We start from the raw sequence: 48214 nt of genomic DNA, 5'->3' as shown, positions 1-48214 counted from the left end.
AAAGCAAATTAACAAAATAATGAGAGAGCTATTCACCAGAGTAGCTCTCTTGTTATTATTTCGTAATTTGTATTTCGTAATTTGTATTTCGTAATTTGTATTTCGTAATTCGTAATTCGTAATTATTTTGTACCTTTGCCGCCAAAATGATTTTTTATTATGACGGAACACGAGCTGCTAAAAGCCCGTTGGGAGGAAATTGTGCAACGCCTCTCCGATACTTTTACAGAGGGTGAAACTCTGAATGTCGATGGTATCATCTATCTTATTGGAGTACAAGAACTCGGACAAATAGGTCGCCCTTACGCCAAAGATGAAAAAGTAGACCTAATGCACATCGCTATTTGTAAACTCCTTGAACCCTTTGGTTATTATAAATATGAATTTACTGACCCTGATGGTTGGCCTCATTATAGTTTAGTACAAGAGCTCCCCGCTCTCAAACCTGGAGAACAAACCATACTGATGAAAAAAGCCATTGTCCAATACTTTTTGGATAGAGACTTTTTTTCTAACGACTAATGACTAAACGCTAACAACTAAATGAAAAAAGTAGCATTCTATACTTTGGGTTGCAAACTCAACTTTGCCGAAACTTCTACTATTGCACGTAGCTTTGAAGAAGATGGCTATATTCGTGTTGATTTCGACGACCCTGCTGATATATATGTGATTAACACCTGCTCGGTTACCGAAAATGCCGACAAACAGTTCAAACAAATTGTACGCAAAGCACTGAAAACAAACCCTAAGGCATTCTTGGCGGCAGTAGGTTGTTATGCTCAATTAAAACCAGAAGAACTCGCTTCAGTAGATGGAGTTGATTTGGTATTAGGTGCCAAAGAAAAGTTCAATATCACTCAATATATTGATGACCTCACCAAAAACAACGAGGGCATCGTGCACTCCTGCGAAATTTCCGAAACTGATTTCTATGTCGGAAGTTATTCTATTGGTGACCGTACACGTGCTTTTTTGAAGGTGCAGGACGGTTGCGATTATAAGTGCACTTATTGCACTATCCCAATGGCACGTGGTATTTCGCGAAGTGATACCATCGAAAATATATTGAACAACGCTAAAAAAATATCCGACAAAGGTATCAAAGAAATTGTGCTTACGGGTGTGAATATAGGCGATTACGGCAAAGGAGAATTTGGTAATAAAAAACACGAACATACCTTTTTAGAATTAGTGCAGGCTCTTGATAAGGTCGAAGGTATCGAACGCCTGCGCATTTCCTCTATTGAACCCAATCTTATCAAAGACGAAACTATCGACTTCATAGCACAGTCTAAAAGTTTTGTACCTCACTTTCACATTCCATTACAAAGTGGTAGTAACGATATATTAAAAAAAATGAAGCGCCGCTATTTGCGCGAACTCTATGTAAGTAGGGTAACCAAAATACGTGAAGTGATGCCTGATGCTTGCATCGGGGTAGATGTGATTGTAGGTTTCCCTGGCGAAACAGATGAACATTTCTTAGAAACTTATCATTTTCTAAACGAATTAGATATTTCTTACTTGCACGTATTTACTTATTCCGAACGTGACAATACCGAAGCAGTACTTATGGATGGTGTAGTCCCCGATGCAGTACGTGCTAAACGCAGCAAAATGTTACGCGGATTGTCAGCTAAGAAACGTAATGCTTTTTATGAGAGTCAGTTAGGTAAAGAAAAAACAGTCCTTTTCGAGAGCGACAACAAGCAGGGATATATTCACGGGTTTACCGAGAATTATGTAAAAGTAAAAGCTCCTTGGGATCCTGCTTTAGTGAATACCCTCCACAAAGTAAAACTTACCAAAATAGATGTAGACGGAATGGTGCGCTTTGAGTTTGTATAAGTAGAACAAAGAAAATTAGAAATAATAAAACAACAATGGTACACTATAAAACAGAATTAATGTTAGAATTCCCTGGGTTTGTACTCTTCGATCCAGTAGTACTACAAGAGTTCCTACTCGAAAAAGGAATAGAAGATGACGATTTACTGAAATACTTCATCAATAATCCTACTATAGGTGAGGAAAGTATCCAACGAGGAATATTATTACCTATCTATAATATAGAGCCTTTTGATTATGAAATACTCATAAACACAACTACCAAAAGTGAAATTCCTACCGAATGGGTAGTTTTTAAAAAAGAAGTCTCATTACCTCTACAAGTAAAAAGCGGAAGATTAGCTGTGGAAGATATCTTTATGATAATGAATTGGGATTATGAAAGTAATTATTCCGATTTTGCTACAGAAAAAAGTCTAAATCCTCAACCTAATGTAGAAGGAGGAGAACTAAATAGAGATACAGGAGATAGATTTGATATTCCAGCAGGTAATTATGGGGTAAAAGTATTAGGCTTTTTAGATGTAAATGAGCCTGATATTTTTGAGAGTAAGTGTGGCTATGAATTGTTTTTTGAAAAGATGGATACTTTGCCTATAATTCCTGAAAACATAAATGTAGATAAGTTGGATTATAAAGTAAAAGTAATATCTGAAAGATGAAAATCCTTTTAACAATTACCCTATCTCTACTGCTTTTTTCCTGCGATAACTCCGTTATAGGCTTCAAAAAATCTTGCAATGCCGATATTGCAAAGCAAACAGTTGCCGAATTAGCAGAAGTAAAAGCTAAAATAAAGCAATTAGAAACCCTTGCAGGGAACAATCCCACTTATTGGGTGCAGGATAGTGTGCAAAGAGATAATAAAACCTATTATCGTTTGCAACTACTCAACAAATTGTCGTATACCGATGTACATCTCTATACTTTTGCAGTGCCAAAAGATGATTGTAAACAGGTGTTTTGGGAACAAAAAAAAGCTATGCTATTACCTTATGCCGAAATGAAAAAACTAACTGAGCAAACAAAAACTCAGCAAAAGCAATTCCCCGATTTTTTTAAGCAATTCACTACTGATATGGCTTTTAGGCAGCAGCACTTAGCTGAACCGCTCTTGCGCTTATTGAGGCAGAATGACGGCAGTGTACTTCTTACCGAAGAAGAACTCCTTACCGATGAGTTCAACGAATTACAAACATATAACTTTAGTTATTATCCTGATAGTGTGTTGTGTGAAAACACTGAAAAATCAATAACACTCGTCTTTATTCCTATAGGAAACACTTGGAAACTTACTCAAATTTGGCATTAAAATGGATGATTTGATTCAATTTTTATCACAAATCGACCAGATTTATCTCTGGGATTTAATCGGAACGACTGTTTTTGGTGTTTCGGGCGTATTGCTGGGCTTAGAACGCCGTATGGATATCTTTGGAATGCTCATCTTAGCCTTTGTAACAGGAGTAGGAGGGGGAACACTCCGCGATATTATGATAGGCAGTGTACCCGTATTTTGGATGAATAACCTCACTTATATATTGATGATTGTCATTAGTGTAGTGATTACCATTCTCTTCAAAAAACAGTTTTCAGAGCACTGGAGCAAATCGCTGATGTTGTTTGATACCATTGGGTTGGGGGTCTTCACTATCATTGGTATAGAAAAAGCCCTGCGTTTTGGCTTATCGCCTACCATCGCTATTATTTTAGGTACAATGACAGGTAGTTTTGGAGGAGTGATACGAGATATATTAGCTAACAAATTACCCGCCCTCTTTCATAAAGAAATTTATGCAACCGCTTGTATTGCAGGAGGTACAGTCTATTTTCTTATCGATGATTTTGTCAATCACAACTTAGTTGTATTCATCACTATAATGGTAGTAATTGCTGTGCGATTGCTATCGGTAAAATACCATTGGGAACTGCCAAAATTCTAATTCCTAATTCCTAATTCCTAAAAAAAACACATAAAACCTTGTGTATATAAACATTTTGTACTATCTTTGCAATTTGAAATTTTAGATTAAATATTTTTAAAAATGAATATCAACAGAGAGCAAGTAGATGCTTTAAATGCGATCATTAAGATAGCAATTGAAAAAAACGACTACGCCGATAAAGTAGAAAAAGTACTAAACGATTACAGAAAAACCGCTTCTATCCCTGGATTTAGAAAAGGTCACGTACCTGCAGGTATGATTAAAAGACAGTACGGCAAAGCTGTAAAATTTGACGAGATCAACCGTGTGTTGCAAGACTCGTTGTACAAATATATAAACGACGAAAAACTCAATATCTTAGGAAATCCACTGCCTAAAGAAAAACAAGATATCAACTTAGATGCCGACGATTTTACTTTCGAGTTCGAAATTGGCTTAGCTCCTACTATCGAAGTGAATTTAAAACCTAAAAAAGCTATAGTTCGCTATGAAATAGAAGTAGCCGATGATCAAATCGATAAACAAGTAGAACGTATCCAAAAACAATTTGGTAAACTCGTTGCTAAAGGTGAAGTAATCAACGATGATAGCCTTGAAATTACAGGTACTTTCTTCAACGAAGAAAAATCTATCGATTCTCAAGCTACTTTCACTTTAGAAGAACTTAGTGATGCTGCACGCAAAGAGTTCATCGGTAAAAAAATAGGCGACCAATTCCAATTGCAAACTAAAGGTTTGTTCAAAGATGCTCATAGTCTAATGCACTACCTCAAAGTATCTCACGACGAGGCTCACCACTTAGAGGTGGAAGTTACTTTCACTTTGGAAGAGGTAAACGAACGTCAAGGCGCTGCTTTAGATCAAGAGTTGTTCAACAAACTCTTCCCTGATGGAAGTGTAACTACTGAGCAACAATTGCGCGACAAAATAAAAGAAGGCGCTCAACACCAATACAACGAGCAAGCCGACCAGCATTTCCTCAACACAGTTACCGATTATTTAGTAGATAATACTAAGTTTGACCTCCCTGAAACTTTCCTTAAAAAATGGTTGCGTACAGCAGGTGAAAAAGAACTTACCGAGCAAGAAGCTGAAGAAGAGTACAGCCGTTCAGAAAAAGGTTTGCGCTACCAACTTATCGAAGGTAAAGTGTTGGATGAAAATAACTTACATCCTAAGTTCGAAGAGTTGAAAGATTTTGCACGTGATTATATCAAAGGTCAATTAGCTCAATATGGTATGCCTACCAATGACGATAGCTATGTAGATGGTATCGTTGATCGCGTATTGCAAAACCGTGAAGAAGTACAACGTATTCAGCAACAATTAGTATTCAAAAAACTCATCGACTTCTACAAAGAAAATGTTAAAACAGAAGTTAAAAAAGTAACATTTGATGAGTTCGTAAAAATAGCTTTCCCTGAATAGTAATTTTTGCAAAATACTATAAACCAGTCCAAAATTGCTAATGATAAATACTATTGTTGTATCTTATTTGGCAATTTTGGACTACATTTATTAAAAGATGAAACAAGAAATTCTCGACCGACTACAAGCCCTTGGCGATGATATTAGTAAACTAAAGATAACCATAGAAGAACTCATCAATATTTTAGAAAAATATAGATAAATTATAACCTAATCACCACAACACTAAAAACTTAATGACTAACAACTAATAACTAAACAAATGAATTTAGCAGACGAATTTAAAAAATACGCAATTAAACAATACGGAGTAAACAGCCTTTACTACGATAAAATAGTGGGTAGTATGACTCCTTATATTATGGAAGAACGCCAGCTAAACGTAGCTCAAATGGACGTTTTTTCCCGCTTGATGATGGATAGAATCATCTTCCTTGGCACTGATGTGAACGATCAAGTAGCAAATATCGTTACCGCTCAATTGCTTTTCTTGGAAAGCGTGGATAGTGCCAAAGATATCCAAATCTATATCAACTCTCCCGGTGGTAGCGTATATGCAGGATTGGGTATGTACGACACTATGCAGTTTATCAAACCCGATGTAGCCACTATCTGTACAGGTATTGCTGCTTCAATGGCTGCTGTATTACTATGTGCAGGAGCTGAAGGTAAACGCTCAGCTTTGCCACACTCTCGTGTAATGATTCATCAACCCTCAGGAGGAGCACAAGGAGTAGCCAGTGATATGGAAATTAACCTCAAAGAAATGTTGAAACTCAAAAATGAACTCTACGAAATCATTGCCAAACACACTAAGCAACCTTTTGCTAAAGTGTATAAAGATTCTGAACGCGACTATTGGATGATAGCCCGTGAAGCTAAAGAATATGGTATGATCGACGAAGTATTAGAAAGAAAATAATGGCTAAAAAACAAGTAGAATATTGTTCGTTCTGCGGTCGTGCAGAATCTGAAACCGAAATGCTCATTCGCGGTATGGCTGGTAATATATGTAATTATTGCGTTGAACAAGCCAATATCATTATTGAAGAAGCATTTGGTAGTAAAGCTCAAAAAGGTAAGCCTGTAGTATCAGGTGATATGACCCTCAAAACACCTCAAGAAATCAAACAATTCCTCGACCAATATGTGATAGGTCAGGATTTTACTAAAAAAATCCTCTCTGTGGCAGTCTATAATCACTACAAACGCCTACAACAACCCGATGCAGATGATGAGGTCGAAATCCAAAAAAGCAACGTCATTATGGTTGGCGAAACAGGTACGGGTAAAACCTTGGTAGCCCGTACTATTGCCAAAATGCTCAACGTGCCCATTGCTATTGTTGATGCTACAGTACTTACTGAAGCAGGATATGTGGGCGAAGATGTCGAAAGTATTCTATCTCGCCTCTTACAAGCTGCCGATTACGATGTAGAGAAAGCCGAACGTGGTATCGTTTTCATAGATGAAATTGATAAAATTGCCCGCAAGAGCGACAATCCTTCTATCACTCGTGATGTATCGGGTGAAGGGGTGCAACAAGCATTGCTCAAACTCTTGGAAGGATCAGTGGTGAACGTGCCGCCTAAAGGCGGGCGCAAGCATCCCGACCAAAAATATATTGAGGTAAATACCGAACATATTTTGTTTATTGCTGGAGGTGCTTTTGATGGCATCGAACGCGTGATTTCTAAACGTCTCAATATGCAAACAGTTGGTTACAACTCGTCTAAAAATACACAAGTCGATAGGAAAAATTTGGTACAGTATATCATCCCGAAAGACTTAAAAGATTTTGGTTTAATCCCAGAAATTATAGGTCGTTTACCTGTGCTAACCTATATGAATCCATTGGATAAGCACGCCTTACGTATGATTCTCACCGAACCTAAGAACGCTATTATCAAGCAGTATAAAAAGCTCTTTGAAATGGATGGTATTAAATTTGATATAACTGAGGAAGCTCTCAATTTTATCGTCGAAAAAGCCTTAGAGTACAAACTCGGTGCACGTGGCTTACGTTCACTATGTGAGAATATCCTCACCGACGCAATGTTCGAACTTCCTAATTCAGGAGTTAAAGAATTGATAGTTACTGAAGAATATGCCGAAGAAAAACTCAATAAATCAACTTTGCAAATTGCTTCCTAACTCTTAACTCTTACCTAAATAACAATGGAAAAAACACAAATCATCCGCAATAGCCTACTAAAAGCCGTTTCCTACGAAACCTATCGTAATCTAATAGATAAGTACGAAGCCGAAGGTAAATCAAGTGGGGAAGAACAGACCGAAGAGCGTGTGTACTACACAGCTCTCAACCAAAAACGCTACAAACGTTTGGATAAAACTATAGAGATACCCGAAGAAAAAGCACAATTCTTTATAAATTATCCTAAAAGCGTTTGTTTGTTAGTGATTACTGAAAGTTGGTGTGCCGATGCAGCTCAAATTGTACCTGTGGTACATAAAATAGCTGAACTCAACCCTAAAATTACTATGAAACTCGTTTTTAGAGATGAAAACGAAGCTTTGATGAACCTTTTTCTTACCAATGGCGGCAAAGCAATTCCTATAGTAGTGTTTTTAGACTTAGAGGATAAGGTACTAGCACATTGGGGATCTCGCCCATCGGTCGCTACCAAAATGGTAGAAGAGGAAAAAGCTAAAAATGGCAAACTCTCTACTGAGTTCAAAGAAAACCTACAAAGATGGTATAACCAAGATAAAGGTGCTACCATTGTAGATGATTTCAAAAAGATTTTAGAAACTATATAATAATAATTTTAATATGAAAAAACTTACGTTTGTTGCAATAGCAGCTTTTGCTTTCTTTTCAGCTACTGCCCAAGAAGAAACTTCTATGCGTACTACTACACGTACTACTACTCAAGTAACTCCTGTAGAAGCAGTACAAGAAGAAAAAATCCCTACTACTCTGTCTGAACAATTTCAGTATATGGTAGATAGATCAAACTCTTATGAGAGATTCAAACTGATTGACAAAACTAAATTAGCAACCTTTCAACGCAGTATGAACGATAGTATCAACAGTGTGAAGTCTCGACTTGAAGCTGAAAAACAAACCGTAAAAATACACGAAAATACTATCAAAACCCTCAACAATAATATCACAGAGCTACAAACAGCACTTGATGAAACTAAAAACCAAAAAGATAGTATGAACTTCTTCGGAGCTTTGCTTTCTAAAGGGCTCTACAATACTATTATGTGGGGAATTGTGGTTGTTTTGACAGTATTGCTTGTTTTCTATATCTATAGATATGCTAACGGAAATGTAGTTACTAAAAAATCCATCAGTGACTTAGCCGAATTGCAAGAAGAGTACGAAAACTATCGCAAAGCAGCTATAGAACGCGAGCAAAAAGTGCGTCGCCAGTTGCAGGACGAAATAAATAAACACCGTTAAACCAATGCGTATTGATATTATATCGGTAGTCCCTGAAATAATAGAGAGCCCCTTTGCCTACTCTATTATGAAGCGTGCTATTGATAAACGATTAGTGGAAGTGCATTTCCACAATCTACACGACTATGCTAATAATGCTTATCGTCAAGTAGATGATTATCAGTTTGGTGGAGGAGCAGGAATGGTGTTGATGATAGAACCTATCGATAAGTGTATTTCAGCCTTAAAAGCCGAAAGAGATTATGACGAGGTGATATTCCTCACCCCCGATGGCGATACACTCCAGCAAAAGATGGCTAATCAGCTTTCGTTAGCTGAAAATATTATCATATTATGTGGGCACTTCAAAGGGGTAGACCAGCGTGTGCGCGACTATTTTATCACTAAAGAAATCTCCATAGGAGACTATGTGCTTTCAGGGGGAGAATTAGGAGCTGCTGTACTCTGCGATGCAATTATTCGCCTCATACCTGGTGTCCTCTCCGACGAAACTTCAGCTCTCACCGATTCATTTCAGGACAATCTGTTAGCACCCCCCGTCTATACACGTCCTGCTAACTACAAAGGTTGGGAAGTACCCGAAATCCTTACTAGCGGTAATATACCTAAAATAGAACAATGGCGGGAAGATATGGCTTATAAACACACTAAAGCCAAACGCCCTGATCTGTTGAAATAACAAAAGAATAACTTAAAAATAATCCTTATGAATAGAAACTTAGCTTACACTTATGGAGCTTCAGATGTATCTCTTTTAGGAGAAACAATCGACCAGAACCTCCGTCGAACAGTAGAAAAATTTCCTCACAAAGAGGCGCTTATCTCTGTACATCAAAACTATAGAGTTACTTACACCGAGTTTTATGAGCAAGTAACAGCAGTAGCCAAAGGGCTCATCGCTTTAGGTGTAAAGCCAGGTGATAGGGTAGGTATTTGGTCGCCTAATTGCTATGAGTGGACGCTCTTGCAGTATGCCACAGCCAAAATAGGAGCGATAATGGTGAATATCAATCCTGCTTATCGTACCAGCGAACTGATTTATGTAATCAATCAATCAGGGATATCATACATCTTTGCTGCCCCTCAGTTTAAAAGTAGTAATTATAAAAAGATGATAGACGATGCGCGTGAGTTCACTGAAACTTTGCGTAAAGAAGTGTATTGGGGAGAGAGCTGGCAACATTTCTTAGTACGCGGTGAAAAAGTCACTGACGAGAAACTACTTTCTTTTGAAGAGAAAGTGCAGTTTGATGACCCCGTAAATATACAATATACTTCAGGAACTACGGGCAACCCCAAAGGCGTTACACTTTCTCACCACAATATCCTCAATAACGGTTATTTTATAGGTATCCGAATGAATTATACTGAAAAAGATAGAGTGTGTATTCCTGTACCTTTTTACCACTGTTTCGGAATGGTAATCGGCAATATTGCCTGCACAACGCACGGTGCTACAATGGTAATCCCTAATGATAGTTTCGATGCTACCAAAACTCTCGAAGCAATAGAAAAAGAAAAGTGTACATCGCTCTATGGAGTGCCAACAATGTTCATTTCTGAACTTTATATATTAGACAAACATCCTTACGATTTGTCAAGTTTGCGTACAGGTGTAATGGCAGGAGCTTTGTGTCCTCCCGAGATTATGAAACGCGTGAAAGAGCAAATGAATATGCACGAAATCACGATATGTTATGGTATGACCGAAACATCTCCCGTATCTACACAAACCAAGATAGGGGCGCCTTTTGAGAAACAAATTCACTCAGTGGGTACTATCCACGACCATTTGGAAATTAAGATTATCAACCCCGAGACTAAAGCAATTGTAAAACGAGGAGAAAATGGTGAACTCTGTACGCGTGGCTATTCGGTGATGTTGAAGTACTGGAATAGTCCGCAGGCTACACAACAGGTGATAGATGAACAACGCTGGATGCACTCAGGTGATTTGGCAATGATGGATGAAGATGGTTATATCCATATTTCAGGTCGTATCAAAGATTTGATCATTCGCGGTGGTGAGAACATTTCTCCTAAAGAAATAGAGGACTTCCTCTATACGTATGTAGGCGTAATGGACGCTCAAGTGATTGGGGTACCAAGCAAGAAATACGGTGAAGAGGTAATGGCTTGGATCAAACCTAAAGAAGGAGTTATCCTCACCGAACAAGAACTTCACGATTTTTGTAAGGGTCGTATTGCCCACTATAAAGTACCTCGTTATTGGAAATTTGTAGACGAATTTCCAATGACTATCTCGGGTAAAATACGCAAGGTGGAAATGCGTGAAATATCTGCAAGAGAACTTGGTTTAGATACCGAAGAAGAATTATAGATAAAAAGGATCAATAGTTTTTGTAACTAAACTATTTGCTATCAAGAGTTGGTTTTCTGGTAAAGCCAACTCTTTATTTTTGGTAATCAAATCATCGGTTTGAGCTATGAGAGCATAGAGATAATCGGTGATAGAATGCACCCAGCAGCTGATTGGTATTTTGGCAATAGCGCGCAATTGGCGGAGAAGTGCAATCATTTCAAAACTATTCGCAGGACTATCTACTAAAATGCGCAGTTTGTCGTTAAAAGGTAACTCTCTGATAAAATCTTGTTGAGTACTATTTTCTAAAAGAAGGGAAGCAGGAATATAAATGTATGTTTCTTCACAAGTAAGTACTTGAGGTAATTCCTCTAAAGTACTAACTACCATTAGTTCATCGGTGATAATGCGCAAAGGGGGTACTTCTTTTAAATACCCCATTGCGTGAAATCCGCGTTCATAAGGTGGTACGCCAGCTATGGCATTATGTGTTTTTGTCATAGTCTTCTTTTTTTAAGCGTTTTTCAAAAGGTTCCCACAAGCGTTTGAGCTCTAATACTTCAGATGATTTTTTTTTACTAAAAGGATAGAAATCCCAATCTTTACGGCTGTATAAATCTATAGGAGGTAAGGAACTACATTGTTTATTAAAATGAGCCTGTTCTTGTTGTGCTTTGTTCTTGATTTCCCTTACCAAACTAAAATTTTTTGTGATAGCCGAAAGTCCCCCTTTTTTTGTAATCTGCTCTAACATCACAAGGGCTTTTTTGTACATTTCATAACTGAGACTTTCTATAGCATACATCCCATTGAGAAGAGTTGCATTGCGTGTAGCTGTGATGTTTTGAATGGTTACTACATTCGCTTTTTCAGTGTTTAGGTTGTTATTTTTAAAGAAAAGAGGATTTTTAGACAGTAGATAATCAGTACCTCCTAACACGGCAGCTTCATAAGCTAATTGTACATAGTTTTCATTGTACGATGATTTCAGTAGCGATAAACCTCTACTTGATACTTCAGCGATGAGGCAAAGGGGTGGGGTAGGGGCTTGCTCACTTAGTAACCGACGAAAAGCGCGCAATTTAGCTATTTCTAATAAAAAAGTGCCTCCCACTGCTACTTTTACATTGAGTACATCAGCAGTGTGAGGATTTTCTTTGATTTGGGCTACCCCAAAGGCAATTTGTTGCACCATTGAGGCACCTGCTTTTTGGTAAATTGTAGTATCAATAGCAAATGAGTTAGTAAATAAATACTGCAAGTTTGCAGGTAGCCATTCTTCTACATCTTTTTGAGTAAGTTTAGGATGTATATCCAACAAAAAGAAAGATACCGATTGGTCTTGCCAAAAAGCGATACGCTTGAGTGTTGCTTCTTTATCAGATATGAAAAGAGAGACAGCTACTTGCGTTTTAGTGTTGATAGCATAAGGACTTTTTATATTTTCAGCAGTGTAAAAAGGCAAAATAGGAATATCTTCTGCTGAAGTGAATATAAGCGACTCGTAGTCTCTTCCCTCCAGCAGATATTGCAATTGTTGTTTCCATTGTTTTGCAACGATATCCATTCCTATTTATCTATTACCTAACACCTATAGTTTCTCGCTCTATCCTTTTGCTTTTTCGTTAGGGCGCAATACCATACGATAAGATTGGTCTTTACTGATATAATAACCTACCCAGTTGTATAAAGCTCTCATTTTGTTACGGAAGTTTACCAGTGACATAATGTGTATAAACGCCCATATAGCCCACGCGATAAAGCCTTTGAGGAAGATATTCTTAGGCAAATCGGCGACGGCTTGGTTACGACCAATGATTGCCATTGAACCTTTATCTACATAACTAAAAGGGGTAGGATTTATAAAATCTTTATTGAAGTTCTTTCCTAAGTTGTTTGCTTGTTGTATGGCTACTTGCGCAAGCTGAGGGTGACCTTCAGGGAAGTTCGGGTCGGCAGTCATAATGCTTGAGTCGCCTACTGCATAGATGTTATCAAAGCCCTCCATTTTGTTATAAGCATCAGTTTTCATACGTCGCCCACGACCCAAGTGTTGCTTGTCGTCAATACCTTTGAAGGTTTTAGCCGAAATCCCCGCTGCCCATATTAGGTTACGAGCATCAAGCACTGTACCGTCCGAAAGGTATACTTCGTCATTCAGAAAATCGGTTACCTGTACTCCTAATTTGAGTTTTACACCTTTTTTAAGCAAGATTTTTTCGGTATATGCTTGGGCTTTTTTGCTCATAGGAGCAAGTACGGTGTTTTGTCCGTCGATGAGATAAATATCACCTAAATCGTCATAAGTAAGCTCAGGGTAATCCTTGCGCATAATGTTCTGTTTCATTTCAGCAAAGATGCCTGATAACTCTACCCCAGTAGGACCTGCTCCTGCAATAGCAAAAGAGAGTAGCTTACGGCGCAATTCTTTATCCTCAGTACGGGTAGCGCGCTCCAAACGGGTGTATACTAAGTTGCGAAGCATAAGGGCGTCGCCTACAGTTTTCATAGGCATTGCTTTTTCTTCTACATCTTTGTTACCAAAGAAGTTTGATTCAGCTCCCGTAGCCATTACCAATACATCATAATGCAGTTCTCCATTGCTCAAAATAATTTTGTTTTCTGAAGGAACAACTTCTTGTAAGGTAGCCATCCTAAAACGTGCATTTTTATACTTTCGGAATAGGCGACGGAAAGGGTAGGAGATAGATGACGGCTCCATAAATCCTGCTGCCAATTGGTATAATAAAGGTGGAAAGAAGTTGTAGTTATTCATATCCACCAAGGTAATTTTATATTTTCCAGAACGGTTCAACACTTTTACTAACTCTAAGCCAGCAAAGCCACCGCCTACAATTACGATATGTTTTTTGTTTTCCATAATAATTATTGTTAATTAGCCGATTTGATAATGACTAATTATTGTTTTTATTATCTTTATTATTAAAATTATAAACTATTTTTCATTTTCGTTGTTTTCCTCCTCTTCTTCTTTTGGGAAAATCTCAATCTTAGGCTCTTTGATAGTTTCTTTGTTAGACAAGCTGCGTTCTAACGACAAAAGCAAACTTGGTAAGAGCAATAAGTTGGTCATCATTGCGAAGAGCAAAGTAGCCGATATGAGTCCGCCGAGGGCTTTGGTACCTCCAAAACTTGAGAGTAAGAATACCGAGAAACCGCAGAGCAGTACAATAGAGGTATAGAACATACTTACTCCTGTTTCGCGTAAAGCAGCATATACTGATTTGCTAATCTTCCAATTGCGCGCTACCAATTCCAAGCGGTATTTAGCCAAGAAGTGAATGGTATCGTCTACCGAAATACCAAAGGCAATACTGAACACAAGGATAGTAGAAGGCTTGAGCGGAATGCCAAAATAGCCCATCAACCCTGCAGTGATAAGAAGAGGTAAGAGGTTAGGGATAAGCGAGATAACTATCATTTTGAACGAGCGGAACATATATGCCATAATGAGAGCGATGAGCAAAATGGCTAAAGCTAACGACCAAATAAGGTTGGTAGCTAAATAGTTTGTTCCTTTGGTAAATAAATAGGCTTTTCCTGTTATTTTTACATCAAAACGATCGCTAGGGAAGAGCTTTTGGGCTTTGGTGTAGATGTTTTCCTCTATTTGTTGCATCTTTTCAGTACCAATATCCTTCATAAAGGTAGTGATACGTGCTGTTTGTCCTAAAGAATCTACATAAGCAGAAAGCATATTGGCATTGCCTTTAGAGTTCTTTACATACGAAAGAATGAAATTTTGCTCTTGAGCAGTAGGTAAACTATAATATTTAGGGTTGCCGTTGTAATAGGCTTGTTTGGCGTATTTTACTAAGTTTACTAATGAAAGAGGTTTTGATATTTCAGGGATTTCCTCAATATGAGTGCAGAGTTCATCAATGCGTTTGAGGTTAGCTAATTTAGTAACGCCATTTTTTTGTTTAGTATTAATGGTGATTTCCAAAGGCATAATTCCTCCATAATTTTTCTCAAAGAAGCCAATATCATCAAAGAAAGCAGCTGATTTAGGCATATCTTCAATGAGACTCCCTGAAATTTTAATTTTGTAAATACCTATGATACTCAAAATGAGCAATGCAATAGCTGTTATAAATACCGCAATGCGATGGTGTTTAACTGTATTTTCAATGAATTTGATGAGTCCACCAATCCAGTTGCGGTGCAAATGCCTAAGGTGTTTTTCCTTAGGAATACTCATATAGCTATAAATAATGGGGATAACCAATAGAGAGATGAAGAAAATAGACACTACATTGATAGAAGCAATCACACCAAATTGTTTGAGCAAAGTACTTTCAGTAAAAATGAAGGTAGCAAAACCGATAGCCGTGGTAAGATTGGTGAGCAGGGTTACATTGCCCACGTTGCGGATAACTCTAATAAGCGACTTGGCTTGGTTGCCGTGCTTACTAATTTCTTGCTGATATTTATTAATTAGAAACACACAGTTAGGGATACCAATTACAATCACTAACGGTGGAATAAGTCCTGTGAGAATAGTAATTTCGTAGCCGAAAAGTCCCAAAAATCCAAAAACCCACATTACCGCAATAGATACAACGCCCATAGAGATGAACATTGCCCTGAATGAACGGAAGAAGAAAAAGAAAATGGCTGAGGTAGAAAGTAAGGCAGCCAAGATAAATAGCCCTATCTCATCCATTATATTTTGAGCGCTAAGGGTACGAATATAAGGCATACCCGAAGTATGCACTTTGAGTCCAGTTTGCTGTTCAAATTTTTCTACAATGGGAATAAAATCGTTGAGGATAAAATCCTTGCGAGCTTGTGTATTGACAATCTTCTTGTTCATATACACAGCTGTTTGTAAGGTGTTATTTTTCTTGTTGTAGATCAGACCTTCGTAGAAAGGCAATTTTTCGGAGAGTATTTGCTGGAGACTATCAGCTTGAGCTTGAGTTTTTACTTCTCCTTCAATGAATTTATGAGTAACAAAGCGCTGCTGAGCAGTGTCCTTTACCAAGATAGGGAGGTTATTAATAGAGATAACTGCGTCTATTTGTTTAAATTGCTTCAGTTCGTTACTGAGGGCAATCCATTTGTTGAGCACCTTGGGCGTATAGATTTTTTCATCGTCTAACGCCATTAATATCAAGTTACCTTCTTCACCAAACTTATTGAGGAAGTGTTTGTACTCCATATTCACAGGGTGATCATCGGGGAGCATATTCGCTTCAGTGAAGGTAAAGCGAACGTTCTTCCACTGAGAAGCTAAGCCTCCAGTGATAGCAATTATGAGTAGTAGAAAAGCAATTCGGTTGCGCAATATTAAGCCAGCTATGGTACTCCAAAAACTGGCTTTTATCCATTTAAACATTTTGGGTCTCTTCTTTAAATTAGCGCGCAAAAATAAGAATAATTTGCCAATTAGCAAATTTAAGTTAGACCTTTCTATTCATTAGCTTTAGGGCAAATTCTTTTAGATAATGGCGTTTTTCATCGCTGATGGTGAGCTCGGTGAGTGCACTAAGGGCTCTACGGGTAGTGTGCTCTATTTCTTGACGTACAGCTGTAGTTGCTCCAGTGGCTTCGAATAATGCTTTTACTGAGTTGATTTTCTGCTGACTATCTTCAGTAGTAGCGTAGTGTTGTAACAGTGTTTTTCGCTGTTGTTCATCGGCTAATTTTAAGGCAGTTAGATAAAGAATTGTCTTTTTATTTTCAATGATATCACCACCTATACGTTTGCCAAAAGACTCATCGCCAAAAGTGTCTAAATAATCATCTTGCAGTTGGAATGCTAAACCTAATTCTTCACCAAAAGTATAGATTGGCATTTGGTTTTCAGGAGAAGCATTAGCTATGATAACCCCCATTTGTAAAGCAGCCCCTATGAGTACAGCTGTTTTGTAGCGTATCATCTGTAAATAATCGGGGATACTTACTTCGGTTTGAGTTTCAAAATCCATATCCCATTGTTGTCCTTCACATACTTGTAAAGCAGTACGTGAAAGTATTTTAGTAAGAAGAGAAAAAACCTCAGTAGGATAGTCGTCTAATAATTGATAGGCTTTAACCAGCATTGCATCGCCAGATAGGATAGCAATATTGGTGTTCCATTTTTTGTGTACAGTAGTCTCTCCACGTCGTAAAGAAGCCTTGTCCATAATATCATCGTGAACGAGGGAAAAATTATGGAATATTTCTATAGCCATAGCTGCATTGAGAGCTTTGTGGTAATCGACATCAAAAAGATCAGTTGCTATGAGAGTGAGGATAGGGCGCAATCGTTTGCCTCCCAATTGCAAAATGTAACGCATAGGTTCATACAAATTGCGGGGTTCTTTTACGAAAAGTTTAGAGTTGAGATGATCTAAGAAGGCTTCTCTGTATTGTTCTACTGTTTTCATAGGGCGGATTTTTTTAGTTGTTGGATTACCGTTCTCACCGATACAAAACCTATTTTTTCTTCAGGGATTTCTTGTAGTTTGAACCATTCTAAGGCTTTGATTTCGTCGGGAGCAACTATGTGTACTTGTTCTTCAGCTAATTTGCACTCGAAGAAAATATCCATAGTGCGGTAAGGTACGTTTTTGTACAGATAGTTGTTGGGAAAGGTAGTGATAAATCGCAATTGTTCAGGCTTTATAATCATTCCCATTTCCTCTTTTACTTCACGGCAAGCAGCTTCTTGAGCAGTTTCCTCGGGGTCGATAAATCCTCCTGGGAGGTCTAGTTTGCCTTTGTCGGGATCCATATTGCGCACTGTAAAGAGTATTTTATCTTGGTGACGAAACACTACAGCTACAGCAGCAGCAATATTATGAAAATAGGTAAAACCACAATTGTGGCAGAGAAAGCGTACGTTGTTAGGGAACTCTATATGAGTAGAAGTACAATTAGGACAATGTTTAAAAATACTTTCCATAAAAAATAGTAATGTATAAAATCAGGCGACAAATATAGTGAAAAAAGTATTATACTCAGTATAAAAATTCTTTTTTAGTTGAATTAATATGAAAGAGACTGTCTAAAAAAGTTAAAACTAAACTTTTTAGACAGCCTCTTTTTGTAAGAAAATCTATTTACTAAATATTATTTCTTTTTAGCAGCTTTTTCAGCTTTAGCAGCGTCTTGAGCAGCTTTCATTGCGGCACGAGATACTCTTATCTGGCAAACTACAGTGTTATCTGGGTGCATAATTTTGTAGTTTTCTTGAGCTAATTTAGTAACATATAATTTGTTACCCATTTCCAAACCTGAAATGTTTACAGGAACGAAGTCAGGCAAGTTATCAGGAAGTGCTTTTACTTTGAGTTTGCGGTTAACAATACGCAAAGTACCACCAGCCATAATACCAGGAGAAGTTCCTTCGATTTGGATAGGCACTTCAATAGTGATTTCTTTGTTCTTGTTTAACTGATAGAAATCGATGTGGATGATTTTATCAGTTACAGGGTCAAACTGAATGTCTTGCAGAATGGCATCGTAAGTTTTACCATTTAATTCAATCGCAGCGGTGTATACATTAGGAGTGTACACGATGTTTTTGAATGCTAATTCAGGTGCTGAAAAATGCAGAACATTGTCTCCTCCGTATAGTACGCAAGGAACCTGTCCAGCATTACGTAAGGCTTTGCTAGCTGCTTTGCCTACGCTTTCTCTTTGAGATCCTTTGATTGTAATTGATTTCATTTATTTATATATAGTTATTAAGTTACTTATTTTTAATTAATCCCTAATTTTTACATTATAAATTTAGAACTGATAGGTTCATTGTGGTGTACTTTGTGCATTACGTCGGCGAATAGTTCAGCACAACTCAATACTTTTATTTTGCTTGAAGGTTGTTTTAGAGGTATTGAATCAGTTACGATTAATTCTTCTAAAGCTGAATTTTCTATACGTTCGTGAGCATTGCCACTGAGGATAGGGTGAGTAGCAACAGCTCTTACACTTACAGCACCTCTATCTTTCATTAGTTGGGCAGCTTTTACTAAGGTGCCAGCAGTATCAACCATATCATCGACTAATACTACATTTTTACCTTCTACATCCCCAATAAGTTCCATTGTTTCAATCACATTGGCTTGTTTGCGCTGTTTGTAGCAAATTACTACATCACATTTTAAAAACTTAGAATACGCATAGGCTCTTTTAGAACCACCCATATCAGGTGAAGCGATACACAAGTTATTTAAATTCAAACTTTGCAAATAAGGCAAAAAAATACTTGAAGCAAAAAGGTGATCTACGGGGCGTTCAAAGAAACCTTGAATTTGGTCGGCGTGCAAGTCCATTGTCATAATACGAGTAGCACCTGCCGCTTGTAAAAGGTTAGCAACCAATTTTGCTCCAATGGGCACTCTAGGTTTATCTTTTCTATCTTGGCGAGCCCAACCGAAGTAAGGCATTACCGCAGTGATATGGCGTGCTGAAGCGCGTTTGGCAGCGTCTATCATTAGTAAAAGCTCCATTAAATTATCCGAATTAGGGAAAGTAGAGCATATTAAGAAAACGCGTGCTCCTCTAATTGATTCCTCAAAAGAGGGCTGAAACTCGCCATCACTATAATAAGATAGTTTAACTTCACCGAGCTGAGTGCCGTATTTTTCTGCAATTTTCTCAGCGAGTTCTATGCTTTTAGAACAAGCGAAGATTTTTGAATTAGGGATGGTTTCACTAAACATTTTTATCAGTAAGCATTAAGGTATAAAAACTTCTAATTTTTCAGGGCGCAAAATTACAAATATTAATGATAATAGCAACTATAACCCTAAAAAATATTCTGTTTATTATTTTTTTTCTTGGCTACGGCGTTTTTTCTCAGCTTTTAAAAGAGAAAGCTCGCGTCCTGTTTGTCCAGCTACTGAGGTGTTTTCTTCAGCACGGCGTATTAAGTAAGGCATTACTTCGCGTACGGGGCCAAAAGGCAAATATTTAGCGATATTATAGCCTTCTTTAGAAGCATTGAAACTGATATGGTCACTCATTCCGTATAGTTGAGCTATCCACACGCGTTTGTCGTTAGGTTGTAGTCCTTTTTCTTTCATTAAGTCCATTATCAAAGCTGCACTTTCTTCGTTGTGAGTACCTGCAAAGAGTGCAATTCGGTCGATATGTTCAATAATATATCGTACAACAGCATTGTAATTATCATCAGTAGCTTGCTTGTTAGGGCAGATAGGGGTAGGGTATCCTTGTTCGGCAGCGCGTTCATTTTCTTTTTCCATATAGGCGCCTCGTACGATTTTTACACCTATATAAAATCCTTTGTTTACGGCGCGTTCATAGAGTCCTTTTAGATAAGGTAAACGATCGTGACGATACATTTGCAAGGTGTTGTACACAATAGCTTCTTCTTTGTTGTACTTTTCCATCATTTCTTCTACGAGGTCATCGGCAGCGGTTTGCATCCAGCTTTCTTCAGCATCTACTAAGATAGGAATTTTGTAGTTATAAGCACGTTTACAAGCAGCATCAAAACGCGCTTTGATGCGTTCCCATTCATTTGTTTCCGCATCGGTAAGAGCTTTTTTCTCAGTAATTTTTTGGAAGATAGCAAAACGGCCAAAACCTGTAGGTTTAAACACTACAATAGGAATGCCTTCATCGCGGTGGAGGTTGCCAAAATCAATGGTTTCCATCGTCTTTTCAAAAGTAGCTTCGATAGAAGTTTCTTCATCTTTTCCTTCTACTGAGTAATCAAGTACAGAGCCAACACCTTTTTGGTGCATTTTTTTGATTACAGGTAGACAGTCTTGTTCGGAGATGCCACCACAGAATTGTTTGAAAACTGTGCGCTTGATAAGACCTTCTATAGGCAAACGCAGTTTTAAAGAGAAGTTGGTGAGGGCGGTGCCTAAACGAGTAAGAGTGTTACTACCTATGAGTTTAAAGAGGCGGTAAGCCCAATTGAGTTCAGATTGGCTTTTAAGAGCAAAAGCCGTTTGAGTGTCGGAGAAACGTGTACTCATAACAATTTTACAATTAACGGTTGATGAGGCAAAAGTAATATTTTTATTTTGATTGTGCAAATTTTAATTTCGTTTTTCCATAAAAAAGAAAAATAGAGAAGATTTTAGAGTTGTTTTTAGAAAGAGTGATTTATCAAAGTTTAGTGCTTTAATAAATTTATTACATTGATAATCAGTTTTTTTTGTGTGTTTGATGATAAAAAGGAAGATCTATCTAAATTTTAGAAAGCTTTTTGTTCTTTTATTCGGGATATTTGCTGGTATCTTGATAGATATTAAAAATACCTTTAATAATCTCCTTCTATCTTATCTACTACATAGGTCACAAAATAAGGGTATCTCTTCATAGTTTAGGTACTACTTTATTTTATAAGGTAATTCCATATTCAGAAGCAACATCATTAATCATAACATCAAAATCATCACATTCCTCGAAAGGAGTATTACGAGCTTCTATTTTATCAAGAAAAGCTACTAATCTTGGCGTCATTTCAATAGGCTGAGGTATGTCCTCTTCTTGAATGATAGAGACATTTAAAGACCTTATAAAATCTTTTATTGAATTTAATTTACCTACATCAGAGGTAGCGAATGTTACAGCTGTTTCCATAGTCAAATATTTTTAAGGGTTACGTAAAAGCAAAAAAATCACTACTTATAAGTAGTGATTAAGGGTTGTACTCGGAGCGGGACTGTAACCACGTATTTACAAGGCTTTTGTAAGTGCTTAATTTTTAGTATGTAATTATATGAAAAACAGATATTTAAAGAGTGTTTTAGTAGTGTGCGGTGATTGTATGATATTGTATAAAATTGCATATTTTCGGCTAATTTTCGGCTAATTTTCGGCTAACTTTTTGGAGGTGTATTTTTTTATTTTTATCTTTGCGGTGTTTTTAAAAATAGTGGTTGTAATATGGTTATAAAATTCATTCTTCAAAGCAAAAGTGATAACGCTCCTATATACGTGCGTTTAATCATTAGTAGAGATAAAGACTACAAATGTAAAACGGGGCTATTTATAGACCCTAAAGCGTGGAGCGTGGCAAAGCAACTGCCAAAGACTACTGCAATAGAGCATAAAAATACAGCAATAGACCTGAACGCCTTGCGGCAATTCATTGAAAAGTGTGTAAACCTATCAGACCAACGGGGCGAGGTGATTAATACACAATGGTTAAAAGACAAAGTGGATATACACTTTAAACGAATAACAGATACCGCAACAAAGCAAAGCGACCTAATTACTGAACTAATAGACCATATCATTCAAAACCACTCGACACGTAAAAACGGACGAGGAACGCTCGGTATATCTGTTAGCCGAGTAAAAGCCTATCACACCCTCAAAAGCATTTTTATAGACTATCAGGCGTACACCCGCAAACGATACAAGGCAAAGGATATAAACACTCCCTTTGAAAAAGTGTTTTTGGGCTGGCTAATGAATGAAAGAGGGTATAAAGATAGTTATGCTTTAAAAATTATTGATAACCTGAAAGCAGTATGTAACGAGGCGCAAGCGTTGGGAATGGAAACCAGCCCGCAACTGACAAAAGTAGGAAAGGGAACGCCTGACAAAGAAACGCCCGTGTATCTTAATGCGTTGGACTTGGAAAGGGTGCGTGGTTGTGTGATTGAAAATAAAAGTTTGGATAACGCCCGCAAATGGTTATTATTGGGGTGCTTGTTAGGACAACGCGGGGGCGACTTGTTAGACCTTACAGAAAGCAATTTTGTACAGCATATTGACGGGGTGGAGTATGTAGAACTTAAACAACAAAAGACGGGCAAAATAGCACGCATTCCGATTGTTGGAGCATTGCAGGAAATAAACACTATCAGGAATAACGGACTCCCTTACAAAATATCGGTACAGAAGTTTGACCAGTATATAAAGCAGGTATGCAAATTGGCGGGTATTAACGAACTTATCGAGCATTCCAAAGTGTGTATGGTGGACGATAAGGGTAATATTATAGAGCAGGACGATAAGGGTAACTACGCCAGTAAGGGAGTGAAAAGAACGGTTAAGGGCGTGTTTGAGAAGTGGCAATTGGTAGGCTCTCACACGTGTAGGCGTTCATTTGCGACAAACCTATATGGCAAATTGGAGACGGCTTTTATTATGCAAATGACAGGACACACAAAGGAAAGCACGTTTTTAGCGTACATAGGCAAAACCGCAACGGACTACCTACTGCAAACGGCTAATAGGCTGCAAGAGTTGGAGGCGGTAAACGTACCTACATTAAAACCTTTGAGGACGAAAATAGGATAATAAAAAAATTCGTAAAGATATGACAAAAACAGAAATACGACAAAAGTGGTTATTTAATGAACTTAGAAAATACCCTATGAATGGTTATAGAGACTTTCTAACAATGTATATAGCGACTTTTGGAAAGTCTGAAAGGACTTTTGTACGCGATTGGAAAGAGGCTCAAAAAAAGTTAAAGGCGTGGAATAGCAAGGTAATGGACACCCTAATTGCAAAGGAAGTGGCAAAGGGTGTAGAAGAGGAAAAAACGTATTCGCTGACACGTTTGGAGGTGTTGCAATATCTTTCAGATATAGCAAGGGGCGAGCCGTACGATACAGACGAGGGCAAAGTATACCCTACATTTAGAGACCAGTTGCGAGCAATTGAACAACTTGCAAAAATGGAGGGGTGGAACGCCCCCACAAAGCAGGAGTTTAAGGGTGATTTTGAGGTTACTGGTATTAAGGTAGTATGGGAGGGTGAACCTCAATAATATTGAATAACGTTTTTAAAAAATTGTGGTAAAATGAATATATTAGAAGATATATTAGAAACAGAAGAAAATATTAAAAAAGAATCTTTTACAGATTATTTATATCAAAATGTTTTTGATAAAGATGATAAGATAAAAGATAATGCTGAAAAATTTACAATTGATTATATTTTAGTTGTTAGAGAGTCTAAAAATACAGACCGTGATAATATTAAAAAGATTATCAAACACGGTTATAATGGTGAAACGCTCAAAAAAGAACAACTTATAAAAAAGTGTACAGACAACTATAATATATCTATGTTAAAAAGGTTGTCTGAACAAATACAACAATGGGTAAAAACTCTCAATGGTGTTATTTGGTTAGTAGAAGAGGTTTTTAGCGCACGTTATGAGGAAAGGGGCAAAGGAATACTATCAATGCCTGAAGTAGGGAAAATGTTAGATGAAGGCAAATCGTGTGTGAAATTGAAAAATGAACTTGTAGAGTTAGGTAACGAAATAAATACTACTATATTACAGCAGGAAAGCACCGCAACGCCTCCACCTCCTGAACCTGAATTGATAGACTTTTCAGAGGATATGGATACAAAAACGAGACTTGCTATATTGCAGGAGTTGGGTATTTTTGATTACCTAATAAAAACAGCATATCCGATTAACAACGCTAATAAAATAGCCTCTTTATTGAGCGCTATTATAGGGGGTGAAGCAAAGACTTTACAAACTTATATAAACCCGATTATTAGCCCCGATACAGACCAACGAAATGCACCCAAAAAGATACATAAAGAGAAAGCACGGCAAATATTACAGAAGTTAGGCTATGTCGCTAAGAAGTTATAAAACATTCTAATTGCTTATATACAAAGGCTTTAAGGTTATTCCTTAGAGCCTTTTTCGTTTTTATTATTATTCATTCATTCTTTTTAAGTACTACTTAATTTTTACCTAATATTCCTTTGCACCGCAAACAAATAAAAACAATCATTAGAAAAATGGAAACAGTACAATTTATTCAAACTACCCCCGCGCAATTACAAGCAATGATTTTGGAGGGGGTGCGTGCTGAACTTAAAGAACTAAAAAAAGATTTTCAGCCAAAAGAACCAACGGAGTACCTAACACGTAAGGAGGTGCAAAAAATGCTTAATATCAATATGAGTACTTTGCACCATTGGACGAAGCAAGGGAAGTTAAAAGCGTACGGTATAGGTGCGCGTATATACTACAAACGGCACGAGGTAGATAGTGCCCTAATACGGCTAAAAGAGGGGTAAAAACAAACAAAGAGGCACGTAGCCCCTTTGTATGCGTTTTTAAAAATTGTGGGTGTGCAAATTCACACGTGGCAAAGGTATGAATCTTTTTTAATAAAAAAAAATAATTATGATAGAGTTGTATATAAACGGACAAAAGTCAGATGTAAAACAAAAGCCGTTTACCTACACTTTGCAGGTAAATGATATGTTTAATTTCGACACTCGTGAAGTGTCGTATTCAGAAACTATATACCTACCTACTACCCCTACCAATAATATTATTTTCGGATTTGCAAACGAACCTCTTAGTGACAAGGTCGAAGCATACAAGACTCACAAGGTCGATTATTATGTTAATGGTATTCCAATAGTACAGAATGCTATCGGCTACCTAATTGGCGAACGTGATAATTACTACATATTCGAGTTTAAGGATAGGGCATTACAACTATACCAATTCTTGCGAAATAGAGATATTAAAGGATTAGTTGGTTTGTTAGATGATAACGCTAAAAGGACAATATCTAATATTAAAGATCAGCACGATTACTACAATGATGAATCTGATTTATTGTATTTAATTGGCAACTATGGGGACGATGCTGCAATAACTGACAGCAAAGGAGAAAATCTAATTGAATATGATTTTGACAACACTCCCTTATCTATAAGATTGGATAGGATATTCAGAATCGTTCAAAGTATGAGTGGTATTACATTCGAGGGTGATATTTTTAAAACTGGTGAATGGAAAAATACATTTATAGCATCTTCAAACATTAAATATAATGATAACATTGAGGGAGACTCTTTTAATGCCACCTATGAGGGAGGAGGAATTGACGAGGGAATGTCTTATCAAAATGGTGGTAAGTGGGGATTTAAGGAAGAAAATAAAACCTTTAAATTAAGGTGGTTAAGGCTTAGCGCCCCCTACATAGTAAAAGAAAGAGGATAGTATAAAATTACTATCACTATCAATAATCTAAATACTACTGGGAATATAGAAGCCGAAATAGGTATGCTTTTCAGTTTATTAGGTACAGAGAGAAAAGACACTAAAAAGGTAGTAGTTAAGGGGGATAGTAGCATTCCTCAATATAATAGGGAATTTATAGTACCACTTTCAAAGGGTGAGACTGTTTTATTCTTTTACTACTCAAAAAATATAGGGGAATATCCTACACCGAGCATTCTATATAATGACGGTATTACCTTAAAAATTGAAAAGGTAAAGCGTAATGATGATATAGATATTCTATTAACCGATTTTGCATTAACAGACCTTTTTAAGGAGGTTTTTAGGATATTTTCTATTACTCCAATAAGAGACAGAAAAACTGGTGATTATCATTTCTACACACTGAACGAATTAGTAAATGCGCCTGAATTACAATGGAGCGATAAGTTTGTAAGAGTTAAGGAGGGTATGTATCACAATTTAAGTTACGGACAAAAAAACAATTTCGTTTATAAAAAATATGATGACGAAAATGCGTACAAGCAGGAACGCAATGACTCTTTTTTGTTTTTTAATGACAATTATTTGCCTGAACGCAAAGACTTTCAAAGTAAGTTTTATAGTCCTTTTAATGATTATACTTTATTAAAGGGGCAAAATGTAGGTATAGAGAATATGGAATTCTTTGTAAAAGAACTAAAGAAAGATAAAGACGGTAACATAACAGCCGAATATAAAGAAAAAACAGCGCGCTGGCATATTCTTAATTACTACTCATCAAATGCAAGTGTTTTACTAAAATTAAAGTCAAAAATAGAAAGCGAATATAGTGAGGGATACAAGTTTGCGAGTTTTAGTTTCTTTAAGTGGCAAAATTTACTTAACACTTATTACAAAGATTTGCCCCGCTTATTGGAACACCCTTACATTGTTACCGTTGAATTTGCTTTAAACGAAATAGATATATACGAATTTTCTTTTTTTTCACGTATATACGTTGAACAACTTGGGGGCTACTTTTTGCTTAACAAAATAAAGTACAAGGCGGGCGCGGTGGCTGAAGTGGAAATGATTAAAATCAATTAAAAAAAACACCCTCCCCGTATCTGGGGAGGGGTGTTAATAGGCTCAAAAGGTTAGCCGTTGCCGTGCTACTGTCCAAAATTGGACAATAGTAGCCGTTGCGGTGCATATCCCTGGCAACCTACTCCTGAATGCTTTCAGGCGGGGTGCTTTGGGACTTTTGGAAATTGAGTGTACCGACCTCTAATAATACCCCGTTATCGTCTTTGATAAATAAGGGGCGTTTAAAAGTGCTTTTCGTAGGCTCTATTAAGTCCCTTACATCTACATCAAGAACGTTTGCCAACTCAATAAGCACCTTTAATGAAGGATTACCAGTAATGCGAGCGTTTAATGCTTGGTAGGTTATACCTAACATATTAGCCAAATCGTTTAAAGCAATACCCTTTTCTTTTGCAATCTCTTTTATTCGTAACATAGCATTTAAATATTAGTTATTAGGGCGCAAAGATAGTAAAATAAAACTATACTTTTATATTAATCAAAAAAAATAAAAAAATAATTTGCAAAAAACTTGTATATATAAAATTATAGTTTTATCTTTGCATCGTAAAAGTAAAACAATAATTTTAAACACTATGAAAAAGCAAGTAACAAATAACGATTTTAGAAGCAAGGTATTTAAAGAAGCGCACCGCCTTTATAACGAGTTGCGCCCCGTGTATCGCACCTTTGCAAGTGCTTTAAAGGCTGCTTGGCAAAGTTACCGATTAAGACACCCTAAAAAGAGCAAAAAGGTAACCGCAACGCCTGAACGTATCGAGCAAATAGCCCGTAACATTAACGCATTTAATACTTGTTATCAGTACATAGACGGGGGTAATACAGCGGGCTATACTTGGGGCTTTTGGAATGATTTAGATAATAAACTGCATACCATATTGAGCAGCCTACACAAGCGAAGCCTTAACAAAGTAATAGCCCTTTGCACACCAGCACAAGCACAATATTTTAACTTAGTATAATAACCTTTAAACATAATAAGAAAATGAGAATTTTAAACAGCAATCTTTTTAAAAACATTGCCTTTGAATTAGTATCAGAGGCTACAGAAAATGCGTACGTGGTAGGTGATATTTTAGATTTTCACGACAGTACTGGTACAGAGTTTAACATACCCTTGTACATTATCGAGGGGCTACATAGTGGACACCGCCTTAATACTTTTTTTGAGGAGGCGAACCTCCCTAAATTAAACTTATCGCCTTATTACAAAGTAATGAAAATGGCAATGCAGGGGGTAGCGTTACAACAAAGCGAGGTTGTGGAGTTTTTAACGTTAGTGTCCAATCTTTGGGACTGGCAGGATAAATTACACAACGTTTTAGCATCGTTGGATATAGTACCGCATTACACCCTTATCGGTTATGTAATGGGACTCACCAACGGAGACGAGTCAAACGGTACGGTGGTAACCTCTGAAGCGTTCAGTAGTTTAATTTGTGCATTCTTTGACGGGGGTATAAATATAGATACTTTTTTCAGAGAGTGCGATAACCTTAAAAACAAATAAAGCAATGGGACACGAAATTATAATACATTCATTTAACAAGTTAGAGACCTCCAACAAGTTTAAGGAGGTGAAGCATTTCGAGCGTTTTTGGATAAGTGGTAACGAAGCAAAGACACGCATTAAAGACTTTGCAAACATATCACTACAAAGGCACTTTAACAAGTCACAAAGCGTTTATTTTTGGTATAAAAACGCTTCAATGAATAACGGCAAGCGTGGCAAATGGAGCGACCCAATTACGGGGCTATTTGCTACAAACCACAACTTAATTTATTTTGGTGATATATCAGAAAAGCAGGCGAACGGCTACACGCGCAAAGTGTCGTTTTTGTTTTTCGTGTTTAAATACGATAACAGCAGAATGGTAATTTTTGAATACCCCAATTATTACCCGCCTGCCAACGAGGTAGGAGCGTTCATTAGTAGCCAAATAGGGCACATAAAAAAGACTTTAGGGCTATGATTGACTATTTTAAGGCATTTATCAATTACCGCAACGATACCCGCTTTCAGGAACTCAAAGAGGCGGGTATTTTTGCCGTTGCGGTTGAGACTACCGATACAGACACGGGCGAGGTAAAAGAGGCGTATTTGTACAAAAATATGAATATCACCCCAACGGGCACGGGCTTTGTGCTTGCAGGTAGTTTGCATAAGTATCGTAGTATTATCAAAGATATTGCCACCAGTGCGCAAATAGATAAATATAAGGGCTACAATGGTGATCTATTCACCTTGCAGGATATTACGGACACAATTACGCACCTTTGCGGGGTGCTTGATATTAGCCCGCACGTTTGCACCTTGCAAAATATTGAGATAGGCGTTAATAACGTGGTTACCTTTGCGCCCTTTGATTTTCTCAAAGGGGTACTATATCACCGCAACGATTACAGCCCTACCATAAAGCACGGGGGTAATTATATTCAGTTTGAGCACGCACAATATTACATTAAACTTTATAACAAGGGTAGGCAATACGAACTACCTAACGAGGTGATAAGGGTGGAAATTAAAGTAATGAAAATGCAAAAACTAATCGAGGCGGGTATAAACATTAGCACCCTTGCAGATATTAACGAAACGACTTTAAAGCAGGCGTTTGATTTGCTTTATAGCGAGTTTAACGAGGTGATTTATTACGATTATAGCCTAAAAACGGAGGGACTAACAGAGGCAAAGAAGCGCAAAGTGTTAGAGTACCAAAATAGAACATTTTGGGAGGGGCTAACCTATAAGCAACGATATAAAGAAAGAGACCGATTAAACACCCTAATTGAGAAGTATTCGGATAACTATAAGGGGCAAATACAACGGCAAATGATAGCGGGGTATAACGCCACGATTGAGGGCAAAGCAGGTGATTATACACTACCAGCAACACCGCAACCAACGGAGGCAAATCAGGAGGTAAAAAACGACCTACAAAATGAAAAAAGTATCACAATCTTACCGACCCCTAAAAACCAAAAAGAGGGTATAAACTTACCGACCTATCAGGACACCCCTAAAAACCAAAAAGAGGGTATAAACTTACCGTTTAAGTATAGTGTAAGAACGTTCCCAGAGGGGTTAAAAAAAGAGGGTAAAAAATCAGACTCAAAAGACACCAAAAAAACACCTCAAAAAGAGGTTAAAAACGGGGTGGCAAATTTGGATAAAAAAACACCTCAAAAAACAGACCTTAAACCGTTATCAAAAGACTACCCGCGTAAGTGTGTTATAACGGGCATAAGTTTAGAGTTAGAAAAAGAGAATGCGCGTTATATTCGTACGAATACTATAATGCACGTAAAAGAGACAGACGAGCATTTATATTCATTGCTTTGTAGTTTGTTATTACCACACACGGGGGTTAAACCAGTTTTTGAGAAAACTATCATAAACCAGTTGGCGAAGCAAGTGCGCAATCGTTATTATAACAAATCAGAAGGCACAAGGGCTATAATGCAGGGGAGTGATTTAAAAAATCAATTATCATTAGATTTATAAAAATTCAAAAAAAAAACGATTTATGGAAAACAAAGCAAAAGTTAGAATTACGACAAAAGTACACAAAGAGGCGTGTTTTTGGTTTGTATCATTAGAAATTGAGGTTACCCCCAAAGAGGGCGAACCTACAAAAGTCCGTGCGATATTAGACACGGACGAGGCAACTGAATTGATAAATAAGATTAAGTTTGCTAACTACACGGCAAAAAGTCAGAACTTGAAAAACGTGTAGCACTATTCAGAAACGCACGGAAACGGCTTAATTTTTGATTATCACCCGTATAGTAATACACCATATCACAAAGAACGAAATAATGAAAAATTGACTTGTTTTTTTTATTGTGTTTTTATGTTATTATATTTTTACCCTTGCTTATATTTGAGCAGGGGTATTTTTTTAGATTTACAGTTAAAAATCACTTGTTATTCTTTTCGTTTTTCAAGCGATTAGGGTATTTTATGCGCCTTATAAAAAAGGCAAATCAGGAACAAATATTTTTTCGTTTTTGAAGCGATTGTAAATTTTTGCCTCTTTATAAAAGCAAATGCTTTTTTTTGATTTTTGTCGCCTTTATAAAAAAGCACACTCAGAACTGAGGAAGACTGCTAAATAATCAGCACTGCTCAAAATTGAGCATACCTTAAAAGGTTGCAACCTATCAGGGCAAAAGGTTGTAAGTTGCAACCTAACATCCAAACAGAACTAACTAACAGCAGGGCTACGCAAAAGGTGCTTTTTATAGTTTTTAATATAGTTGGAGGTGATCATCATTCAATATTTTTCAAAATACCCCGCCCCGTGTATGTTTATTCTCTTTTGTCAGTAGGTATGCAGTAAATGGCAGTATTTTTAAACACGTAGAAGTTACGTGTTAAGTGTGGGAGATAAAAAGAACAAGTGTTAAAAAACGTACACTTGTATAAAGTCAGGAGGCAATCATAAAACAGTGGAATTTTTACGCCTTATAAAAAAGAAAAAATCACTACCTATAACGAGGCGGTGATTTTATTTTTTTATAGTTACATTCAGGAGGTAAAAAAACACCCCTGAAAAATGGTTTTTTGAAAGTTTTCGGCTAAATGTCGGCTAAATCAGCCCTTAAAAAAATAAAACCCTTTGAATTTCAAAGGGTTATAGTTGAGGGTTGTACTCGGAGCGGGACTTGAACCCGCACAGGCATTACTGCCCACTGGATTTTAAGTCCAGCGTGTCTACCGATTCCACCATCCGAGCCTTTATGATAGACATAAAAAAAGAGCGAAAAACGGGGTTCGAACCCGCGACCTCAACCTTGGCAAGGTTGCGCTCTACCAACTGAGCTATTTTCGCATATAAATTGTTTCAATAAACTTGCATCTGAAGAGTTACTTTGTTTCTCATTTGCGGTGCAAAGGTACGACAAATATTCATTCCTGCAAATTTTTGAGCAACTTTTTTTTAACTTTTTTACATATTTTTTATAACCTACATTCTTTCAGGCACTTGTATTCCTAACATTTTAAAAGATTCTGCGATGATTTCACCTATTTTTTTGCTTAAAGCTACTCTAAAATAGCGTTTGTTAGTGTCTTCTTCACCTAAAATGGAAACGTTTTGGTAGAATGAATTGAAGTCTTTTACCAAATCGTATACGTAATTAGCGACCACAGCAGGGCTATAATTATCCGCGGCATCTTGTACAATAAAAGGGAAAAGGGTGATACTTTTCAGTAAGTTTTTTTCTTTTTCTTGTAGAGCATCAGGTTGTATAGCAGTTATTTCTTTGTTATTATTCGTTTCAGCGTATTTGCGTAAAATAGATTGGATACGAGCATAGGTGTATTGGATAAACGGTCCTGTATTTCCTTGAAAATCGATAGATTCTTTAGGGTCAAATAAAATACGTTTTTTAGGATCTACCTTTAATATATAGTATTTTAAGGCTCCTAAGCCAATAGTGTGATATAAAGCTTCTTTTTGTGCTTGGGTATAGCCATCGAGTTTGCCGAGTTCCTGTGAAATTACTTTAGCAGTCTGTTCCATTTCAGCAATTAAGTCATCGGCATCTACAACGGTTCCTTCACGGCTTTTCATCTTTCCACTAGGCAAATCTACCATACCATAGCTGAGGTGGTACAAGTGTGAAGCCCAATCGTACCCCAATTTTTTTAAAATGAGAAAAAGTACTTTGAAGTGGTAGTCTTGTTCGTTACCCACAGTATAGACCATTCCTTTCACATCGGGATAGTCCTTCACACGTTGAATGGCAGTACCCATATCTTGGGTTATATATACTGAAGTACCATCGGCGCGGAGTACCAACTTCTCATCTAAACCATCGGCGGAGAGATCGCACCAAACAGAGCCATCTTCTTTTTTGAAGAATACCCCTTTTTGTAGACCTTGTTCTACGATGTCTTTTCCTAATAAATAGGTATTGCTTTCGTAGTAGTACGAGTCGAAATCTACTCCTAAATTCTTATAAGTAACAGCAAAACCATCGTATACCCATCCGTTCATTTGTTTCCAAAGTTTCATTACTTCAGGGGCGCCTGCTTCCCATTGGCGAAGCATCTCTTGAGCTGCTACAAATATAGGTGCTTGTTTCTCAGCTTCCTCTTTAGATTTTCCTTGAGCTATTAGTTCTTGGATTTCTTCTTTATACGCTTTATCGAATGCTACATAGTAGTTTCCTACTAGTTTATCTCCTTTTAATCCTGTGTTTTCAGGAGTTTCTCCATTGCCAAAACGTTGCCAAGCTACCATAGATTTGCAAATGTGTATTCCTCTATCGTTGATAATTTGGGTTTTATACACTTTATGTCCGGCAGCTTTTAAGATTTCGGCTACTGAATAACCTAAGAGATTGTTACGGATATGTCCTAAGTGCAAAGGCTTATTAGTGTTAGGAGATGAATATTCTACTAAAATAGCCTCTTTACTATTAGGTGTTGCTAATCCAAACTGAGGATTGTCTTTTATTTCTGTTAAAAAGTTGAGGTAATAAGTATCAGCGATAACAAGGTTTAGAAAGCCTTTAATCACATTGAAATCGGTTACTAAATTACCTACTTTTTCTTTGAGGTAAGTTCCTATTTGTTCGCCTATCTGCACAGGATTGCCTTTGATGTGGCGCAAAAGTGAGAAGACTACGAGGGTCACATCGCCTACAAACTCTTTTTTAGTTTGTTGCAATTCTACATTTTCTAAACTTACGTTGTACAGTTCTTGTACGGCTTGTAGTATATGTTGTTTTAGGATGTCATTTAAATTTTGCATATATTAATTATCAATCTCAAGGGGTGTTAATTTTTATAGCGTATTCAGAAATAACTCGTTTGTCGAAATAAGGTTCTTCATCAATATGTAGTAATACAGGCAAGTTAGTATGGTGTAAAATCACTTCTTCAGTAGATGGGGTAGGGGAGCCGCTAAATACTATACTATGAATGTTTAACCCTCTGTTTTTTAGTGTTTCGTAAGTGAGTAACGTATGGTTGATACTACCCAAATAATGACGAGAAACTAAAATGACTTTATCCGTAGGATAAATTAGGTCAAGCATCATATCTTTTTCATTGAGAGGAACGTACAATCCGCCTGCTGCTTCTATAACAAGTGTATTATTGGTTTCAGGGCGTACAATTTTAGAAAGCTCAATTCGCACACCGTCTAATTGAGCTGAAAGATGTGGACTTGCAGGAGTGTGTAATCCATAGCTATTAGGGTGAAATACAGTGCGTGTATTGCTGATAAGTCGTTTTACTTTGTCAGTATCTGAGTTCTCTAAGTCTCCTGATTGTATAGGTTTCCAATAATCAGCTTGAAAAGCCTCTGTAAGAATTGCTGAAACGATGGTTTTGCCAACTTCGGTGGAAATGCCCACCACAAAATAAGTGTCTTTCATTTTGAATGGTTTGTTTTGAGAGTGCAAAAGTACAAAGTAATTGGCAAATGAGCAAAAAATAGCGATTAGTTTTTAGTTTTTAAAATCCAAAAATTTTCTTAAAAATATTTGCACAATTATTAAAAACTTTCTACTTTTGTGGCTTGAAAATAACCATTGATTGAGTTTTTTATAACTCATCATTTTTAAATAATAGATTATATGAAAGTTACAGTAGTAGGCGCAGGTGCCGTAGGAGCAAGTTGCGCAGAGTACATTGCTATTAAAGACTTCGCGTCTGAAGTAGTATTAATTGACATCAAAGAAGGTTTTGCAGAAGGTAAAGCTATGGATTTGATGCAAACCGCTTCCCTCAATGGGTTTGATACTCGTATTACAGGGGTAACCAATGATTATTCAAAAACTGCAGGCAGTGATGTAGCTGTGATTACCTCTGGTATTCCTCGTAAACCAGGTATGACTCGTGAAGAGCTTATCGGTACCAATGCAAACATTGTGAAATCAGTTGTTGAACAATTGGTGAAATATTCACCTAATGTGATTGTAATTGTAGTGAGCAACCCTATGGACACTATGGCTTATTTGGTACACAAAGCTACTAAATTACCTAAAAACCACATCATCGGTATGGGTGGAGCACTTGATAGCGCACGCTTTAAATACCGCTTGGCAGAAGCGCTTAACAGTCCGATTTCAGATGTAGATGGTATGGTAATTGCTGCTCACAGTGATAGTGGTATGTTACCTCTTACACGTTTGGCAAGCTATCGCGGTGTGCCTGTAACTGAGTTTTTGAGTGCTGACCGTCTTAACCAAGTAGCCGAAGATACTAAAGTAGGTGGTGCTACCCTTACTAAACTTTTAGGAACTTCAGCTTGGTATGCTCCAGGAGCTGCTGTATCAGCTTTAGTACAGGCAATCGCTTGCGACCAAAAGAAACTTTTCCCTTGCTCAGTGTTACTCGAAGGTGAATACGGACAAAAAGATGTGTGCGTAGGGGTTCCTGTAATTATCGGTAGAGATGGAGTTGAAAAAATTGTAGAGGTAAAACTCAACGATGCTGAAAAAGCTAAATTTGCAGAAAGTACTGAAGCCGTACGTGAAGTAAATAAAGCTTTAGCAAGTGTGTTATAGTCTGCCTTAAGACTTTAAAATTAGAATAAAAGCGACTTTTCCGAAAAAAGTCGCTTTTATTTTATTTGGTGTTTCCGTTCACCGAAGGGGGTAATTCGTAAAGATACTTATAACTATTAAAAATTCTTTTATTTATGAAATATATTTTTGCATTTTTTGTCACTTTTATTGCTACGGCACAACAAACTGATTTTGTGCTCCTCAAAAGTCTTTCTTCCGATTTTGTATTTGATATGAAATATGCAACTCCTGATAACTTCCTTAAACAAGCTGTTTATGAGTGTGGAGAATGCTATCTGCGCAAAAGAACAGCGGAAGCCTTGGTAAAAGCTAATGAGGAGTTTAAAACTTTGGGATATCGCATTAAACTATTTGATTGCTATAGACCTCTTGAAGTACAAAAAAAGATGTGGGAAATACTTCCAGGTACTCATTATGTAGCCAATCCTGCCAAAGGTTCTAAACACAATCGTGGAGCAGCAGTCGATCTCACTTTAGTAGATAAGGATGGTAAAGAATTGGATATGGGCACTCCTTTTGATTTTTTTGGTGAGAAAGCCCATCATACTTGTACCACTCTTTCTAAAAAAGTACTTAAAAATCGCAAGTTGCTGAAAGATATACTCAATAAATACAACTTCAAATCTATTTATTCGGAATGGTGGCATTACGAATACCGCCCTGAAATGCAATCCAAAGTAGAAAACTTTCAATGGCAATGTGAATAATTACGAATAATGGTAGTTATTTGAGATTGTTAGGAAGTTCTAAAATTTGTATGCTTTTAACTCTGATTGCGTTGTTAACTAAAGCACGAGTATATTCAGGATAAGGTTCTCCCGCTGCAGGGGCTCCCATTTTACATTCACCGTCAGAGCCACCTCCTCCGTTAATCCACAAATAAGCATCGGCGTGTGCCCCAGTGGTTTTGGTAGTGCTACGCGGACCTAAAGCTGCATTGAAGTTGTTACAAGAGTTATAAGGAGCATTAGCATTTTGGTGTTTAGGACGATTTATACCACTGCGCCCTGTGTCAATAACATAATGTGTATTTTTGAAACCTTTAGTAGCTAAATAAGCTACAAACTTCTCAGCTCCAGCTTGTTCTTCAGCAGTACCTCCCACTCCCGAAACATTCAGTGCAAAACCACGCATATATTTTAAGCCTCCATCTATAATAGCATTTGCAACAGTTTCAGGATGTTGGGTAACCAAAACAGAATTCCCAGCATGAATATAACTCATTACTTTAGGGTTGTTCTTATTTAGTTTTTCAGCGACGTAACTAAGCAGTTCAGCACGCTCATTGTATTTAGCTGAGCCTCTTGGGTGACCGCAGTAGTTAATGGCATCAGGCTCAATAATAACCACCGCACGGCGTTGTCCAATAATGGCACTTACGCGGTCTATCCACTCTTTGTAAGAAGCAGCATTAGGGTGCCCTCCTTTTGAAAACGACCCACAATCGCGATTGGGAATACCGTAAAGCACCACAATAGGCGTTTTGCGGGCACGTTCAGCTCCTTCAACGAAGTTTTTAAGCCAACGGTCATTTTTCTCTTTACCACCACTACCAGGACTAACACCGCCGTCATACCAACCTCCGCAGGGCGTACCATACACTTGGTAATACAGCTTTTTCAGTTCTATATTAGGCTCCTTTTTCACTGCATTTAAGCGAGAAGGTTCCAAATAGAAATCCCAATCATAAGGTATTTGTGTAGTAGAAGTCTGTGTAGAGGGGGTGTTGTCTTCCCCTGATTTTTCACAAGCGATTGTTAGTAATAACAAAGTCACTAAGGATACTAATTTATTCATAATTTTCTTTTTAAATGTTTTAAGGCTACAAAGGTAGTGCTTTATTTTTGATTTTGCAAATTTACTAATCTGTAAATTTGTTATTTTCAAATAAATACTATACCTTTGCCAAAGTTTTTCACTTTTTATCTAATGAAAAAAACATATATTACTTTTTTAGCGTTTTTATGCTGTTTTGTTTTAGGCAATAATAGGTTACAAGCACAAGGGTTAATGCCTATTCTCAGTCAGGCTCGTCTGCACAAAGATAACTCTAAAGCAGGCTTTGATGGACCTTATATTTTTTATACTGATAAAGGAATTGTTGTAAAGCAAATTACTGAGAAGAAAGGTGTAGCATTACCGTTTATTCAAACATTTACTAAGGATATCAAAGGTAAAAAATTCACAGCACAACTCAGTGATAAAGAATCTTTTAGTTTTAGAATTAAAAAAGAATTAAAGAATGAAACAGCAGTGTATAATATGCCTGAAAAACTCATTGCTATTTCGGACATCGAAGGTGAATTTGAGGCTTTTAAGCAGTTTTTGATAGTTAATGGGGTGATGAATGCTAAATACCAATGGAAATATGGTAAGGGGCATTTAGTGACGGTAGGTGATTTTTTTGATCGCGGACTTTGGGTTACACAAACACTTTGGCTTATCTATCATTTAGAACAACAAGCTGAAAAAGCAGGGGGTAAAGTACATTTTATACTTGGCAACCACGACTTGATGAATATGAATAACGACTTCCGCTATGTGCGCAAAAAATACTTCCAGAATGCTTCTCTATTACAAGATGAATACCTACACTTCTACAAGCCTGATACAGAATTAGGGCGCTGGTTGGCTACCAAAAATATCGTTGAAAAAATAGGTGATTATGTATTTGTACACGCTGGTATTTCTATAGAAATTGCCAATTTAGGACTCACTGTACAAGAACTAAATAACAAAGCTCGTGACTACTATTTTGATAATCTAAAAGCACGAAAATGCAAAGATAGCTTATATAGTATTCTCTATCAGTTTGGTATAAGTCCTACGTGGTACAGAGGTTGGGGCAAACAAACTATTGATACAACCGAAGCCGAAACTATTTTAGAACGTTGGCAAGTAGGTAAGTTTGTTATAGGACACACTCTTCACAGCGAGGTAACTTACCTGATGAACAAACGTGTTATCGACCTTGATGTAGCTCACGCCAAAGGAGTAGTACAAGGTTTGCTGATAGAGAATGGCAAAGAATATAAAGTAAATAACAAGGGAGAAAAATCAGTTATTATTGAGAATGCTGAAATCCCTGAAGATGATGATTAACAACTAAACATTAATAACTAATGAAAGGAATTATATTAGCAGGAGGTTCAGGTACACGCCTTTACCCCATTACAAAGGGAGTTTCTAAACAATTACTCCCTATTTATGATAAACCAATGATTTACTATCCACTATCGGTGTTGATGCTCTCAGGTATCCGTGAGATATTGGTAATTTCTACCCCTCAAGACTTACTAGGTTTTGAGCGTCTATTAGGTGATGGCTCTGATTTTGGCGTTCGCCTTAGTTATGCAGAACAACCCAGTCCCGATGGCTTAGCTCAAGCGTTTATCATAGGAGAAGAGTTTATAGGAGATGATGATGTGTGTTTGGTATTAGGCGACAATATTTTCTACGGACAGAGTTTTTCAAAAATGCTTTTTCAAGCGGTAGAAAATGTAACGAAAGAACGTAAAGCTACTGTTTTTGGTTATTACGTAAAAGACCCTGAACGCTATGGAGTAGCCGAGTTTGACAATGCAGGTAATGTACTTAGCATTGAGGAAAAACCAGCACAACCCAAATCTAACTATGCAGTAGTGGGGCTTTATTTCTATCCTAATAAGGTAGTGAAAGTAGCTAAAAATATCAAACCTTCAGCACGAGGTGAATTAGAGATTACTACTGTGAATCAAGTGTTCCTAAATGACGGTGAACTAAAAGTACAACTTTTAGGACGTGGTTTTGCGTGGCTTGATACGGGTACTCACGATTCACTTAGCGAAGCATCTAACTTTGTGGAGACCTTAGAAAAACGCCAAGGACTCAAAATTTCTTGTTTGGAAGAAATAGCCTATCGCAAGGGGTGGATTACCGCCGAAAAACTGCAAGAACTCGCCAAGCCAATGCTCAAAAACCAATATGGGCAATACCTTTTGCAGTTAACAAAGAACAATTGATAATTAACAAAATGAAACCTTTTGTAACACTTATCTTAACCCTCTTTACTACTTTCTTTTTGCAGGCGAGTGATAGTTATAACTGGCATACTACTCAGGAGTATCAAGTGAAGAATGAGAAGGGGAGGTTGTTTTTAGTGAAAATAGCAAGAGACCCTAATGGTATTAGTATTGCTGAATATAAAAAAGTGTTATTGCCTAATAACATTGGGAAAAATGCTTATTTTGTATCAGTAACTGAAGGTAGAGATACCAATCATTTGCTTATTGCTGATGATACTTGGTATTACTTTGTGAACAGTCATATTTTTTATAACAGGAGGGAAAAAATCACTCCTGAAAAAGTTTTTACAGTAGCAAGTGTTACTAAGTTTTTGGGTAGCCAGAATTTTCTTATCGATGGAGTTTGGTACAGAGTCAGTTATAACCCTTATGATAGGGAGCAACCTATCAAAAAAGAACCTATCAATAATCCTGTTGAGCAACTTTCCTCTCCGCAAAAAGAAAAGTCAAGCCTATTCCAAAAAGATTGGTACTATGATGGGAAAAACTATTATAAGGAAGATGAGTTTTATAGTAATAAATGGCATCGTCTCAAGAACAAAAACTATATAACATTGATAACTCATAAGAAATATACCAATAAAGGTAGAGAGTCTTATCAACATCAATTACAGCCCTTTGTTCTGGTGAATAATGAAATACGATATTATGAAATAGATAATAGGCGAAATGTGTTCAAAGCGAGACTTGTAAGACGTATACCCCTTACTTCTGAAATAAAAGATTTACAATTGTGTTTTGCCTCAAAGGATAAATTGCTGATAGAAGATAAAGTTATAGAAAATATTTGCGATTTCGATACTATGACCTTTGTGGGCTCTGTAGTAGATGTTATAAATCCCAGTGGCGATTGGGCAGAGGTAGAATACAACTACTATTTCAAAGATAAAAACGGAGTCTATCTCTATCACACAGGTAAAGAACTACTACAAAAACTTTCATACGATCCTCAAAACTTTAGTGAAGAGAATTTGTATACCATATTACTCAATAGAAAATGAAGAATTATATAATACTTATCTTAACCCTCTTTACTACTTTCTTTTTGCAGGCAGGAGATCATATTTATGTAAAAAGTGAATACTACATAGAAGTTGAAAATGGGAAAGTATACTTGGTACAAATAGGTAGAAATTACGATGGTATAAGTATTAATTTATATAGAAAAATAGAACTGCCTATAGAAAACAAGAATCCTCGAGTGATTGCTTATGGAGGTGGTTTTAATGCGTATGTTATGGTCGCCAATGATGATTATTGTTATTACAAGAATGCTTTTATTTATATCGATAAGGATAATACCTATGACTTTCATAAGGTTTTCCCTACTAAAAGTCTTACAGCAACATTTGGCGAACAAACCTATTGTATTGATGGGATATGGTATTGGATTGATTTTATATTAGGAAGAGAAGAATTGTTTAAAAAAGAACTTAAAGGCTTCCCTAATCATCCTGAAATTATATACAAATTTAAAGATAGAGAGAGTTATTTACTGAAAGATGATAAAGCAGTCTATTCTTATAATGAAATAACAAGTATTTTAAAAGTTATTTCTAATTTAGACCCTAAAACAGTACATTTTCAACCAGCTCTTAGCGAATATGATGCTCATAGTCTGTATGATGAGGATACTTTTTACCTTACTGATCTTGATTTTGAAGTAATAGGAGATCTTACTGAAAAAAATACACCATTAGGAGTAGAAAAAGTTGATTTTACAAAAGGTGTTTTTGCTTTTGATATCAATGATCGAACACTAACCTATTTTTATCCCTATCAAAATATTACTTTTCGTTCTGATTTAAACTTGGCGATGAGAAATAATCAGTATTTTTGTAATTTTAAGGATGTTTATAAAGAATATAAAAATGGAATGAGTATTGCAAAAGTTAAGAATATCAATAAATTAAAGTACTTGAGAGATTATAATTTGTATTGTGATGAGAATGATTTTTATATAATTGACTATTATAGAAATGAATTTACTCCGATTGCTCTTAACGAGTCTGTAAAAGAAATTCTAAAATCAAAGAAATACGAGAATAACTTCAATAAATATTATTGGGACTCTTTTGTGTTGTGGAATAATAAGATAGTGTATTTAAATCAGAGTTATAACGCTATAAAATTTCTTGAACCTAATAAAATTAGTAACTTGAGAATTAAAAAAGAACTCCCTCTTACCTCAGAACTGAAAGATTTGAAAATATGTTTTGCAACTAAAGACTATTTATGGTTAGAAAATAAGTTAATCAAGAATATTTGTGATTTTGATACAATGGAATTTGTAGGTACAATATTTATAAATGATTATCTGGGACATGATTACTATTTTAAAGATAAAAACGGGGTCTATCTCTATCATACTAAAGGAAAGAAAATGAAAAAACTTTCTTACAATCCTAAAACTTTCACTGAGATGAAAATGGCTGAATTAAAACTAAAATCCTAACATCTAAAAATGGCAAAACTAAAAACAGCATATTTCTGTCAGAATTGCGGTGCGCAATATAGCAAATGGCAAGGACAGTGTTACACTTGCAAGCAGTGGAATACCATTGTAGAAGAAGTAGTACAAAAAGACACGGCTCCTGCTTGGCAAGAAAAAGAATCACCTATTAAAAACAAGGCACCTAAGTACATCCCTATTTCCCAAATCGATACCCAGCAAGAGCCACGCCTCAACAGCAACAATCACGAACTGAACAATGTGCTAGGTGGGGGCATAGTGCCAGGGTCGGTTACTCTTTTAGGAGGTGAACCAGGGATAGGCAAGAGTACACTATTATTGCAAATAGCTCTTAACTTGCCCTATCGTACGCTCTACGTATCGGGAGAGGAAAGTGAAAAACAGATAAAAATGCGCGCCGACCGCATTCCACACCGACTTGATAACTGTTTTATTCTCACTGAAACTAAGACGCAAAATATCTTCCAACAGATAAAAGAACTCTTGCCTGAAATCGTGATTATCGACTCTATCCAAACCCTTCAATCCGATTATATAGAGGCATCAGCAGGGAGTATTTCTCAAATTAGAGAATGTACTTCCGAATTGATTAAGTTTGCTAAAACTACTCATACCCCTGTAATACTTATTGGACATATCACTAAAGACGGACAAATAGCAGGACCTAAAATATTAGAGCATATGGTGGATACCGTTCTGCAGTTTGAAGGCGATCGCAACCACGTGTACCGTATCTTGCGTTCATTAAAAAACCGCTTTGGTTCTACTTCCGAATTAGGTATTTATGAAATGCTTAGTAATGGATTGCGCGAGGTAAATAATCCTTCGGAGATTCTCATTTCCAAAACTGATGAGACCATTAGCGGTACTTCTATAGCTGCCACCTTAGAAGGTATGCGTCCGCTGATGATTGAAATACAAGCCCTCGTGAGTACAGCGGTCTATGGTACACCACAACGCAGTACTACGGGCTTCAATGCCAAACGCCTCAATATGCTTTTGGCGGTGCTTGAGAAACGCGCAGGATTCCGCTTAGGTGCTAAGGACGTCTTCCTTAATATTACCGGAGGCATTACTATCGACGACCCTGCAACCGATTTAGGGGTGGCAATGGCTATCCTATCGTCCAATGAAGATATAGCCATTCAGAAGGATGTGTGTTTTGCTGGTGAAGTAGGTTTAGGTGGCGAGATACGCCCTATACAACGTGTAGAGCAACGCATTACTGAAGCTGAAAAATTAGGATTTAATACCATTTTTGTTTCTAAATACAACAAAATAGCTCTCAAAAATACGAAGATAAAAGTTATAACGGTCGCTAAAATAGAAGATGCGATACAAGAATTATTTGGATAAGAAGAACGCCTTATGTTGAGAAAACTCTTTAAAGATACTATTATTTACGGCATTGCTACTGTACTTCCTCGTGTGTTAACCCTATTGCTCACAAGGCTGTACGTGAATAAACTTGATACTGCCGATTTTGGTATCTATTCAGGGTTGTTTGTCTACCTTATCTTGGGGAATGTACTGCTATCTTATGGTATGGAAACCGCTTTCTTCCGCTTTATGAATAAAGGCGAACAGAAGAAAAAGGTGCAATCTACTGCGCTTACTTCTCTTACAATCAGCTCTTTGTTTTTTCTGCTGATTGCCTACTTATTGCGACACTTTATTGCTTCTTGGCTGAACTACGATGTGCAATATATTGTCTTTGCCATTTATATATTGGTGCTCGATGCCTTAGTGGTCATTCCGTTTGCTTGGCTCAGAAATAAAGGCAAAGCCAAACTCTACGCAATGGTAAAGATAGGGAATACAGCCTTAAATTTAGCGCTTAATATCTACTATCTAAATTATTTGTCTCCTGAAAATCTCGCAACAAACGGTGGTGTATACTACATTTTTTTAGCCAATGTGATTGCTAGTTTAGCGACATTTATTGTGCTGCTACCTATCTACCTCAAAATACGTTTCAAATTCTACTATCCTCTTTGGAAAGAGATGATGATCTACGCTTTTCCCGTACTTTTGGCGGGCATCGCTTTTGCTGTGAACGAAGGTTTTGACCGTGTGTTTTTGCGAATGCTCCTTCCTGCTGATACAGCTGATGAAACGATTGGTATCTACTCAGCTTGCTACAAAATGGGGGTATTTATGAATCTTTTTGTGACTGCCTATAAACTTGGTATAGAACCTTTCTTTTTCAGTAGTGCTCAAGATAAGAATGCACCTAAAACTTACGCACGTATCACTGAATACTTCATTGTGTGCGGAGGCTTTATCTTGCTCTTTATTACCGTATTCACCGATGTTTTTAAACTTATTTTGATACCTAATAAAGCCTACTGGGATGCCCTCTGGATTGTACCTATTATCTTGTTAGCTAACCTTTGTTTGGGTATTTATCACAGTCTTTCGGTATGGTACAAAGTAACCGATCGCACGAGCTTTGGCGCGATTGTATCCTTAATAGGAATGGCTATCACGGTAGTGTTCAACTTTGCACTTATTCCTTGGCTTAGCTATAGAGGAGCTGCGCTGGCTACTCTCATCACCTATGCTGCAATGATGAGTATCTCGTATTACTACGGACAAAAATACTACCCGATACCCTACAAAAAAAGGAAGATAAAAATCTTCCTTGGTATGAGTGTACTCTTCTCTTTTATAAATTTCTATGCCTTTGGCAATAGCATTTATATAGGTGTTTTGTTTCTGCTTATCTATGGTTATTTAGCGAGCTTTGTAATCAAGCAAAAATCACTTCGGTCAAAAGCATAATACGATAGGCAGTTAAAGTTGATCAAACAGCAACATCATTTCTTCCTCTTTTTGTCGCATTAGCGCACTGTCTTTTGGGGTTTTATCTTTATACCCACAGAGGTGCAACAACCCGTGTGCCAATACTCGCAACAATTCTCTTTGGAAAGGCACTTTAAAGATTTCGGCGTTTTCCTTTACGCGTTCTACCGAAATATAAATATCTGAATGGAGTACTTTTCCCTCAGTATAATCAAAGGTGATGATATCGGTAAGTGTATCGTGTTGCAAGTACTCTACATTTATTTTATGCAAATAGTCATCATCACAAAAAATATAGTTGATATTGCCAGCCTCTTTACCTTCACACTTAGCAACACTTTTCACCCAGCGTTTTACCGAATTCTTATTATAAGGGAAGACAAAAGGAGTTTCGTTAAAAAAAGAAGTCATAATCTAACTATTTTTTTTCTTTAGACTTATAGGTGTTGATACCTAATAGCGCATAAATAGGAGAGAAATTGATAAGAATGGTTACCAATAGCAAGATAGAAACGCCTGATAACACCGATGCAATGGTTATAGAAAACTCGTTGAAATACCCTAAAATTGCCGTAATCACGATAATAAGTAAGCGGATATTCTTGTCTAAAGTGCTAATATTTCTTTTCATATCACTTTTATTTAAATTTTGAGGACAAAGGTACAAATAATTTGTAAATTAGCAAATTTGGTAATGAGTAAATTTGCTCATTTGAATTTAAAAACCTACCCTCGCTCTCCCTCCCGAAAGGGAAGGAGGCAATTCACAAAAGTGACTTTTTTAATGAGAAAACATTTAATATTTTCTACTATTCTAGAGTTTATTTAAAAATATAAGCCTACTATTTTAAAAGCGAATACCGCTGTATTTAATTATGTAATACAGAGTCTAAATTTTTCTGTCGATTACGTAATTTACCATTAAGGTAAGAGCTTCTTTATAAGGGGAAGCAGGGAAATTGTTGAGAATATTGAGTGCTTTTTGTTGAAACTCTTTCATTTTGGCAGTAGCATATTCTAATCCGTTGTGAGTTTTTACAAAGGCAATTACTTCTTTTACACGCTTTTTATCCTTGTTGTATTTCTTTACCGAATTGATGAGCCATTGCTTTTCTTTTTCTGTACAAGTATTGAGTACATAAATAAGAGGGAGGGTCATTTTTTGCTCTTTGATGTCTATACCAGTAGGTTTTCCGATTGCATCTTCGGTATAATCGAAGAGGTCATCTTTTATTTGAAAAGCCATTCCTATATACTCGCCAAAGAGACGCATTTTTTCTATGAGTTCAGGTTGTTCAGGCTGTACTGAACAAGCGCCCATTGCACAACAAGCCGCAATAAGGGTTGCTGTTTTTTGACGGATAATTTCGTAGTAAACGTCCTCTACGATGTCTAACCGACGCGCTTTTTCTATTTGTAAAAGCTCACCTTCACTCATTTCACGTACAGCAACTGAGATAATGCGTAATAGGTCGAAATCACCATTGTCTATAGAGAGGAGCAAGCCTTTAGACAGCAGATAATCACCTACTAATACGGCTATTTTGTTTTTCCAAAGTGCATTGATAGAAAAGAAACCACGGCGTTTGTTACTATCGTCTACCACATCGTCGTGCACCAAAGTAGCAGTGTGAATGAGTTCTATAACTGAAGCACCCCTATAGGTACGTTCACTTACTTTACTATCATCAGAAAGCATTTTGGCTACTAAGAAAACAAACATAGGTCGCATTTGCTTGCCTTTGCGATTTACTATATAATAGGTGATGCGATTCAGCAAGGCTACTTTGGACGACATTGAATTGCGGAACTTCTGTTCAAAAAGTTCCATCTCTTCGTGTATAGGTTCTTTTATTTGAGCTGTTATTTTCATTTTGTTTTATATAAATAAGGCTTCCTTTTGCAAAAGGAAGCCTTTAAAACTCTATTCTGTTGGAGAAGTATTTTCAGTTTTTAAAGGAGTATCCTCTTCATTACTATTGTGAGGGTCTTTAAACTTGCGTTTTCCAAAAATATTCTCAAGGTCATCTCGGAAGATAACTTCACGATCTAAGAGCAAGTTAGCCAAAGTGGTGAGTTTATCTTTATTCTCGGTGAGGATATCAATAGCACGTTGGTATTGCTCTTCTATGATTTTAGAAATTTCTTCATCGATGAGGTGAGCTGTTTTCTCACTATATGGTTTGGTAAAACTATAATCGGACTGGGCAGAATCGTAGTAGGTAAGATTACCGATTTTCTCGTTGAGCCCATAAATAGTTACCATTGCGCGGGCTTGTTTGGTTACTTTTTCGAGGTCGCTGAGAGCACCTGTAGATATTTTATTGAATACTACTTTTTCTGCAGCTCTACCGCCAAGGGCAGCACACATCTCATCGAGTATTTGTTCGGTGCGTACGATTTGTCGCTCTTCGGGTAGATACCAAGCTGCACCGAGTGACTGTCCGCGTGGCACAATAGTTACTTTTACCAATGGAGCGGCGTGTTCTAACAACCAACTTACAGTAGCGTGACCTGCTTCGTGGAAAGCAATAGCTTCACGCTCTTCAGGGGTAAGGATTTTAGTTTTCTTTTCCAAACCACCTACAATTCTATCTACTGCATCAAGGAATTCTTGTTTGCTCACAGCTGTTTTACCTTTACGTGCTGCAATAAGGGCTGCTTCGTTACAAACGTTGGCAATATCAGCACCTGAGAAACCAGGAGTTTGTTTTGCTAAGAAATCGATATCTAAGGTTTCAGCAGTTTTTATAGGGCGCAAGTGTACTTGGAATATCTGTTTGCGTTCGTTCAAGTTTGGAAGTTCCACATAAATTTGACGGTCGAAACGCCCAGCACGCATTAGGGCTTTATCCAAAATATCGGCGCGGTTAGTAGCAGCAAGCACAATTACATTGGTGTGAGAGCCAAAGCCATCCATTTCAGTAAGCAATTGATTGAGAGTATTCTCACGCTCATCGTTAGCACCAGTCATTGCATTTTTACCACGAGCACGACCTATAGCATCAATCTCGTCGATAAAGATAATAGATGGAGATTTTTCTTTAGCTTGTTTGAAGAGATCGCGCACACGAGAAGCTCCCACCCCTACGAACATCTCTACAAAATCAGAACCAGACAGAGAGAAGAAAGGTACTTGAGCCTCACCAGCTACCGCTTTGGCAAGGAGTGTTTTACCTGTACCTGGAGGACCTACAAGCAGAGCTCCGCGAGGTATTTTACCTCCTAATGAGGTATATTTATCGGGGTTTTTGAGGAAGTCTACAATCTCTTGTACCTCTTCTTTAGCACCTTCTAAGCCTGCTACATCTTGGAAAGTT

At 37.1% G+C, this 48214-nt stretch carries 49 protein-coding genes and 2 tRNA genes (1 of these 51 only partly in view); 31 read left to right on the top strand and 20 right to left on the bottom strand.

Going from position 1 to position 48214, the window contains the following annotated elements; all coding sequences use genetic code 11:
• Positions 1-159 precede the first annotated feature (159 nt).
• The 12 genes from I7X29_RS04150 to I7X29_RS04095 all read left to right on the top strand — a co-directional run bounded on the left by I7X29_RS04150 (position 160) and on the right by I7X29_RS04095 (position 10999).
• Positions 160-522 (top strand): hypothetical protein, encoded by a 363-nt coding sequence (locus tag I7X29_RS04150; protein ID WP_009414173.1) that lies wholly within the window; start codon positions 160-162, stop codon positions 520-522.
• 21 nt (positions 523-543) lie between these two features.
• Positions 544-1851, top strand: a complete 1308-nt coding sequence (gene mtaB / locus I7X29_RS04145) for a tRNA (N(6)-L-threonylcarbamoyladenosine(37)-C(2))-methylthiotransferase MtaB (RefSeq protein ID WP_198466186.1) — start codon at positions 544-546, stop codon at positions 1849-1851.
• Between the two features lie 35 nt (positions 1852-1886).
• On the top strand, positions 1887-2513 hold the full coding sequence (locus I7X29_RS04140; RefSeq protein WP_198472938.1) for a hypothetical protein: 627 nt from the start codon (positions 1887-1889) through the stop codon (positions 2511-2513).
• Complete coding sequence (locus I7X29_RS04135) at positions 2510-3163, top strand: hypothetical protein (RefSeq protein ID WP_198472937.1); 654 nt, start codon at positions 2510-2512, stop codon at positions 3161-3163. The genes I7X29_RS04140 and I7X29_RS04135 overlap by 4 nt, the downstream gene beginning before the upstream one ends.
• A gap of 1 nt (position 3164) precedes the next feature.
• On the top strand, positions 3165-3794 hold the full coding sequence (locus I7X29_RS04130) for a trimeric intracellular cation channel family protein (RefSeq protein ID WP_009414177.1): 630 nt from the start codon (positions 3165-3167) through the stop codon (positions 3792-3794).
• A gap of 102 nt (positions 3795-3896) precedes the next feature.
• Entirely contained in the window at positions 3897-5225 is a 1329-nt protein-coding gene (tig, locus tag I7X29_RS04125) for a trigger factor (protein WP_198472936.1), read from the top strand.
• Positions 5226-5487: 262 nt separating this feature from the next.
• Positions 5488-6147: an ATP-dependent Clp endopeptidase proteolytic subunit ClpP gene (clpP, locus tag I7X29_RS04120; RefSeq protein ID WP_198472935.1), complete on the top strand. Its 660-nt coding sequence runs from the start codon at positions 5488-5490 to the stop codon at positions 6145-6147.
• Positions 6147-7379, top strand: a complete 1233-nt coding sequence (gene clpX, locus I7X29_RS04115; protein ID WP_088594026.1) for an ATP-dependent Clp protease ATP-binding subunit ClpX — start codon at positions 6147-6149, stop codon at positions 7377-7379. Before clpP ends, clpX begins: the two co-directional genes overlap by 1 nt.
• Positions 7380-7403: 24 nt before the next feature.
• Positions 7404-8006 carry a thioredoxin family protein gene (locus tag I7X29_RS04110; protein WP_198472934.1) on the top strand — a complete coding sequence of 201 codons (603 nt, stop codon included), beginning with the start codon at positions 7404-7406 and terminating at the stop codon, positions 8004-8006.
• 13 nt (positions 8007-8019) lie between these two features.
• On the top strand, positions 8020-8658 hold the full coding sequence (locus I7X29_RS04105; RefSeq protein WP_198472933.1) for a hypothetical protein: 639 nt from the start codon (positions 8020-8022) through the stop codon (positions 8656-8658).
• A 4-nt stretch (positions 8659-8662) separates the two neighbouring features.
• On the top strand, positions 8663-9337 hold the full coding sequence (gene trmD, locus I7X29_RS04100) for a tRNA (guanosine(37)-N1)-methyltransferase TrmD (protein WP_198472932.1): 675 nt from the start codon (positions 8663-8665) through the stop codon (positions 9335-9337).
• Positions 9338-9364: 27 nt separating this feature from the next.
• On the top strand, positions 9365-10999 hold the full coding sequence (locus I7X29_RS04095) for an AMP-binding protein (protein WP_198472931.1): 1635 nt from the start codon (positions 9365-9367) through the stop codon (positions 10997-10999).
• On the opposite strand, the gene I7X29_RS04090 is transcribed toward I7X29_RS04095, so the two are convergent.
• The 10 genes from I7X29_RS04090 to I7X29_RS04045 all read right to left on the bottom strand — a co-directional run bounded on the left by I7X29_RS04090 (position 10994) and on the right by I7X29_RS04045 (position 21553).
• Entirely contained in the window at positions 10994-11482 is a 489-nt protein-coding gene (locus tag I7X29_RS04090) for a hypothetical protein (protein ID WP_198472930.1), read from the bottom strand. The genes I7X29_RS04095 and I7X29_RS04090 overlap by 6 nt on opposite strands.
• Positions 11466-12548: a methylmalonyl-CoA mutase family protein gene (locus tag I7X29_RS04085; protein ID WP_198472929.1), complete on the bottom strand. Its 1083-nt coding sequence runs from the start codon at positions 12546-12548 to the stop codon at positions 11466-11468. The genes I7X29_RS04090 and I7X29_RS04085 overlap by 17 nt, the downstream gene beginning before the upstream one ends.
• A gap of 39 nt (positions 12549-12587) precedes the next feature.
• A complete protein-coding gene (locus I7X29_RS04080) occupies positions 12588-13862 on the bottom strand; it encodes an NAD(P)/FAD-dependent oxidoreductase (protein WP_198472928.1) in 1275 nt (424 codons plus the stop codon).
• A 75-nt stretch (positions 13863-13937) separates the two neighbouring features.
• Positions 13938-16343 (bottom strand): efflux RND transporter permease subunit, encoded by a 2406-nt coding sequence (locus tag I7X29_RS04075; RefSeq protein ID WP_198472927.1) that lies wholly within the window; start codon positions 16341-16343, stop codon positions 13938-13940.
• Between the two features lie 64 nt (positions 16344-16407).
• The gene (locus I7X29_RS04070) at positions 16408-17376 is read right to left on the bottom strand and encodes a polyprenyl synthetase family protein (RefSeq protein ID WP_198472926.1); all 969 of its coding nucleotides are present in this window, start codon (positions 17374-17376) and stop codon (positions 16408-16410) included.
• Positions 17373-17894, bottom strand: coding sequence for an NUDIX hydrolase (locus tag I7X29_RS04065; RefSeq protein ID WP_198472925.1), 522 nt, complete (start codon positions 17892-17894; stop codon positions 17373-17375). The genes I7X29_RS04070 and I7X29_RS04065 overlap by 4 nt, the downstream gene beginning before the upstream one ends.
• Before the next feature lie 167 nt (positions 17895-18061).
• Positions 18062-18661, bottom strand: a complete 600-nt coding sequence (locus I7X29_RS04060; RefSeq protein WP_002678801.1) for a 50S ribosomal protein L25/general stress protein Ctc — start codon at positions 18659-18661, stop codon at positions 18062-18064.
• Between the two features lie 50 nt (positions 18662-18711).
• Entirely contained in the window at positions 18712-19656 is a 945-nt protein-coding gene (locus I7X29_RS04055) for a ribose-phosphate pyrophosphokinase (protein ID WP_002678647.1), read from the bottom strand.
• A gap of 105 nt (positions 19657-19761) precedes the next feature.
• Positions 19762-20943 carry a proline dehydrogenase family protein gene (locus I7X29_RS04050; RefSeq protein ID WP_198472924.1) on the bottom strand — a complete coding sequence of 394 codons (1182 nt, stop codon included), beginning with the start codon at positions 20941-20943 and terminating at the stop codon, positions 19762-19764.
• A gap of 367 nt (positions 20944-21310) precedes the next feature.
• Entirely contained in the window at positions 21311-21553 is a 243-nt protein-coding gene (locus tag I7X29_RS04045; protein ID WP_198472923.1) for a hypothetical protein, read from the bottom strand.
• Positions 21554-21859: 306 nt separating this feature from the next.
• Between I7X29_RS04045 and I7X29_RS04040 the strand changes: the two genes are divergently transcribed.
• The 6 genes from I7X29_RS04040 to I7X29_RS04015 all read left to right on the top strand — a co-directional run bounded on the left by I7X29_RS04040 (position 21860) and on the right by I7X29_RS04015 (position 27008).
• Entirely contained in the window at positions 21860-23224 is a 1365-nt protein-coding gene (locus tag I7X29_RS04040) for a site-specific integrase (protein ID WP_198472922.1), read from the top strand.
• Positions 23225-23243: 19 nt separating this feature from the next.
• Positions 23244-23699, top strand: coding sequence for a hypothetical protein (locus I7X29_RS04035; RefSeq protein ID WP_198472921.1), 456 nt, complete (start codon positions 23244-23246; stop codon positions 23697-23699).
• Between the two features lie 33 nt (positions 23700-23732).
• Positions 23733-24545, top strand: coding sequence for a hypothetical protein (locus tag I7X29_RS04030; RefSeq protein ID WP_198472920.1), 813 nt, complete (start codon positions 23733-23735; stop codon positions 24543-24545).
• A gap of 152 nt (positions 24546-24697) precedes the next feature.
• On the top strand, positions 24698-24979 hold the full coding sequence (locus tag I7X29_RS04025) for a helix-turn-helix domain-containing protein (protein WP_198472919.1): 282 nt from the start codon (positions 24698-24700) through the stop codon (positions 24977-24979).
• A 109-nt stretch (positions 24980-25088) separates the two neighbouring features.
• Positions 25089-25919: a hypothetical protein gene (locus I7X29_RS04020; RefSeq protein ID WP_198472918.1), complete on the top strand. Its 831-nt coding sequence runs from the start codon at positions 25089-25091 to the stop codon at positions 25917-25919.
• 63 nt (positions 25920-25982) lie between these two features.
• Complete coding sequence (locus I7X29_RS04015; protein ID WP_198472917.1) at positions 25983-27008, top strand: hypothetical protein; 1026 nt, start codon at positions 25983-25985, stop codon at positions 27006-27008.
• Positions 27009-27126: 118 nt separating this feature from the next.
• On the opposite strand, the gene I7X29_RS04010 is transcribed toward I7X29_RS04015, so the two are convergent.
• Complete coding sequence (locus tag I7X29_RS04010; protein WP_198472916.1) at positions 27127-27423, bottom strand: helix-turn-helix domain-containing protein; 297 nt, start codon at positions 27421-27423, stop codon at positions 27127-27129.
• A gap of 160 nt (positions 27424-27583) precedes the next feature.
• On the opposite strand from I7X29_RS04010, the gene I7X29_RS15310 reads away from it, so the two are divergent.
• From I7X29_RS15310 to I7X29_RS03985, 5 genes are read left to right on the top strand one after another with little or no spacing between them, the layout of a single operon-like run.
• The gene (locus I7X29_RS15310) at positions 27584-27970 is read left to right on the top strand and encodes a hypothetical protein (RefSeq protein ID WP_225883652.1); all 387 of its coding nucleotides are present in this window, start codon (positions 27584-27586) and stop codon (positions 27968-27970) included.
• A gap of 23 nt (positions 27971-27993) precedes the next feature.
• A complete protein-coding gene (locus tag I7X29_RS04000) occupies positions 27994-28518 on the top strand; it encodes a hypothetical protein (protein ID WP_198472915.1) in 525 nt (174 codons plus the stop codon).
• A 4-nt stretch (positions 28519-28522) separates the two neighbouring features.
• Complete coding sequence (locus tag I7X29_RS03995; RefSeq protein ID WP_198472914.1) at positions 28523-28981, top strand: hypothetical protein; 459 nt, start codon at positions 28523-28525, stop codon at positions 28979-28981.
• A complete protein-coding gene (locus I7X29_RS03990) occupies positions 28978-30510 on the top strand; it encodes a hypothetical protein (protein WP_198472913.1) in 1533 nt (510 codons plus the stop codon). Before I7X29_RS03995 ends, I7X29_RS03990 begins: the two co-directional genes overlap by 4 nt.
• A 22-nt stretch (positions 30511-30532) precedes the next feature.
• Positions 30533-30742: a hypothetical protein gene (locus tag I7X29_RS03985; RefSeq protein ID WP_198472912.1), complete on the top strand. Its 210-nt coding sequence runs from the start codon at positions 30533-30535 to the stop codon at positions 30740-30742.
• 916 nt (positions 30743-31658) lie between these two features.
• On the opposite strand, the gene I7X29_RS03980 is transcribed toward I7X29_RS03985, so the two are convergent.
• The 4 genes from I7X29_RS03980 to bioD form a co-directional block, all read right to left on the bottom strand.
• Positions 31659-31744: transfer RNA gene (locus I7X29_RS03980), tRNA-Leu, on the bottom strand.
• A gap of 23 nt (positions 31745-31767) precedes the next feature.
• Positions 31768-31840, bottom strand: a tRNA-Gly gene (locus tag I7X29_RS03975).
• 135 nt (positions 31841-31975) lie between these two features.
• Positions 31976-33769 carry an arginine--tRNA ligase gene (gene argS, locus I7X29_RS03970; RefSeq protein WP_198472911.1) on the bottom strand — a complete coding sequence of 598 codons (1794 nt, stop codon included), beginning with the start codon at positions 33767-33769 and terminating at the stop codon, positions 31976-31978.
• 16 nt (positions 33770-33785) lie between these two features.
• On the bottom strand, positions 33786-34397 hold the full coding sequence (gene bioD / locus I7X29_RS03965; protein ID WP_198472910.1) for a dethiobiotin synthase: 612 nt from the start codon (positions 34395-34397) through the stop codon (positions 33786-33788).
• 201 nt (positions 34398-34598) lie between these two features.
• On the opposite strand from bioD, the gene I7X29_RS03960 reads away from it, so the two are divergent.
• Positions 34599-35531 carry a malate dehydrogenase gene (locus I7X29_RS03960; RefSeq protein ID WP_002678807.1) on the top strand — a complete coding sequence of 311 codons (933 nt, stop codon included), beginning with the start codon at positions 34599-34601 and terminating at the stop codon, positions 35529-35531.
• Between the two features lie 134 nt (positions 35532-35665).
• Entirely contained in the window at positions 35666-36259 is a 594-nt protein-coding gene (locus tag I7X29_RS03955) for a M15 family metallopeptidase (protein ID WP_198472909.1), read from the top strand.
• A gap of 16 nt (positions 36260-36275) precedes the next feature.
• On the opposite strand, the gene I7X29_RS03950 is transcribed toward I7X29_RS03955, so the two are convergent.
• Complete coding sequence (locus I7X29_RS03950) at positions 36276-37349, bottom strand: glycoside hydrolase family 6 protein (protein ID WP_088594053.1); 1074 nt, start codon at positions 37347-37349, stop codon at positions 36276-36278.
• Between the two features lie 132 nt (positions 37350-37481).
• Here I7X29_RS03950 and I7X29_RS03945 point away from each other — a divergent pair, with 132 nt between their 5' ends.
• The 6 genes from I7X29_RS03945 to I7X29_RS03920 are packed head-to-tail and all read left to right on the top strand — an operon-like array spanning position 37482 to position 44873.
• The gene (locus tag I7X29_RS03945; RefSeq protein WP_198472908.1) at positions 37482-38654 is read left to right on the top strand and encodes a metallophosphoesterase; all 1173 of its coding nucleotides are present in this window, start codon (positions 37482-37484) and stop codon (positions 38652-38654) included.
• 20 nt (positions 38655-38674) lie between these two features.
• Entirely contained in the window at positions 38675-39553 is an 879-nt protein-coding gene (gene rfbA, locus I7X29_RS03940) for a glucose-1-phosphate thymidylyltransferase RfbA (RefSeq protein ID WP_198472907.1), read from the top strand.
• An 11-nt stretch (positions 39554-39564) separates the two neighbouring features.
• Positions 39565-40617 (top strand): hypothetical protein, encoded by a 1053-nt coding sequence (locus tag I7X29_RS03935; protein WP_198472906.1) that lies wholly within the window; start codon positions 39565-39567, stop codon positions 40615-40617.
• Positions 40614-42071, top strand: a complete 1458-nt coding sequence (locus I7X29_RS03930) for a hypothetical protein (RefSeq protein WP_198472905.1) — start codon at positions 40614-40616, stop codon at positions 42069-42071. Before I7X29_RS03935 ends, I7X29_RS03930 begins: the two co-directional genes overlap by 4 nt.
• A 9-nt stretch (positions 42072-42080) precedes the next feature.
• Positions 42081-43445, top strand: coding sequence for a DNA repair protein RadA (gene radA, locus I7X29_RS03925; protein WP_198472904.1), 1365 nt, complete (start codon positions 42081-42083; stop codon positions 43443-43445).
• Between the two features lie 12 nt (positions 43446-43457).
• A complete protein-coding gene (locus I7X29_RS03920; protein WP_198472903.1) occupies positions 43458-44873 on the top strand; it encodes a lipopolysaccharide biosynthesis protein in 1416 nt (471 codons plus the stop codon).
• A gap of 12 nt (positions 44874-44885) precedes the next feature.
• On the opposite strand, the gene ybeY is transcribed toward I7X29_RS03920, so the two are convergent.
• From ybeY to ftsH, 4 genes are all read right to left on the bottom strand, one after another.
• Positions 44886-45305 (bottom strand): rRNA maturation RNase YbeY, encoded by a 420-nt coding sequence (ybeY, locus tag I7X29_RS03915; RefSeq protein WP_198472902.1) that lies wholly within the window; start codon positions 45303-45305, stop codon positions 44886-44888.
• 7 nt (positions 45306-45312) lie between these two features.
• Complete coding sequence (locus tag I7X29_RS03910) at positions 45313-45525, bottom strand: YgaP family membrane protein (protein WP_198472901.1); 213 nt, start codon at positions 45523-45525, stop codon at positions 45313-45315.
• Positions 45526-45783: 258 nt separating this feature from the next.
• Positions 45784-46767: a polyprenyl synthetase family protein gene (locus I7X29_RS03905; RefSeq protein WP_198472900.1), complete on the bottom strand. Its 984-nt coding sequence runs from the start codon at positions 46765-46767 to the stop codon at positions 45784-45786.
• A 51-nt stretch (positions 46768-46818) separates the two neighbouring features.
• Positions 46819-48214 carry the 3' portion of an ATP-dependent zinc metalloprotease FtsH gene (gene ftsH, locus I7X29_RS03900; RefSeq protein ID WP_198472899.1) on the bottom strand. Its footprint extends 572 nt past the window's final position, so 1396 of the gene's 1968 nt are visible here — the last part of the coding sequence; its start codon lies off the right edge, out of view; it ends in the stop codon at positions 46819-46821.

It is taken from the genome of Capnocytophaga periodontitidis, from assembly GCF_016126015.1.
GTDB classification, from domain to species: domain Bacteria; phylum Bacteroidota; class Bacteroidia; order Flavobacteriales; family Flavobacteriaceae; genus Capnocytophaga; species Capnocytophaga periodontitidis.
Note: the sequence above shows the minus strand (reverse complement) of the source record. Positions and strands in the feature narration are given on the sequence as shown.

What these genes read in the sequence shown, in the direction of transcription:
- I7X29_RS04050 (WP_198472924.1), bottom strand. Translation starts at nt 20,943, where the DNA reads ATGAGTACACGTTTCTCCGACACTCAAACGGCTTTTGCTCTTAAAAGC.
- I7X29_RS04055 (WP_002678647.1), bottom strand. Translation starts at nt 19,656, where the DNA reads ATGTTTAGTGAAACCATCCCTAATTCAAAAATCTTCGCTTGTTCTAAA.
- I7X29_RS04020 (WP_198472918.1), top strand. Translation starts at nt 25,089, where the DNA reads ATGATAGAGTTGTATATAAACGGACAAAAGTCAGATGTAAAACAAAAG.
- I7X29_RS04075 (WP_198472927.1), bottom strand. Translation starts at nt 16,343, where the DNA reads ATGTTTAAATGGATAAAAGCCAGTTTTTGGAGTACCATAGCTGGCTTA.
- I7X29_RS04030 (WP_198472920.1), top strand. Translation starts at nt 23,733, where the DNA reads ATGAATATATTAGAAGATATATTAGAAACAGAAGAAAATATTAAAAAA.
- I7X29_RS03945 (WP_198472908.1), top strand. Translation starts at nt 37,482, where the DNA reads ATGAAAAAAACATATATTACTTTTTTAGCGTTTTTATGCTGTTTTGTT.
- I7X29_RS04015 (WP_198472917.1), top strand. Translation starts at nt 25,983, where the DNA reads ATGCTTTTCAGTTTATTAGGTACAGAGAGAAAAGACACTAAAAAGGTA.
- radA (WP_198472904.1), top strand. Translation starts at nt 42,081, where the DNA reads ATGGCAAAACTAAAAACAGCATATTTCTGTCAGAATTGCGGTGCGCAA.
- I7X29_RS04130 (WP_009414177.1), top strand. Translation starts at nt 3,165, where the DNA reads ATGGATGATTTGATTCAATTTTTATCACAAATCGACCAGATTTATCTC.
- I7X29_RS04085 (WP_198472929.1), bottom strand. Translation starts at nt 12,548, where the DNA reads ATGGATATCGTTGCAAAACAATGGAAACAACAATTGCAATATCTGCTG.
- tig (WP_198472936.1), top strand. Translation starts at nt 3,897, where the DNA reads ATGAATATCAACAGAGAGCAAGTAGATGCTTTAAATGCGATCATTAAG.
- I7X29_RS03935 (WP_198472906.1), top strand. Translation starts at nt 39,565, where the DNA reads ATGAAACCTTTTGTAACACTTATCTTAACCCTCTTTACTACTTTCTTT.
- I7X29_RS03985 (WP_198472912.1), top strand. Translation starts at nt 30,533, where the DNA reads ATGGAAAACAAAGCAAAAGTTAGAATTACGACAAAAGTACACAAAGAG.
- I7X29_RS03930 (WP_198472905.1), top strand. Translation starts at nt 40,614, where the DNA reads ATGAAGAATTATATAATACTTATCTTAACCCTCTTTACTACTTTCTTT.
- I7X29_RS03955 (WP_198472909.1), top strand. Translation starts at nt 35,666, where the DNA reads ATGAAATATATTTTTGCATTTTTTGTCACTTTTATTGCTACGGCACAA.
- I7X29_RS04045 (WP_198472923.1), bottom strand. Translation starts at nt 21,553, where the DNA reads ATGGAAACAGCTGTAACATTCGCTACCTCTGATGTAGGTAAATTAAAT.
- I7X29_RS04070 (WP_198472926.1), bottom strand. Translation starts at nt 17,376, where the DNA reads ATGAAAACAGTAGAACAATACAGAGAAGCCTTCTTAGATCATCTCAAC.
- I7X29_RS04025 (WP_198472919.1), top strand. Translation starts at nt 24,698, where the DNA reads ATGGAAACAGTACAATTTATTCAAACTACCCCCGCGCAATTACAAGCA.
- I7X29_RS04110 (WP_198472934.1), top strand. Translation starts at nt 7,404, where the DNA reads ATGGAAAAAACACAAATCATCCGCAATAGCCTACTAAAAGCCGTTTCC.
- I7X29_RS03950 (WP_088594053.1), bottom strand. Translation starts at nt 37,349, where the DNA reads ATGAATAAATTAGTATCCTTAGTGACTTTGTTATTACTAACAATCGCT.
- rfbA (WP_198472907.1), top strand. Translation starts at nt 38,675, where the DNA reads ATGAAAGGAATTATATTAGCAGGAGGTTCAGGTACACGCCTTTACCCC.
- I7X29_RS03905 (WP_198472900.1), bottom strand. Translation starts at nt 46,767, where the DNA reads ATGAAAATAACAGCTCAAATAAAAGAACCTATACACGAAGAGATGGAA.
- I7X29_RS04060 (WP_002678801.1), bottom strand. Translation starts at nt 18,661, where the DNA reads ATGAAATCAATTACAATCAAAGGATCTCAAAGAGAAAGCGTAGGCAAA.
- I7X29_RS04150 (WP_009414173.1), top strand. Translation starts at nt 160, where the DNA reads ATGACGGAACACGAGCTGCTAAAAGCCCGTTGGGAGGAAATTGTGCAA.
- I7X29_RS03960 (WP_002678807.1), top strand. Translation starts at nt 34,599, where the DNA reads ATGAAAGTTACAGTAGTAGGCGCAGGTGCCGTAGGAGCAAGTTGCGCA.
- clpP (WP_198472935.1), top strand. Translation starts at nt 5,488, where the DNA reads ATGAATTTAGCAGACGAATTTAAAAAATACGCAATTAAACAATACGGA.
- I7X29_RS04080 (WP_198472928.1), bottom strand. Translation starts at nt 13,862, where the DNA reads ATGGAAAACAAAAAACATATCGTAATTGTAGGCGGTGGCTTTGCTGGC.
- I7X29_RS04010 (WP_198472916.1), bottom strand. Translation starts at nt 27,423, where the DNA reads ATGTTACGAATAAAAGAGATTGCAAAAGAAAAGGGTATTGCTTTAAAC.
- bioD (WP_198472910.1), bottom strand. Translation starts at nt 34,397, where the DNA reads ATGAAAGACACTTATTTTGTGGTGGGCATTTCCACCGAAGTTGGCAAA.
- I7X29_RS04140 (WP_198472938.1), top strand. Translation starts at nt 1,887, where the DNA reads ATGGTACACTATAAAACAGAATTAATGTTAGAATTCCCTGGGTTTGTA.
- I7X29_RS04135 (WP_198472937.1), top strand. Translation starts at nt 2,510, where the DNA reads ATGAAAATCCTTTTAACAATTACCCTATCTCTACTGCTTTTTTCCTGC.
- trmD (WP_198472932.1), top strand. Translation starts at nt 8,663, where the DNA reads ATGCGTATTGATATTATATCGGTAGTCCCTGAAATAATAGAGAGCCCC.
- ybeY (WP_198472902.1), bottom strand. Translation starts at nt 45,305, where the DNA reads ATGACTTCTTTTTTTAACGAAACTCCTTTTGTCTTCCCTTATAATAAG.
- I7X29_RS04090 (WP_198472930.1), bottom strand. Translation starts at nt 11,482, where the DNA reads ATGACAAAAACACATAATGCCATAGCTGGCGTACCACCTTATGAACGC.
- I7X29_RS04035 (WP_198472921.1), top strand. Translation starts at nt 23,244, where the DNA reads ATGACAAAAACAGAAATACGACAAAAGTGGTTATTTAATGAACTTAGA.
- I7X29_RS03910 (WP_198472901.1), bottom strand. Translation starts at nt 45,525, where the DNA reads ATGAAAAGAAATATTAGCACTTTAGACAAGAATATCCGCTTACTTATT.
- I7X29_RS04000 (WP_198472915.1), top strand. Translation starts at nt 27,994, where the DNA reads ATGAGAATTTTAAACAGCAATCTTTTTAAAAACATTGCCTTTGAATTA.
- I7X29_RS03920 (WP_198472903.1), top strand. Translation starts at nt 43,458, where the DNA reads ATGTTGAGAAAACTCTTTAAAGATACTATTATTTACGGCATTGCTACT.
- I7X29_RS15310 (WP_225883652.1), top strand. Translation starts at nt 27,584, where the DNA reads ATGAAAAAGCAAGTAACAAATAACGATTTTAGAAGCAAGGTATTTAAA.
- I7X29_RS03990 (WP_198472913.1), top strand. Translation starts at nt 28,978, where the DNA reads ATGATTGACTATTTTAAGGCATTTATCAATTACCGCAACGATACCCGC.
- clpX (WP_088594026.1), top strand. Translation starts at nt 6,147, where the DNA reads ATGGCTAAAAAACAAGTAGAATATTGTTCGTTCTGCGGTCGTGCAGAA.
- argS (WP_198472911.1), bottom strand. Translation starts at nt 33,769, where the DNA reads ATGCAAAATTTAAATGACATCCTAAAACAACATATACTACAAGCCGTA.
- mtaB (WP_198466186.1), top strand. Translation starts at nt 544, where the DNA reads ATGAAAAAAGTAGCATTCTATACTTTGGGTTGCAAACTCAACTTTGCC.
- I7X29_RS03995 (WP_198472914.1), top strand. Translation starts at nt 28,523, where the DNA reads ATGGGACACGAAATTATAATACATTCATTTAACAAGTTAGAGACCTCC.
- I7X29_RS04065 (WP_198472925.1), bottom strand. Translation starts at nt 17,894, where the DNA reads ATGGAAAGTATTTTTAAACATTGTCCTAATTGTACTTCTACTCATATA.
- I7X29_RS04040 (WP_198472922.1), top strand. Translation starts at nt 21,860, where the DNA reads ATGGTTATAAAATTCATTCTTCAAAGCAAAAGTGATAACGCTCCTATA.
- I7X29_RS04095 (WP_198472931.1), top strand. Translation starts at nt 9,365, where the DNA reads ATGAATAGAAACTTAGCTTACACTTATGGAGCTTCAGATGTATCTCTT.
- I7X29_RS04105 (WP_198472933.1), top strand. Translation starts at nt 8,020, where the DNA reads ATGAAAAAACTTACGTTTGTTGCAATAGCAGCTTTTGCTTTCTTTTCA.